This window comes from Eggerthella sp. BIOML-A1 (assembly GCF_009875595.1).
In the GTDB taxonomy this organism is placed as follows: domain Bacteria; phylum Actinomycetota; class Coriobacteriia; order Coriobacteriales; family Eggerthellaceae; genus Eggerthella; species Eggerthella lenta.
On sequence record NZ_WWRZ01000003.1, the window covers coordinates 356,117 to 397,166 of the forward strand.

Here is a 41,050-nt window from a genome sequence, read left to right on the forward strand (position 1 = left end):
CCGCCGGGTCGGTTGGTCGGCGGGGCGCGGCGGGGCTATGAAGTGCCGACGAAGATGTTTCACGTGAAACATCTGTACGGATAGACTGTCGCCCATGGCAAGCCGTCATCCTGAGCGGAGCGCCGGTCGCTTGGATGTGGGCGCGCCCCGCTGGGGCGGGGCGCGGCGGGAACTATGAGATGTGGCCCAGGAAGTCTTTCGTCCGATCGGACTTGGGGTGGTCGAACACCTCTTCGGGCGTGCCCTGCTCCACGATGAAGCCGCCGTCCATGAAGATGACGCGGTCGGCCACGTCGCGGGCGAAGCCCATCTCGTGGGTGACCACGATCATGGTCATGCCGCCCTTCGCCAGGCCTTTCATGACGCCCAGCACGTCGCGCACGAGTTCGGGGTCCAGCGCGCTGGTGGCCTCGTCGAACAGCATGACGTGCGGGTCCATGGCAAGCGCGCGGGCGATGGCCACGCGCTGCTGCTGGCCGCCCGACAGCTCGGAGGGCTTGTAGTCCACACGGTCGGCCAGGCCTACGCGGGTCAGCTGCTCGACGGCGATCTTCTCGGCCTCTTCCTTGCCGCGATGCAGCACCTTCTGCTGCGCCAGCATCACGTTCTTCTTCGCCGTGAGGTGTGGGAACAGGTTGAAGTTCTGGAACACCATGCCCACTTTGGCGCGCACCTTGTTGATGTCGGTCTTCTTCGCGGTGATCTCGGTGTCCTCGAAGAAGATGCGCCCGTCCGTGGGCGTTTCCAGCAAGTTCACGCAGCGCAGCAGCGTCGACTTGCCCGAACCCGACGGACCCAGGATGACCACCACTTCGCCGCGCTGCACCTCCAGATCGATCCCGCGCAGCACCACGTTGTCGCCGAACGATTTGCGCAGCCCCTCGATGCGGACCACCGGCTCGCCGACGCGCACGTCAGCTGCATTTGTGCTTTCTTCGCTCATATCCGCACCTCCTTAATGGCTGATATGGTTGGAGCCGGCCAGCGTCTCGGACATGCGCAGGCTCTTGGACACGGCCGCATCGGAGTCGGGCAGCACGGCCTCTTCCGACGTGATGGTCACGCCCTTCTTACGCTTCTTGCGGCCGCCCGCCATGCGCTGCTCCATCGAGTTGATGAGCTTCGTCATGGGAATGGTCACGATAAGGTAGAAGCCGGCGGCCACGATATACGGCGTCACGTTGCCCGTAGCGGCCGTGATGGTTTTCGCGTACATCATGATCTCCATGACGCCTACGGCGGCCAACAGCGACGTGTCCTTGTACATGAGGATGAACTCACTCGTCATCGTGGGGATCACGCGCCGCACGGTCTGCGGGATGATAACGTAGAACATCGTCTGCGCGCCATTCATGCCCAAGGAGCGCGCAGCTTCGAACTGGCCGCCGTTGATGGACTGGATGCCCGCGCGGAATATCTCCGCCAGGTACGCGCTGGAGTTCAGCACGAGGACGATTGCGCCCAACACGAACAGATCCATTTTAATGCCGAGCAGCGGCAAACCGAAAAACGCGATGTATATCTGCAGGAACAGCGGCGTACCGCGCACGATGTTGATGTACGTAGCGCCGAGAGCGCGCGGGACACGGCTTTTCGCCATGCGCATGAACGACCACAGAAGGCCGATGGGAATGGCCAGCGGAAAGCTGACGATGACGAGCGCGATGGCGATAAGCCATCCGCTGAACACCACCGGCACCGAGGTGACGATGATGCTGGGGTCGAAGAACAGGTGGAGGAACTTGTTGGAGTTCCACGCCTTCACCCAATCCTGCATGCCGAGCCAAGTGGACAATTGCTCGGCCGGAGACGTGCTGACCACGTCGAACGTCTTGTCGGAGGCAGGCATGTCGAGCGTCTGCCCGTCCGCCGTGGTATAGCTTCCCGTCAGGCCGAAGGTTCCCCCATCGCCCGGCAAAAGCGTGCGGTTGCACTCCACCATGACAAGAGAGCCGGCGGGCGTGGCCTCGGGGAACGTCACCGTGACCAGCGATCCGCCGTCAACCTGCACCTTCGAGGCGACGTCGAGGCGATCGAGGCCGTTCATGACGGTAACCTTGACGTTCTCGGCGTCGACTGACGAGCCTTCGGGCAGATCGATAGCCAACGCCGACAGCGATTCGTCTTCGGCGGTCTGCCCTTGCCACGTGACGCGCGTGGGCGTGGCGCCCATGACCTTTTCGAGCGCGTCGTCGTTGGGCTGGGCGGTCCATCGCTCAACCTCCATCGCCTGAGCGCTCAGCGGAAACGCGAACAGCACGGCAAGTGCCGCAGCGGCCAAAAGCGCTGCGGCACTTGCCAGGTGCATCCGCGTGCATCGAATGATACTCATGATGTCACGCTGGTTGATTTACTGAAGCCACTTGGCGGCAAGTTCGTCGTACTTGCCGTTGTCATGCACGGCCTGCAGCGCTTTGTTCAGCGCCTTCGTGAGCTCGGGGTTCTCCTTGCTCACTGCGACGGCATACTGCTCGCCCGTGGGAATCTCCTTGATCACCTGGCAGTCCGAGTACGACCTCACGTAGTAGTTCGCCACCGGCAAGTCCACGGACACGGCATCGATCTGGCCGGAGTCGAGCGCGGCGAACACAGCCGTCATCTCGTCGTAACCGGTAACCTCGGCATCTTTGATGTTCTCGGCAGCCCACTCGTAGCCGGTCGTGCCGCTTTGGGCTCCGATCTTCTTGCCCTCAAGCTGGGCGACGTCGGTGATGCCCGAATCGCTGCGCACGGTGATGCTCTGGTTCACGTTGCAGTACGGATCGGTGAAATCCACCTGCTGCAGGCGCTTGTCGGTGATGGTGAACGAAGACACGCCGACGTCAGCCTTGCCGCCGGTCTGGATGAGCGGCACGATGGTGTCGAACTTGGTGGACGGCAGATACTCGCACTCGAGACCCATCTCTTCCGCCAGCAAGGTCATGAGGTCCACCGCGAAGCCTTCGGGCTTGTCGCCGTTGAGATTCTCGAACGGCGGGAAGTCGAGCGACGCCGCCACCGTCAGCTTGCCGTCGTTGACCAACGTGTAGCCCGCATCGTTCCCGCTGGTGCTGCTGGTGGTGGCTCCCTGATCTCCGGACGAGCAGCCGAACAGCGCGAGCGACGCGGCCAACGCGCCTGCGGCGACGAGCGCGCCCCATTTCTTGATATTCATGTTCCTCCCCTTTCCACTGCATCCGCTTTTCTCGAACACTATAAGTATGATGCAGTCGCACTACTATACGGCCCCGGACGCTCTTTATCAAAGGTCTAAGCGCCAAGAGAAGGGTTAGTTGAGCGTGATGGCCCCCGAGCGGTCGTTTCGGAGGGCCGTGCGGTTTAGCGCGCTAGAGCGATGGAGCGGCTATCCGCATACGGCGCACACAGCATACAGCACCGCGAGAAACGCGAAATTGAAAGCCGTGAAGCGCGCGACGAAGCCGCTCGCCGTTTGGCGCGCCAATTCGGGACGGCGCCCGAGCGCAGCACGCACGGCACGATACTGGTTGAACGTGATGAGGCTGGCCAGCGATGCCACCAGCGTGCCCGCGCCGCCGATGTTCACGCCCACGAGCAGCGCCTGATAGCTGTCGGTGAAATGCGACAGCAACACCGCGGCCGGCACGTTGCTGACGATCTGGCTGGCGGCCGCGCTGGCCAGCAGCGCGTTATCGGCCATCGCCTGGGACAACACCGCTTCGACCGAGGGGATGCGCGCCATATTGCCCGCGAACACGAAGAAGCAGACGAAGGTGAGCAGCAGCCCGAAGTCCACCGAGCGCAGGGCGCGACGGTCGAGCACGAGCAAGCCGGCTACCACGGCGACGAGCGAAACCGGATACGGAACCAGGCGAAACACCGAGGCGATGACCACCAGAAGCAGCGCGCCGAACGCGATGGCGCGACGACGGTCGACAGGGGCGACGTCGGATCGCGCGAGGTGCCGCCCCTCCGCAGGCCGCCCTTCGGAAGCGCGCGGCGTCGGCTTCGCGAACAGGGCGCAGCTCAGGCCGATGAGCAGCACCGACACGGCAAAGGGCAACGCCATGGTAGCAAGGAAGTCCGTCAGCGGGATGTCGAACCGCTCGAACAGGTAGAGGTTCTGCGGGTTTCCGAACGGCACGATCATGCCGCCGAGATTCGCCGCCAGGCTCTGCATGATGAACGCGAAGGGAAGCGCACGTTCCCACCCCGCTTTGAGCAAAGTCGCCGCACAGAGGGGCAGCATCATGATGAGAGCCATGTCGTTCGTGGCGATCATCGACAGCACGAGCGTGATGCCCACGATGGCCGCGACGGCCGCGCGGCAGGTGGAGAAGCGCGCCACCATCGCGCGAGCCGTTGCTTCGAACACGCCTGCGTTGCGCAGCGCACCGACGAGCGCGAGGATGCCGAACAGGCAAGCGAGCGTTTTAAGATCGAAGTAGCCCAGATAGGAGGCGTCGGGCGGCACGACCAGCATGGTGGCCGCCGCGGCGAGCGCCGACACAAGCAGCACCGCGTGGGTCCGCGCGAAGCGCAGGCAGGCCGAAGCGATGCGGGCGCGCGAAAAAACGCCCCTCGGATCAGGGGCGTTCGGCGAAGTCGATGAGGGGTCGCGCGTCATGGCGACCAGTGTAGCGCGTCGACGGACGGCGTACAACCGCCAAAGCGCGCGAACCCCCGCCCGTACGAGGTCGCGATCGCGGGGCGCAGGACGCGGCCGCGTCGATGCGGAGCGGGCGATCGCGGGGACGGAGCGGTCGGTGCGCAGGGCGGCCTCCCAGGCCGATTCGGCGGGCCTGCGCACGCAGCGGCATGCGCCCTAGCGCTCCGGAAGGCTCGCGTAATCTACGCCGGAACGCGAAACCCCACATGGGGAACCCTGCCGAACCTTCCGTGGTAGTCGGAGCCGCTCGTGCAGACGAGGCGGTGACGGACAGCCAGCTCTGCACAGCGAGCGTGATCCGCCAAGGTGTGGTCGGGATGGAAGCGCTCGATGCCGCCGAGACCGCATTCCACCAGGTCGGGAAGCAGATCGTAGCTGTCAAGCTGGCCGGGATGCGCGAGCACCGCCAGCCCGCCGTCCTCCACGACGACCCGCACGGCGTCGCGCGCGTCCACGTAGTCGATATCGCGGTCGCAGATGCCGCCGTCCTTGAACAGGCTGCGATACAGCGTGCGGTAGCCGGCGCTGGGGTACGGCTCGCTGGTGAGCGCGGCCATGAGGTGCTGCTTGTACAGGCACGTGGACGCGCGGCCCAGCTCAAGCGCGCGCTCTACGTCCACTTCGTAGCCCGCTTCCACCAACCGGTCCAGCTGCCACAGCGAGTTCGCGTGACGGCGCTCAAGCGTAGGCCCGCACAGGGCGGCCAGCGCGGGGGCGCCCTCCTCGATGCCCAGCCCCAGGATGTGCACCTTGCGGCCGCGCTCGAAGTCGTAGGCGCTCACCTCGATGCCGCCCACCACCTGCACGCCCAGGCGCTCGCCCAGCTCGCGAGCGGCGGTCAGCCCGGCAGTGGTGTCGTGGTTCGTGAACGCCAGGCGCTCGACGCCTCGCTGCGCCGCCTGTTCGAGCACCTGCTCGAACGTGTCCGATCCATCGGACATCGTCGAATGCACGTGAAGATCTTCGATCACGATTCCCCTTTCGCGGTACGGAATACGGCTGGGATGGCAAAAAAGCATCGAATTCGGAAGGCGTGCCCGCCTCATAGGGTTGGACTATGCGAGAAGTCGGGGCATGGTTTTCCACGACCAGGCGTTTTGCCAGCGTTCCGCTTTCCTGCGCCGCGAAAAGACAGCTCGAGATTCCGAATTCGAATGCTTTTTGCCATTGGGACGACGTTGCGCGACCGCGCAAGGCGCCGTCGCCACGAAGGTCGCCGCCGCAAGGGGCTCCGTCGCCGCCTCCGGATGTTTCACGTGAAACATCCGTTCTCTTGCGCGCCACCCTTTCCTGCTCGCGACCGCACGGCGTCGGGCGCGGGCGATACATCCTCGTCACGCCATCATCCCCTCCTGCATGTTGAACTCATGATCGCACAAGCCTTCCATGAATTCGAGGTCGTGGAAGATGCCGAGCATCGTGGTGCCTTCGGCTTTCAGCTGCTCGATGAGGGAGCGCACCTTGAGCTTCGACGCGTTGTCGAGCGAGGCCGTGGGCTCGTCGAGCAGCAGCAGGCGCGGGCGCTTGATCATGGCGGCGGCGATGTTGAGGCGCAGCTTCTCGCCGCCCGAGAACGTGCGGGGGTACAGCTCCCACAGGCCTTCGTCCAGATCGAAGTGGCGCAGCATGCGCTCGGTCTCCTCTTCGGCGCGGGAGCGCTCGTCGGCGCCGTACGCTTCCAACGCGCTTTTCAGCACGATGTCGTAGGCGGTTTGGCGCGGCAGGGCGTTGAGGAACTGGGAGACGTAGCCCAGCTCGTAGGCGCGCAGGTACAGCATCTGGCGCTGCGTGGCCTGGGCCAGGTCCAGCATGCCGAAGCGCTGCGAGTCGTACAGAATGCGGCCGCGCTCGGGCAGGTTTGTGCGCCAGATGCAGCGCAGGATGGTGGACTTGCCGCTGCCGCTGCGCCCCGTGATGCCCACGAACTGGCCCGGTTCGATGGCGAAGTCGATGTCCTGGCACCCTTGCACGCGCCGGTTCACGCGATGGAGCAGGAAGGTTTTGGACAGGCCGTCGATTCGGAGGAGCGCCATGCTACACCGCCTTGGCCAGAGGGCGGGACAGCTGGTCGAGCGAGACGAGCTGCTCGGTGTCGCGTCCATAGCCGCGCGGCTGGTCGGGATAGTGCGAGCGAAACACCGAGCGGCCGCCCACGAACGCGCGCGTGACCACGGGCATCGTGCGCGCGACGCGACTGTCCGGCCCCGCGACCGGGTGCTCGCCCGAGCCTTCGCCGCAGGAGATCTCGCGCACCAGCAGCACGTCGGCGCGCTTGCCCACCGCGATGGAGCCCACCTCGTCGGCGATGCCCGCTGCCTTCGCCGGGTTGATGGTGACCAGCGCGAACGCCTTCGCGATGTCGAGCCCGCACTGGTCGCGAAGCGTGAACACCGCATCCAGCAGCGCCGCCGGGTAGTAGTCGCTGCACAACACGTCGATGGCGCCGGCCTGCACGGCCTCGCGCGCGCTGAGGTTGCCCGAGTGGCTGTGACCCAGCATCACGTTCGGCGCGCCCGCGATGGTGTGCATGCCGCGCGCCCGTGCCGCGCGCGCAATGTCCAGCGAGATGGGGAACTCGGAGATGGTGGCCTCGAGGCCGTCCATGAACGCCAGCTTGTCCTCGCTGTCGTCGTCGTGCGAGGCGATGGACACGCCGCGCTCGCGCGCCACGCTGGCCAGCGCGGTGATCTGGGCGTACGTGAGCTTCTGGCTCTCCTGCTGCTGACGCACGATGTCGCGCACGTCCTCGTCGCTGACATCGCGGTAGCCCTTCAGCGTGTCGCCGAACACCAGCAGGTCGCGGTACTGACCCTGCCCCGGCGTGTGGTCCATGAACGACACGAGGTCCACCTTGCCCGAGCGCAGGAAGCTCTCGATGTCGTCGTACAGGTCCACCGAGTCCAGCTCCACGCGCATGTGCAGGCGGTGGCGGATGAGGTGGTCGCGCTCCTCGCCCGCGCGCAGGGCGGCCACGCGGTCGATGAGGGCGCTCACGTTGCCGAAATCGCGGATGGGCTTGTGGTCGAACACGTGCGCGCCGTACACCGACAGCGAGTGGAAGATGGTGGTCACGCCGTGCGACACCAGCTCGCGGTCGGCCTTGTACAGCGACGTGGACAGGTCCATGACCACGCTGGGGCGCGGCGAGGCCACGTTCTCCACGTAGTCCGAGTGGATGTCGATGAGGCCGGGCACCACGTACGCACCGCGCGCGTCCACCACGGGCAGCACGCCCATCGTGGCATCGGGCTGCGCGTCGAAGTCGGACGCGCCCACCGGCTCGATGGCGGCGATGCGCCCGTCGATGACCACGACGTCGCAGTCGGGAAGCACGCGGTCGGCGCACACCACCGTGCCGCCGCGGATGATGCAAGAATTGGTGTCCATGGTGCAGGTTCCTTTCAAAGGGTCACATGTTGGCGTAGTAAGTCAGCGAGGGTTCTTCCGGTGCCCGAGATTGGCGTGAAAGACCGAGGAAGCGTACTTTGGTACGCGACGAGGGCTTGGAGCGCCAAGATCGGACACCGGAAGAGCCCGCAGCGTCGGCGTACTCCTTGCTCGTCAGAGCAAGGAGTAGACGAGCTGTTGGGTGTATGCGTGTTGGGGGTCTTCCAGGATCTGGTCGGTCAGGCCGCTTTCGATGACGCGGCCGTCCAGCATGACCAGCGTGCGGTCGGCCAGCATGCGGATGACGCCCAGGTCGTGGCTGACCACCAGCATGCTGACGTTGAAATCGCGCCTGATCTGCTGGATGAGGTCGAGCACGGCCGCCTGCACGGAGAGGTCGAGGCCCGTGGTCACCTCGTCGAGCAGCAGGATGGGCGGATTGTTCGACAGCGCCTTGGCTATCTGGACGCGCTGCTGCATGCCGCCGGAGAAGTTGCGCGGCGGCTCGGCCTCGCGCGACAGCGGGATGTTCACGCGCGCGAGCAGCTCCTCCCCGCGAGCGCGCATGGCGCCCACGTTGCGGTTGCCGGCGGCGATCATCTGCTCGGCGATGTTCGACAGGCTGGAGAAATCCATGCGCAGCCCCAGGTAGGGGTTCTGGTACACCATGCCGAACACCGTGTTGCGGATGGCGCGCTGATGCTGGGGCGACAGCTGCAGCAGGTTCGCCGCGCCGCCGTCGAAGGGACGGGCGCGCACGTCGCCCTCGGTGGCCTCTTCGTCGAAGAACAGGCACTTCATCAGCGACGACTTACCGCTTCCCGACTCGCCCACGATGCCGACGATCTCGGCCGGGAACACGTCCAGGCTGACGTCGCGCACGGCGAGCACCGTGCCGCAACGCGGGCATACGTTGCGTTCCAGCTGCGCCGCGGGAGCAAGGCAGTGCGGGCAGCCCGCGCCGAAACGCTTCGACAGGTGGCGCACCGACAAGCACGGCTCCTCGTCGACGCCGAACCGTTGCGCATCAAGCATGGGAAGTTCCTTTCTGAGAATCGCCGGTCGTTTCGCGCCGCTGCGTACACCAGGCCGTATCGTTGCATTGGTAGTAGGTTTCGCCGGTGGCTTCGTCCACCAGCTCGTCCAGGTAGACGCCCTCGGCGCCGCACAGGCGGCAGCACTTTCCCTCGAAGGTTTCCACCGCGAACGGGTAGTCCTCGAAATCGAGCGGCTTGACATCGGTGAAGGGCGGCACGGCGTAGATCTTCTTCTCGCGGCCCGCCCCCAACAGCGTGAGGTGGCGCGCCTGGTTCAGCTTCAGATTGTCGAAGCGCGGGATGGGCGACGGCGCCATCACGTAGCGGCCGAACACCTGCACGGGGTGGTCGGCGCCGGTGGTGGCGGCGTCGTAGCGCACGATCTGGTCGAACAGTTCCAACCACGCGCCGGTGTAGTCGGCCTCGGCGTGGAGGCGCTTCGTGGCGGCCTCGCTGGGCTCGAAGCTGCGCAGCGGCTCGGGCGTGGGCACCTGCAGCACGAGGATCTGGCCGTCGTCCAGCGGATGCTCGGGAATGCGGTGGCGCGACTGGATGAGCGTGGCATCCTCGGTGGCATCGGTCACCTCCACGTCGGTGGTGTCGACGACCAGCTTCTTGATGTTGACGGCGTTCACGCTGTCGTCGGAGCCCTGGTCGATCACCTTGAGCGTGTCGTCGGGGCCGATGATAGCCAGCGTGATCTGCAGGCCGCCCGTGCCCCAACCGCGCCCGATGGGCATCTCGCGCGAGGCGAAGGGCACCTGGTAGCCGGGGATGGACACGCCCTTGATCAGGGCGCGGCGGATCTCGCGCTTCGACGCCTCGTCGAAGAACGCGTAGTTATAGCGCTGCTGCATCGCGGGCCTCCTTCGACTCGGCGGGTTGATCGTGCGGGTCGCGCGTACTTTGCGGGTCGCGCACGGCGAGCGTGACGCGCGGGTCGCGCTCGCCGCATTCGCTGTGCTCGTCACGCGTGCCGCGCACGCTGGACAGCTTCGACTGGAACGTGACGTAGTGGGGCAGCTTGAGGTGCGAGATGAAGCCGGTAGCCTCCACGCCGTCCACGTGGTACAGCACGAACTCCTCGTCCTCGGTGGGGAACCGCTTGTCGCCGTGCTCAAGACAGTGGTCGAGCACGCTCATGGCGATGGCCTTCGTCTCGGCGCGGCCGAACACCAGGCCGTAGCCGATGGCCAGCGACAGGCCGCCGCCATCAGAACGCATGGCCGTCGCCGTGCCGCCGTCGGCATCGCTTTCGCCCTCGCTCTCGAACACGCTTTCCACCTCGGTCACCGGGACGGAGCCCAGGTAGTAGGCGTCTTGCTCGCCGCCCGCCTCGAGCGGATGGTCGACGGCCACGGCCACGCGACCGGAGCGAAGCTCGCCCACCGTGGGATGCGCGGGGCCGAAGCCGCGGATGGCGGCGTACCCCAGCGCCTCGACGGCCTGCGTCATGCCGCGCGCGAGCGTCTGCAAGCGCACCGAGCGCGGCGCCGGGAACGACAGCGGCGCCATGGTGGCGTCCACCGGCGGCGCGTCGTCGGCTTCGACGTACGCGAGCAGGCCTTGGGCGCGCAGGTAGTCCAGCACGCGCGGAAGGGTCGCAGGGGTTTGGGACGCGCCGGGCGCGGCGGTGTCGGGAGGCTTCGTAGGGGCGCCCTGCTGGGCGCCCGCGGGCGGGCAGCAGCCCGCCCCTACGGGGATCTCCGCGCACGGGGAAGCGGCGAGCGCAACGTCGGGCGCGGCCTCGAGGGCCTCGGCGGCACTCTCGAAGTGAGCGGCCAGTTCGGCGCGCTTCTCGGCCAGCTCTTCGGCGCCCTCGGTTTCCAGGTCGAACGCCAGCAGGCGGTGGCTGTAGTCGCGCGTGGCGCCCAGCACCTGGCCGCCGGGCACGTCCTTGAACGCGGCCGACACGCGGCGGTTCACGCGCATGGCGCCCGTGTCCACCGGACGCGACACGTAGGGGCGCTCCAGCGTGGAGCGGAACGCGCGCAGCAGGAACACGGCCTCGTCGGGCGAGCCCTGCGCCTGCTTGAGCGCCAGCGCGGCCAGACGCGGCGCGTAGAGCGAGGCCTCGCCCATTACCTGGTCGACCAGTTCGGGAAACGTGCCCTCGATCTCGTCGGTGCCCCAGGCGGACGACGCGCTAACGCGCTGGTATTCCAGCAGCTTGAGGCTTTCCTCGATGGCTTTTCCGCCACCGCGCACGGCAACGTATCCCATCTAGCGCACCCCCTTCGCAGCGGATACGGCGGTTGCGGCGGGCGCGAACCCCTCAGCAGGCACGGACTCGGAATGTTTCACGTGAAACATTTGTTCTTTTGTCGCACTACATTGAGTCGATTGTTTCACGTGAAACATCGACGCGGGATCGGTTGAGGGATCGAGGCCGGGCGCTGGGTTGGTTGCAGCGTCGCGCGCGAGGTCAGACGCGGGGTCGGCGCCGAACCCGGTTGCGGGGTCGGCGAGGCGTCGCGCGCTCGAGCTGCGCGGAACGGCCGCTATGCGACCCTCCGGGTCTACCAGCACGATCTCGATGCCGCAAGGGAACTCGTCGCCGCGCGCGTCGCGGGCGCGCAGCCAGTCCACGCGATCGACGGCGAAGCGGTTCTCGCGCTCCACCCCCGGGCCCTGCAGCGCCACCACGTGCACGGCCGGCTCGGTCACCTCGCCGCTCTCGGGCACGCCGGCCAAGCGCGCGCAGCCCATGAGCAGAGTCGCTCCCTTCTCCGGCGACACCAGCGTGCCGCGGCACGCCTCGGCCACGGCCTCGCTGGCCGTTTGCGCGTCGGCGCGCGCGGGCACCACTACGAAGTCGGCATCGCGCAGGGGCGCCCGACGCGCGTGCGTCTCGCTCGTAAGGTACGCGGCCACGGCGTCGGACTCGGAATCGGCCACGCAGAACGTCACCGCCTGGTCCACGAACAGGCGCACCACCAGCTCCAACGACGCGTCGAGCGCAACAGGGCTCGCCGGGTTCTCGGGCGCCGGCACCAACCGGTGCACGGTTCCCGGATGCGCGAACGCATCGAGCACGCAGCGGAACGCCCGCTGGGCGCGATGCAGGTCAGCGTCTTCTCGTATCGTCATGCTTCCACCTTCATAGTCGAGAAATCAACCTTCGTCGCCGCGGTGCGGCGCGCCTCGCGCTGGTCGCGCGCTTCGACGCGCGCTAGCTCGGCGCGCAGGGAAGCGTCCCAACGGGAAGCCCACGCGTCGCCCGCCGCGCCGGAGAACACCGCGTCCACCACGGCAAGCTCGTAAGCGCGGCACCGATCGCTGCCCAGCACGAGGCCCAGGCCCACGGCGTCGCCCACGCGCACGCGGCACGACGTCATCAGCGCCTCGCCCAGAAAGAACAGGCTTCCCTGCGCCGTCTCGCGCGCCTGCACCATCACCAGCTCCTCGCGCGGCTCGTCGAGCACCGCGACGGCGCCCTGCGCCCCATCGCGCTCTACCTCGCACACGATGGCCCGAGCCAACGCCGGATCGCCCTCCACCAAAGCACGAGTACGCTCATACCGTTTCAACAAAACACCACTCCCATCTGAGTTTTTCTCTCTTCATACACCGGCCGCGAATCCGCGCAAGCGCCCCGCGCAGAACGATCGTTTCAACATGCAAGAGGCCTGGGGGCTGCGGGGCCCGGGGTGGTGCCCACCAAGCGAGTTTCGCAGCGAAGCGAGGACTGTTTGAGCGACTGGGCATCGCCCCGGGCCCCGCAGCCCCCAGGCCCTCCCGCTCGCAAGACAAATCAGTGCTGCACGATGTAGCGCTTGCGCAGCTGCGTGGCCGCCACTTCCAGCACCACGGCCACCGCCAGGCACAAGTACACGATCAGCCCCACCTCGTGGATGTTGTAGTAGAAGCTACCGGCCAGGAACAGCTGGTAGCCAATGCCGCCCGCGCCCGCCACGGCGCCCACGGCCACGGCGTTGACGAAGTTGATCTCGAAGCGGATGAACGTCCACGACAGCATCTCGTTCACCTTTTCGGGCACCACGCCCTGGAACACTACCTGCCACCACGACGCACCGCTGGCGCGCAGCGCTTCCAGCACGCCGGCGTCCACTTCCTCGAAGCTTTCCGAGTACGCCTTCACCAGGTACGCCACGCTGTGGAACAAAAGGCCTGTGACAGCCGCCTCCGGCCCCAGGCCGATGGCCACCGAGAACACGAGCACCCACAAAATGGTGGGCACGGCGCGCGCCACGCTCATGAACACCTTGATGGCGTTGCTCATGCCCTTGCTGGACAGGTTGCAGGCCGCCAGCAAACCCAGCACGAACGCGATCACCGCGCCGATGAACGTGGTCAGAAGCGCCAGCGCCAGCGACACGAACAGACCTTCGATCACGTCGGGCAGCGTGAAGTGCCCGCCCAGCCCCGGCTGCGTCATCATGGTGACGAAGTCTTCCACGGCCGCGGCCATCGCTGCGGGAAACGACACTTTGCCGTAGTCCATCACCACAAGCGCGAACACGGTGATGGCTGCCAGCACGCTCAGCACAACGTACAGCGCCACGGTCGACTTGCTGGCCACATGCACCTTGATCTTCCCCGAGCGCGACGTGCGCGCGCCCATGCCACACAGGTCGTTCGTATCGCCATCGAGGGTTTCCGCAGCACCGGCGCCTATTCCGAGCGCGTCGGCCGAGGCGCCCTGCACGATGCCGACGTCCTCGGCGATGGCCGCCGCGTTCGCTTCGGCAGCCACTTTGTCGGCATTCGCCATCATATGACCTTCCTCCTCACGAAGTTCGAGGTTAGCTCGCAGGCGATGACCACGAGGACGATGGATAGGATGACCAGCCCGGCGATGTCGTAGCGGAAGCTTTTGTAATACACGTCGAACACAAATCCGATGCCCGTGCCTGTGAGCAGGCCGATGAGCGTGGCGTCGCGGATGTTCGTCTCGATCATGTACATGACCCAGCTGATCACCGACGTGATGCTCATGGGGACGACCGCCTGAGCCACGATCTGGCCGTAGGTCGCCCCGGAGGCGCGCAGAGCCTCCACGGGACCCGCGCTCATCTCGTCGATGCTCTCCAGAAAACAGCGCGTCAGGTAACCGAAGCTGGTGAGGAACAGCGCGAAGAACCCGGTGAACTCGCTCTGCTTGAACGAGAACAGCAGGATGAACGCCCAGGCCACCACCGGGATGTTGCGGAACAGCGACGCGACGGCCCGCACGATGAGGGGAAACGGCCCACCCACCCCCACCGATCGCGAGCCCAGCACCGCGCAGATATACGCCAGAACCGCCGCCGTGCAACTGGAGGCGATCGAGGCGAGAATCGTCGAACCCAAGGCGGGAAGGATGGTGTCCAGCTTCTGGAGGGAGGTAAGGGAAGGGACGAATTGCGTCGCCATCCAAACGAGCCCGCCCGGGACGTCGAGGATTGCCTGCATGAAATCGAAGCCGACATAGGTGCCCGACAGCGCGCCCAGCGCCACGAACACGAGCGCCATGCCGACGACGGCCGCCGTGCGCCGCAGAAAGAACGACGGGTCGTAGGCGCCGCGCGGCACCGCGCGCCTGCCGCGCAGACGCGAAAGGAAGCCGGCCGACTGCAGAACACGCTCGGTCATGCCGCCACCTCCGGCGAGGAGGAATCCTTCGCCTCCGCTTTTCCGAGCCTTTCTGGATCCGCCTCGCGCGTTCGAGAGCTCGATAGCTCGCCGACCTGCCGAACGCTTCGTTCGCCGAAGTCGCTTCCGGCTTCGGCTTCCTCGTTCGTGCCGTATATGTCGGCGATGGCGGCCTCGTCCAACAGGTGCGGCGCGCCGTCGAACACGACGCGGCCCTTCTTCAGCGCCACGATACGATCGGAGAATTCCATGGCGAAGTCAACTTGGTGCAAGTTAGCCAGGCACGCCACGCCCAGCTCGTCGGCCGCCCAACGCAGGTGCTCCATCACCGTGCGCGATGACTTCGGGTCGAGGCTGGCGATGGGCTCGTCGGCCAGCATGAGCAGCGGGTCCTGCACGAGCGCCCGGGCGATGCCTACGCGCTGCTTCTGTCCGCCGGACAGCTGGTCGGTGCGCGCGTACGCGAAGTCGGCCAGACCCACCTGGTCGAGAATCTCGAACGCACGGCGCTTCTCGTCCTCGCTGAACAGACCCAGCATGCCGGCGACGGCGGACTTGTAGCCCAAGCGCCCCTGCAGCACGTTCTCGATGGCGGTGGCACGGTACACCAGGTTGTAGTGCTGGAACACCATGGCGATGCGGCGACGCGTCTGGCGCAGCGCCCGTCCGCGCACATGCGTCACGTCGTCGCCGTCGAAGACGACGCTGCCCTGCGTGGGATCGATCAGGCGGTTCACACAGCGCAACAGCGTGGATTTGCCCGCGCCCGAGCAGCCGATGATGCTGACGAATTCGCCGCGCGCCACGGAAAGCGACACGTCGTCAAGAGCCTTCGACCACCCGTCGTAGCTTTTCGTTACGCCCTCAAGGAGGAGCAGCGGCTCGAGGCCCTGCCGCTCGACCGGAGATGTTCCCAGCACCTCGCTCATTACGCAGTCCCGCCCAGTTTGCGGATGGGCTCGTACCAGGCGTCGTCGGTCTTCACGAAGCAGGTCTTCTCGGAATCCTTCTCGAACAGGCCCTTGGCGTTCTCGTCCTCGGGATCGATGAAGATGGCCTTGTCGTTGGCTACCTTATCGGAGCAGAAGTAGTCGATGATCTTCGTGCGGTCGTCGTCGGAGATGGCTTCCTCGTTGAAGCAGATGGGCGAGTTCAGCACCGGCGTGATGGCGATGATGGTGAATTCCTTGCCGCGCACCGAGTCCACGGGAGCCTCGGCGTCGTCCTTGGCCTTGTACACCGCGCCGATGCTGTTGGCCTCGCCGGACACGAGGTCGAGGTACATATCCACGTCCACATCGTCGAACGCGGCCGCATCGGCATCGCCGGACAGCAGATTCACCAACGATCCCACATGCGAGTTGCCGAACAGCACTTCGCTGAAGAACTTGCCGCCTTCCAGCAGCTCGTCGGAGCCGTCGAGGCCGAACTCGGTGACGATGCCGCTCGACGGCACCTTGAAGCCCGAGGTGGACGTGGCAGACACGAACGAGAACGACTTGCCCTTGATGTTCTCGATGGAGAAGCTGCCGCCGTTTTTGTACTGGTCGGCGTCTTCTTTGCGCACGCAGATGCGGCTGTAGTAGCAGGCGCCGTCGAGGCCGCCGTCCTCGTCGCTGTTCGTGAAGGCGGCCAGCACCTTCGGGTTCTTCTTGTTGGCCTGCACGTAGCCCTCGGGGCCCAACAGCGCCATCTGCGCCTTGCCCGACGCGATGGACTCGATGGCCACGTTGTAGTCGGTGGTGGTCAGCAGATTCGCCTCGCGGCCGCATGCCGCCGTGATGGCCGCGCCGATGGCCTCGCGCGAGGAGGTGAGGTCGGCCGAGGAGTTGTCGGGCAGCCACACCATGGTGATGGGATCGGTGGAAGAGGCTGCGTCGCCGCCGGCGGAGGCCGAAGCCGTGTCCGCGCCCGCAGCCGCGCCGGAGCCGCCGGCCGTGCAGCCCGTCAAAGCGCCGAACATGCCCGCCATCGCCAGCGCCGCGCTGCCGGCCACGAACTGGCGCCTGCTCAAAAACCCTTCTGCCATAGTTGCGTTCCTCTCGTATCCCCGGCGCAATCGCCGGGATCGCATTCGTCTTCGGCACGAGTTGACCCTGCGGCCAACGTGCGAGAACCATCGTAAGAAAGGAAGGTAAGGACGAAGGAAGGCGCGCGTAAAGATGCCCCCAAGTTTGAGCAAAGGGGGCATCAGGAACGAGAAAGGTTCAGGTAAAGCGGACGCGAACGAGCTGATGAGCGAACCGAAACGCAGGAGGGCGGCGGCATCGACCGACCACGTTCGCCCCGCCTCGCTCGGGATGTTTCACGTGAAACATCCGTTCGCGCTTGCGAAAGAGCGGGCCTTTGGGTTAGGGCTGCGAGCTCGAGGTTCGCGGAGCCCAGGCACGCAGGGTCCGGGCTGCAGGCTCACGGGCTAGGGCTTGCGGCTTCGGGTTGGGGCTCGCGGGCTAGGGCTTGCGGCTCGCGGCGCACGGCTTCGGGCTGGGCTCACGGGCTGCGAACCAGGGCTCGCGGGCCTCGCGCTTGCGGACCTCGAGCTGCGGGCTTTGCCCGAGCGGGGCGGCGGCTATCCCTCGAAGTGCTCGGCCGCCACTTCCAGCTGATGGACGATGTCGATGCCTTGAGGGCACATCGCTTCGCAGGCGCCGCAGGCGATGCAGGACGAGGCAGGCCCAGGGGCGGCCTGCCACGAGTAAAGACCCTTCGCGAAATCGCGGTTCTCGGTCATAAGCTCCAGGTTCAACAGGCCCAGGATGGCGGGGATCACCACGCCCTGCGGGCAGTCCTTCACGCAGTAGCGGCAGTTCGTGCACGGCACGCTGGCCATGCCGCGCAGCGTTTCGACGGCTGCGTCCAGCGCCTGCTGCTCCTCGGGCGAGAACGGGCGGTTCGCCTGGTAGTCGGCCACGTTCTGGCGCACCTGGTCCAGGTTCGACATGCCCGAGAGCACGGTGAGCACGTTCGGCTGGTTGCAGCAGAAGCGATACGCCCATGAGGCCAGGCTGGCGTCGGGGTTCGCCGCGCGCAGCACGTCGGCCACGCGCTGGGGCAGCTCCACCAGGCGGCCGCCGCGCGCGGGCTCCATGACGACCACGGGCACGCCGTGCTTCGCGGCCACCTCCATGCAGCGGCGCGCCTCCACCACCGGGTCGTCCCAGTCGAGGTAGTTCACCTGCAGCTGCACGAAGTCCATCTGCGGATGCGCCGTCAGCAGCGCGTCCAGCGCGTCGGCCCCGTCGTGCATGGAGAAGCCGACGTTCCTGATGAGGCCGCGCTCCTTCGCGTCCAGCGCGAAATCCCACATGCCGTACTCGTCGAACTTGGCCGTGCGCTCGCCGCCCACGTTGTGCAGCAGGTAGAAGTCCACGTAGTCCAGCCCCATGCGCTCCAGCGACGTGGTCAGGTTGCTTTTCGCCTCTTCGGCGCTGGGCGCGGCCCAGGCCAGGCACTTCGTGGCCACCGTGTACGCGTCGCGCGGGTAGCGCTTCACCAGCGCCTCTTTCAGCGCCTTCTCGGACGCGCCCTCGTGGTAGACGAACGCGGTGTCGAAGTACGTGCCGCCGACTTCGATGAACGCGTCCACCATCTGCTTGAACTGCTCCAAGTCGATGCTCTGCTGGTCGGCGGGATCGGTCAGCGGCAGGCGCATGCAGCCGAAGCCCAGCTTCGGCGTGGTTTCGAATTCCGGTCTCAACGATGCTCCTCTCGATGGGTTCGCCTATCATCATAGGGCTTCGAGCGGACTCCAAGTCAAGAGGGTTTTTTGGAGAAAGGATGCGAACGGATGTTTCACGTGAAACATCCCGGCTGACCGGGATGCGCACCGCCCCCACGAGCCGGGCAGGGACACTACGGCGGCCAAGGATCAGGATTGGGAACCCGCGCGCCAGTCCGGGAGGAGGTCGGAGAGGCCGCGCCAGTCGGGGGGCGCCAGTCGGGGAGGGCGCCAGCCGAGGGGGGGGGCCGGCCGCCGCGTTCGGCCCGAACGGGCTCGCGCCGGCATCGCCCGCAGAAGGCCGGGAAGCGGGGCGGCAGAGAATGCGCGCTATGCACGATTATCGGGGCCTGCCGACGGAGGCGAGGAGGGAAACACCAGGTCGGAAGAAATGGCGAGGGAGAAGAATCGTGCATAGGGGGGGCATTCTCTTCCATGTGCAGGGAAACGATCCGTCGCAGGGCGCTCGCCGGCACGGGTTCCATCCTGCGCCCCCTCTCCAACGCGTACGGATGTTTCACGTGAAACATCCCGGCTGACCGGGATGCGCACCGCCCCCACGAGCCGGGCGACGCAGGAGAACTGAACGGCGAGGCAGACCCGGGCAGCGGGCTCGAACGCAGATCCCGCGGAATCGAGCGCAAAACGCGAACCCAGAGGAATTGGACGCGGACGCGGATCCAGAGTAATTGGACGCGGGCGTGGGGAGCTCGGGTGCGGGTGGCCGGGTCGAACGCAGGGTGCGCGAGCGCGAGGAAGCGGGTGCGGGAGCGCGGGAGCGGGATCGAACGCGGGGGAGGCACGGGCGCGAGCACGGGCGCGAGAAGCGGAGCGCAGGAACAGCAGGCGAAGGAGGGACCGGCAAGCTTCGTCGAAGCCTTCGATCAGAGATCGGCGAACAGGTTCTGGAACTCTCGCTCGAAAACGCTGTTCTTCAGGCGGATGAATGCGATGTCATGCAGGATGGCGAGCCCCTCCAGATCGATGACTCGCAGCGTGCCGGCGGCCAGCTCGCGCGCCACAGCCGCCTCGTACAGAAACGAAATTCCCAGATCGTGCTCCACGAGGATCTTGATGACGTCAAGGCTCTCCACCACGCTGGCCTGCGCGAAGCCGTCCACCGTAAGGTTCTGAGCCGCCAGCGCGTGTTCGAGCACCGCGCGCGTGCCCGACCCCGGTTCGCGCACGATGAGCCGCTCGTCGAACAGATCTTCCACGCGCACGGGCCGAGCGGCGAACTCATGATCGGCCGCGCACACGCACACCAGCCGTTCGGTGCGGAACACGTCCCACGCATACGCATTCTTGTCGAAAAAGCCCTCCACGAACGCGCAGTCTATTTCGCCTGCGTTCAACAACGCCAGCAACTCGCTCGTGCCGCCCGAGCGCACGGCGACATGCAGTTCAGGATGTCGCCTGAGGTAGTCGGCCAGCGGCGCAGCCACCAGGTACTCCCCTGCCGTCAGCGTCATGCCCAGCGACAGCTCCACGCGCGCGCCCGTGGCCGAGCTGCGCATCCGGTCGCGCAGCAGGCGCTCGTCGTGCGCCATCGTGGACAGCGCGTCGCGCAGCAGCGCGCCCGCGTCGGTGAGCTGCAGCTTCTTGTTGCGGTAGGCGAACAACGGCACGCCGTAATCGCGCTCAAGGTGCGCGATGTGCTGCGACACCGCCGGCTGCGTGATGTTCAGCTCCTCAGCGGCGCGCGTGTAGTTCATCGTTCGGCAAACGGTCAGAAACGTTTCGACACGGAAATCCAGCATTGCGACCTCTATCAGGACAAACAATAACCATAAGATATAGTAATCATAACATAAGTATTTAGAAGTTTTCTTTTTCGTAGGGGAATGGAAGAATGGGCAGCGACTCGCAAGTCCCGAGCCTTCCCAGGTCGCAGGCTTGCAAGCCGCAGACAGACCCCCGTGCGTGTTTCAGATGGAACATCGAGCGGGGCCCCTCCATCGTGCGCATCAAGGAGTAAGATGCGCGACAGTAGAAAGGTAGCGCCGTGCGCGAGATCATCAGAAAAGTCCCCATACCCACCGCAGGCGTTGCGCTCGGTTTAGCCGCGCTGGGCAACTTGCTTCAGCCCTACACCGAGATCGTTCACATCGTCTGCGGCATCCTGTCGCTGGTGCTCATCGCCATGCTCGGCGCCAAGATCGCGCTGTTCCCCGATATGATTCGCGACGACCTGCATAACTCCATCATGGCCAGCGTCAGCGCCACCCTCTTCATGACGCTCATGCAGCTGGCCGGCTACCTGGCCCCCTTCGCGTACATTCCGGCATTTGCGCTATGGTCGGCGGCCGTTGTGGCGCACCTCGCGCTGATGGGCTGGTTCACCGCTCGCTTCATCTCGCACTTCAAACTGCATGAGGTGTTTCCAACCTACTTCATCTGCTACGTGGGCATCGTCGTAGCGTCCGTCACCTCTCCGACGTTCGGCATGGAGGCAGTGGGCCATCTGCTGTTCTGGTTCGGATTCGCCTGCTACGTCGTGCTTTTGGGCTTGGTGACGTACCGCTACATGAAGCACGAGATCCCCGAAAGCGCACGCCCGCTGTTCTGCATCTACACCGCTCCCATGAGCCTGTCCCTTGTAGGCTACTTGGCCACGGCTCCCCAGCCGAACCTCGTGTTCGTCCTGGCGATGCTGGTGTTGGCGCAAGCGCTGTTCGCCGTGGTGCTGTCGCGCCTCCCCGTTCTGCTGCGCCTTCGGTTCTACCCCAGCTACGCGGCCATGACGTTCCCCTTCGTCATCACGGCCACGGCTCTCGGCAAGGCGCTCGCGTTCTTCCAGGCTAACGGCCTTGCGGTACCCGAAGTGCTGAACGTCCTGTTCGCGGCCGAGGCGGCGGTGTCGGTGGTCATGGTGGGATACGTGTTCATCCATTACCTGCACTTCTTCTTCATGCGCATCGAAGAGCCGAAGAGCGCCGCCGTCATTCGCGAGAACAAGCAGACCGCCCGCTTCTCGGAGTATTTCGAGAACTAGAGCAAGAAAGAGGCAGGCCGGAAAGTCGGCTTGCCTCTTTCGGAAGATGCTGACGGAACCGCGCAGAAGGCGCGCGGGTGCGGGCCATCAGCCCATGCAGCTGGCTCCGGCCGCTAATCTTCCATCTCCAACGCACGAGCGAGGATTTGCATGCGCGACTCCACGTCTTCGATGATGCGACTGCAATCCTTGAGCTCGTCGTAGGAGTCGATCCCCTGCACCTCGCTCACCGACTTGTACTTCAGATCGTGTTCCAAGCTGGCCCAGAAGTCCATGGCGATGGTGCGCAGCTGCACCTCGACGGGAATGAGTTCCTTCTTGTCAAGAAAGTACACGGGAATGCGTACGATAACGTGCAGGCTACGATAGCCGTTCGGCTTCGGATTGTTGATGTAGTCTTTGATCTCGACGATCTCCAGGTCATCCTGTTTTTGCAGCAGCTCCAGCAGGTTGTACACGTCGTGGATGTACGAGCAGATCACGCGCACGCCGGCCACGTCCATGATGTAGCGCTCGAGGTTCTCCAGCGTGGGCTCTTTGCCGTAGCGCTCCAGCTTCTCGAAGATGCTGGCAGGTTTCTTTATGCGCGACTCCAGATGATGGATGGGGTTGCGGTGCTTCTTGAGATTGAGATCCTGGTCGAGGATCTCGAAGCGCACCATCATCTCGCGCATGGCAGCTTGGTACTTCTGGATGATCTCGCGGGTTTTCACCTCGGCGTCACGAAGACGCTGCAGATCGTCCAGGGGGCTGCGCAGGTCGTCGGTCAACAAAAAGGGAAAGCGGCTGGCCCCCTCGCCTCTCTGCGCCTCGACTGCAAGTCGACGATCGGACGGCTGCTGCGATGCGTCTGCCATAACGAATACTCCTTCAAGCACGGCTCTACCGATCCCATGATAGCCGAGCCGTCACGTCAACGGCGTTCCGGCTGCCGAATCCCGCGCAATCATCAGATGCGCCAGGCGGAGAGGGCTGGCGGTGCGCCGGATCCTTCGACTCCGGCGGCTCCGCCTCCTGCGCTCAGGATGGCAAGGAGATCAGCGATTGGCGCTTGCAATCGGAATGACGGAAGTCGCAAAAGACCCTAGCGGCCGTGGACGCAGATGCGGTTCTTCCCCGAACGCTTCGCCCGATACAGCGCCTCGTCGGCCTTCACGAACACGTCGCGGTACGCCAGGTCATCGTCTTCCGGCACATACACGCCCATGCTGACCGACAGGGCTTTTCCCTGCGAGCCGACCTTCACGGCTGCAAGCTGGCGCTTGACCTGTTCCAGCTTGTCCAGTGCCACTTCGAGATCGATGTTTTTCAGCAGCAGCAGGAACTCGTCGCCGCCCACGCGACCCAGCACGTCGCTTTCGCGGAAGCTCGATCTCAGCACCTTGCCCACCTCATGCAGCAACGTATCGCCCTCAATGTGACCGTACGTGTCGTTCACCTACTTGAAGTCGTCGATATCGAGCGCGACGCACACGCTGTGCCGCCGCACCGATGCGTCGGCGAGCGCCGAGGCAACCAGATCCTGCGTGGCGGTATGGTTGCTCAACCCCGTCGTCGCGTCGTTTTCCGCACGGAACCGCAGATCGTGCTCGTCATCGATATTCTCTATCAACCCTACGAGATGCCACACGCCCGCGACGTCGTGGGCAACGAACAGATTGGCGCGGTACCAGGCATAGCCCTTGCCGAAGTAGTCTGCCTGATACTCGGCGCTCACCTCGTTGGCGCCCGACCGTGCATGCTGGAACATCCTGCGCACGTCGTCCATGCTGCCAGGATGGATGATTTTGCCGCGAGTTTCCGAAAGCGTTTCCAAATAATGAGGGATAACCTGGGCTTCCATGCCCTTGCCCGTGCGATCCATGTACAAAAGCACCGTGTCGGAATCCGAATCGTAGTCGAAGCTCATCTTGTGCGTCATCTCGCTGAGCAGGCGATAGCGCTCATTCTGCCAAGAGCGTTCACGCTGATCGCGCAGCTCCGCCGTCACGTCGCTGACCACTGCGTACAGAACCAGCTCGCCGTCAGGCTCGCGCGCTACGCGACCCTGGATCCGCACGTCAATCGCCTCTCCGTTATCGCGCACCGCACGAAGACCTACGTCCAATTCGTTCCCATCCGCGATGAATTCCTGGTCGACGCAACGCTGATCGAGCCGCTTCACCTCTTCGCTCAGCTCAAGCGGCGCATCCCAATCGGGATTATCGGGCGCACCCGGAAGCCCGTCGCCGAACATGGTGCTCAGTCGGTCGTTGGCATAGCGCAGCCGCACCTCGCCATCGCGCTTCGCGAACACGCCCACGCCCACCGGCAGCTTGCCCATGGTGTCCAGCACGCGCATCATGATCCTGCGATCCTCGTTCGACACGTGTTCCGTCACGTCCTTGCTGCAGCACAGCACGGCCGACTCCGACACTCGCAGCAGAATGCTCTGGTACCAGCAGCTCCTATCTTCGAACGCCATTCGGTAGGTGCAGGCGATAGGGCTGGCGCCGTCGTCTGCAAGGCATTCGTCTATCGCGGCACGTAGGCGCAAGCGATCGTCCGGCTCGGGCAGATGGTCGGTCCAGAACTTGAGCGCCTCTTCCATGGGCATGGTTCTGTCGGCGAGCGTCCTGCCCGACGAGTACAGCGAGCGGTACGTCTTGTTCTCGCCATCGAACTCGACGATCTCGTCGTACACCGAGCACAACACCATCGAATAACGGTGTATATCCTGTTCGTAGCGCTTCTGCTGGCGGTCGGACACATCCAGGAACGCGCTTTGGACGACGGTCCTGCCGTCGATATCGCGCTCCAGCGCCGACGTGCCCTCGATCCATCCCATCGAGCCGTCGCTTCGCACGAAACGATACGTGAAGCCGATGGGCGCCGCCCCGGCCTTGAGCGCCGCAACCGTCTTGGCATGCAGCTCATCGTCGTCATCGTGGATGGGTACGATCTTACCGCCCGCCGTCCCAGCACGATATGCAGCGAAATCGGCGTACCCGAATATCTCGCATCCCGTACGGTTGACGAATAGCACGCGGGGCTCGTCGTCCACCGTATAGCGCACGATGCCGCACGGAACGGAATCGCTCAACCGGCACTGCAGCTCGCTTTGCGCCTTGAGGCGTTGCTCATTCTCCTTCTCGTTCGTCACGTCGATGAGCACGGCCACCACGTACAGCGCCGTCTCGTCTCGATACATCGTCGACGCTGAAAGATGCAGCCACGCCACCTTGCCGTCGCCGCGCAGAACGCGCATAGTGCACGACGACCGCGACGCACCCGCATCCAGTTCGGCAGCCACCGCTTCGACGCGTGCGCGATCTTCCGGATGCACCACCGCAAGCGCGTCGTCCAACGTGCGGGCCTGGTATTCCTCGCGAGTGTAGCCGATCATATCGGCAGCGGCATCGCTGAAATCCAACAGACGAATGCGATCCGCCACCTCGTAGAACGCCAGACCGCCCGGAATGGTGTCGCGCGTGGCAGCCAGCCGATCGCGCAAAGCCTGCTCCTGAGTGGTTTCCTCGGCAAGCAAATAGAGGTTGCTGAGATTGCCCGCGCGCGAGAGCAGACGGATGCGGACACGGATCCAACGCCCTCGTCCGCCGCTGCGGAAACGCAGCTCGCTCTCGGAGTCGCCGCGATCGCGCACCGCGCGCAAAATAGCCTCATGCAGCGCGGCACGATCCTCGTCCAACAGCTGCGTCAGCAGGTCCTTGCGTATCCTCTCCGCCGCGTCCAAATCATCGAGCATGCCGAACAGCTCAGCGAACTGATGGTTCGCACGCGCGATCTCCAACGTTCGGTTGTCGTATTCGGCGATGGCGGCGGCGCCCACGTAGCTGTTGAAAAAATGGGTTACCGGGGAATCCGCGTTCCAAAACTCGGATGCATCATCCTGCAGATTCTCAATGATCGGCCGCTTGACGGACTCTCGACCGCCGTCCATCAACATGCGCTCGAACGTCTCGCGATCTACCGGACGCGAGAACAGATAGCCCTGCATGTACTCGCACCCTATGCTGGCCAGGTATGCTGCCTGCTTCTGGGTTTCCACTCCCTCGGCGATGACGGGCAGGTTCAGCCAGCGCGCCATGCGCACGATGGAGGCGAGGATGAGGCCGCCGCGCGAGCTCTCGTGCGCATCGAGGAAGCCCATGTCCAGCTTCAACACGTCCACAGGCACGTCTTTCAGCGTGTTCAGCGACGAGTATCCGCTGCCGAAGTCGTCCATCTCCACGGTGAAGCCGGCGCGGCGCAGTTCCATGACGGCTCCAACCAGCTGGTCAGGCGATTCCATGTACGCGCTTTCGGTGATCTCGAGGTTCAGCAGGCTGGGCGGCACATCGTAGCGCTCCACGAGCCCCTTGAGATACGAGCACAGGTCGGATCGATAGATGTCGGCGCGCGACAGGTTCACCGACAGATGCGGCACGGCGTCGCGACCGTGCGCGTCGATCCACGCGCGCAGGCAGCGGCACGCCTGATCCCACATATAGTAATCGAAGCGGGAGATGAGGCCGTTGCGCTCGAACACGGGAATGAACTCGGCGGGACCCAGCAGACCACGCTTGGGATGCTTCCAGCGCGCGAGCACTTCGGCGCCGATCATACGGCCGGTCGCATAGCAGTACTGAGGCTGGAAGAACGGCACGAACTGCCCCCGGTCGAGCGCGGTAGTCATCTCGCCCGCCAGCTGCTGCTCCTTCAGCAGCGACGCACGCAGCGTCTCGTCGTACAGCACATAGCGGCTGCCCGCAGAACCGCTCTTCGCGGCGCGCAGCGCCAAGAGCGCACGGTCGCACATGAGGTTGACGTCCAGCTCGGGATCGTCGATGGAATACACCCCCATGCGAACGAAGAAGGTGAAGTCCTGACGATAGGCAGCGAACCAGTCGTTGAACACGGCGAGCATGCGATCGGCGTCGAACAGAGAACGCGGGAAGCAGCCGATGAAATGATCGGCGCGCAACCGAGCCGCCGCCGCATTGCTCGGCAGATTGCGGCGGATCATCTCGCCGATATCAGCGAGCAGGCTATCGCCCGCCGAAGTGCCGAACAGATCGTTATACGCCTTGAAGCGATCGATGTCGCCGTACACAAGAACATACGCCTCATCGGGATGGGCGTCGATCAATGCGCGCACGCGCACGTTGAATCCGCTGCGGTTTAGAAGACCCGAGAGGGCGTCGTGCTCAGAAGGCCCGAATGAGCCCCCCCCCCCCGTCGGTTTTTTCTTCCTCCAGCGAGTCTTTTTCGATTCCAAATTCCCATGCAGGACGCATCGCCCTCCTCGCCTTCTTGGTAGGATGTATGACGATGGGGATACAGTTTAGCGCTTTACGCCCACCTGCGCCATCAAATGTGCCAAAGGGTTGAAGCGGAGACCCGAACGAAGCGGTGCGGGCGCCCAGGACGACAGGAGGCGACCCTACGATCGCTCGCGCTTCTTCGCCTCGTTCCACAGGGTTTCGCGCTCTTCGCTGGAGAGGTCTTCGATGGTTCGACCCTGCTGCCAGGCGGCTTGCTCCATCCAGGCCCATCGGTCGCGGAACTTGCGGCAGGTGGAGCGCAGCGCACCTTCTGCGTCCACGCCCATGCGGCGGCCCACGTTCACCAGCGAGAACAGCACGTCGCCGAGCTCGTCCTCGACGGCGGCGACGGCCGCCTCGGCCGCGGCGGGGTCGACGGCCGCGCCTGCGGAAGCGGCCGCGGCGTCCACCTTGCCGTTCGCCGCCTTGGGCGCGACGGCGTAGGCTTCTTGCAGCTCGGCGATTTCCTCGCGCACTTTCTCCCACACGCCGTCAAGCGAGTCCCACTCGAACCCGGCGGCCGCGGCCTTGCGAGATATCTTCTGCGCCTGCATGAGCGCGGGGAAGCTGGTGGGCACGCCGTCCAGCAGGCCTTCGCGCCGCTCGCCCGCACCGTCGGCCGCCTCGTCGGCGGCGCCCTTCTCCGCCATCTTCACCCGTTCCCACAGATCCAGCACGTCCCCGGCGTTGGCGGCTTGCGCCTCGCCGAACACGTGAGGATGGCGGCGGACCATCTTCTCGTTCACGTCGGCGCACACGTCGTTGATGTCGAACTCGCCGGCATCGGAAGCTATCTGGCTTTGCAACACCACCTGCAGCAGCACGTCGCCCAGCTCCTCGCGCAGGTGCGCGACATCGGCGGCTTCGATGGCGTCCACCGCCTCGTATGCCTCTTCGATCATGTTGTGCGCGATGCTCTGGTGCGTCTGCGTGCGATCCCACGGGCATCCGTCCGGCGCGCGCAGCGCGGCGATGGTGGCGACGAACTGGTCGAACGACGGATGGCTGCAGGGGTTGGCCGCAAGCTGGCTTGCGAGGGGCGCGGCAGGAGACGGGGATGCGATGGGCGGCGTGGGTTCGGAGGCAGTCATGGAGATCCTTTCTTCGGTTGCTCAACAGCAGTATACCGCCGCGCGAGGGGCGTGGTATGCTGCACGACAATGCGAAAGGATATCGGTATGAACCAACCCGCCGACACGAACGACCTGCCCGTGCGCGTACGCCGCGCCGCGTGGCTGGCGCGCGCAGCGTTTCTGCTGGTGTTTGCCATCAACGTGCAGTGCGCGGCGTCGTTCGTGCTTTGGCCCGATGCCTACGCACCGTCGTTCGAGGTGGCGGGCGTGCCGGGCGCCGCGGCCGTGCAGGGCCTCGGCATCGCGTTCCTCATGTGGAACGCCACCTACCCCGCCGTCATCGCCAGCCCGCTGCGCTTCCGCGCCGTGGCCGTCATCGTGCTGGTGCAGCAGGCCATCGGCCTTGCCGGCGAATCGTGGCTGCGCTTCGGGCTGCCCGCCGGCCACGCCGCGCTTTCCGCCAGCATCGAGCGCTTCATCCTGTTCGACGCCGCAGGCCTCGTGCTGATGGCGGCCGCCTTCGGGTGGCTGCTCTGGGTGAAGCGTGCAACGCCCCAGACCTGAGAGCGTGCAACGCCCCGGGCTCGAAATGGCAAAAAGATGCCGAATTCGGAAACCATCGCGCCCCTCAGGAGGGCACGGCATGCCTGTATCCATGAAGGGCACTTCGATGACCAGGTATTACGAGAAAGAGCGTTTTTCGCAGCGCCTGCGGCACGCTCCGAAACTTCCGAATTCGAGCCTTTTTCGCCACCGGCGGCACCATCGGATGCACGGGATCGGACACGGAGCGAGAAAGATGCGGCGCAACCGGAAAACAGCAGCCACGACATAGCAAAATCGGATATGCTGGCAGCCGAACCGAAAAAGAAACAGCGAGGAGCATCATGATCGATACCGCACCCGCCCCGACCGCGCAGCTCTCCCCCGAAGCGCTCGCACAGGTTCGCATCTTCCAGCAGAACGAGGTGACCGAATCCGAAGTGTACCGGCGCATCGCGGCCGGCACCAAGGACGAGAGCAACCGCGCCGCGTTGCTGCGCATCGCCGACGAGGAGGCGAAGCACGCCGCCATCTGGCAGCGCTACACTGGCGAGGCGATGAAGCCCCAGCGCGGCAAGGTGCTGCGATTCTCCCTTATCGCGCGCGTGTTCGGCTTCACGTTCGCCGTCAAGCTGATGGAGCGGGGCGAGGAGAAGGCCCAGATCTCGTACGAGGAGCTGGCGAAAGAAGCGCCCGAGGCGCTGGGCATCCGCGCCGACGAGGAATCGCACGAGCAGGCGCTGCTGGCGATGCTGGACGAGGAGCGCCTGTCGTACGTGGGCAGCATGGTGCTGGGCATGAACGACGCCATGGTGGAGATGACCGGTACGCTGGCGGGTCTGACGCTGGCTATGCAGAACACGCGTCTCATCGCGCTTTCGGGTCTGATCACCGGCATCGCAGCCACCCTGTCGATGGCGTCGAGCGAGTACCTGTCGTCGAAGAGCGAGGGGCGTCCCGACGCGCTGAAGTCGGCTTCGTACACGGGCGTCGCCTACCTCGTGACGGTAGCGCTGCTGATTCTGCCGTACCTGCTGTTCGACGAGTCGCACTACCTGTGGGCCATGGGTACCATGGTAGTCATCGTGCTGCTGATACTCGTGGTGTTCAACTACTATCTCTCGGTGGCGCAGGATCTTCCGTTCAAGAAACGATTCGGCCAGATGGCCGGCATCAGCCTGGGCGTGGCGGCGCTGTCGTTCGTCATCGGCATCCTGGTGAAGCAGTTCCTGGGCGTGGATATCTAAGTGGCGCGAAAAGGGACAGTCCCCTTTCGCGCCATTCGTGAGCGTATCGAAGGCGTGTCAAATCACCCGTCCCTTTGACACGCTTTGACGCGCTTGGTACAGCTCCGCTTTGAAACGTTCCGAAGTTTTCTCAAACCAATTGAGAAAACTTCGGAATACCCGCCGGATTCTCAACTCAATTTCGTTTTTAGCACCCCGCTTCGCTCCTTCGCACGCATGGTCGGGAGCTACGCCAAAATCGCCTTCAAGTCCTCCTCCGGCGTGGTGATGGGGCGGACGTCGAACTCGCGCACCAGCACATCCAACACGCCGGGCGACACGAATGCGGGCAGAGTCGGACCCAGGTAGATTCCGCGAATCCCCAGATGCAACAGCGTCAGCAGGATGGACACGGCCTTCTGCTCGTACCACGACAGCACCAGCGTCAGCGGCAGGTCGTTCACGCCGCAGTCGAACGCCTCGGCCAGCGCCACGGCCACGCGGATGGCGCCGTACGCGTCGTTGCACTGACCCATGTCCATGATGCGCGGCAGACCGCCGATAGTGCCCAAGTCCAGGTCGTTGAAGCGGAACTTGCCGCACGCCAGCGTCAGGATGATGCTGTCGTCGGGAGCCTGCTGCACGAAGTCGCGGAAGTAGCTGCGGCCCGGACGCGCACCGTCGCAGCCGCCCACAAGGAAGAAACGGCTGATGGCGCCTTGCTTCACCGCGTCGACCACGGTGTCGGCCACGCCGAGGACGGCGCTGTGGCCGAAGCCCGTGGTGAACGTGCCGGTCGTATCGGTTGCAGCCGCATAACCGCCCAGCTCCAGCGCACGCTGGATGAGCGGCTCGAAGTCTTTCCCGCCGTCGGGCGCAGCCTCAACGTGCATCATGCCGGGGTACGCCACAGGACCGGTGGTGAACACGCGGTCGGCGTAGGAGGCCGCCGGCGGCATGAGGCAGTTCGTGGTGAACAGGACGGGCGCGGGCAGGTCGGCGAACTCGACGCGCTGGCTCTGCCATGCGGTTCCCACATTGCCCTTGAGGTGGGCATAGCGCTTCAACTCGGGATACGCGTGCGCGGGAAGCAGCTCGCCGTGCGTGTAGACGTTCACGCCGCGGCCTTCCGTCTGATCGAGCAGCAGCTTGAGGTCGTGCAGGTCGTGACCAGAGACCACGATGAAGGGGCCGGCTTCCACCGCGCGCGTCACCGTGGTGGGCTCCGGCGTGCCGAACGTCTCGGTGTTCGCCCGATCGAGCAACTCCATACAGCGCAGGTTCACCTCGCCCACCTTGAGCGACAGCGGCAGCAACACGTCGGCGTCGGCCTCGTCGTCGGCCAGCGCGGCCAAGCCTTCATGCAGGAAGGACGACACCGCGTCGTCGCGATAGCCCAGCGCCGCTGCATGATAGGCGTAGGCCGCCAGCCCGCGCAGACCGAACAGCACCAGCGACTTGAGCGAACGCGCGTCCTCGGGTGCGTTCCACAGCATGGCCAGATCGTAGTCGGGCGCAGCCCCCACCTGCGCCGACGCTGCAACGGAATCGCGCTCGGCATGGACGCGCGCGAGGAGGTCGGCCAAGGCCGCATCGTCGAAATCAACGTTCGTCAGCGTAGCGAACAAACCTTCCATCGCAAGATCGTCCGCCGTTCGCCGCGCGTCCCCGTTCATCCCCGCAGCACGTACGGTTCGCGCCAGAGCAACGAGCGCGCCCGTCACCTCGTCCTGCAAAACAGCCGTGCTCGCCTGCTTGCCGCACACGCCGGTCGCCCCGGTGCAGCCAGTACATCCAGCCGTCTGCTCGCATTGGAAGCAGAACATCGTCGCCGTATCGCCCATGTCTCGTCCTCTCTTGCGCCTGCGCTCAAACCCCGCCAGAGCGGCGCGAAAGGGGACTGCCCCCCTTCGCGCCGCATGCCGTTCACGGTGCAGTGCGCAGCGCTCGGTCATCGCTTGCTTGCCTGATGACGCTTACCCTACGATACTGGTTCAAGCATTTCCGTTGTATTTACAACAAAGGAGCCCTATGGAACACCACCTGCCCCTCATCGGCCGATCGCCCCTGTTCGCGAACATCGACGCCGCCGACCTCGCGCCCATGCTGCAGTGCCTGGGCGCGCGGAAGCGCACATTCCCCAAAGGCTCCTACCTCTTCCGCGTGGGCGACCGCACCACGGCGATGGGTATCATGCTGGAAGGCTCGGTACGGCTGGAGAAGGAGGACTACTGGGGCAACCGCAGCATCCTCGCATCGTTCGGACCGGGCCAATCGTTCGCCGAAGTGTATGCCTGCGAGCCCGACCTGGCCTTCGACATCAACGTGGTGGCAGCCGAAGACGCGACCGTGCTGTTCCTGGACATCGGGCGCGTGACCACCATGTGCCCGTCGTCGTGCGCGTTCCACGCCCGGCTCATCCGCAACCTGCTGGGCATCGTGGCGAAGCGCACCCACGCGCTGACGCGCAAAATCGAGCACACCACGAAGCGCACGACGCGCGCCAAGCTGCTGTCGTACCTCTCCGACCAGGCGGAAGCCGCGCACGCCAGCCGCTTCGTCATCCCGTTCGACCGCCAGGAGCTGGCCGACTACCTGTCGGTGGACCGCAGTGCCATGTGCGCCGAGCTGTCGCGGATGAAAAGGGACGGCCTCATCGACTACAATAGGAACCAGTTCGAGATCGTGCGAAGGAGCGCCCTATGATCGACCCGCGCAAAGCAGCCCTCATCATCATCGACATGCAACACGGGTTCCTCGACTCCTCGTCGGCGCTATGCGTGGCGGGAGCCGCAGCCACCGTGCCCGCCTGCACGCGAGCGCTCAACCGAGCGCGCGAGCTGGGAATGCCCGTGTTCCACGCCATCCGCGAGTACGCTGCCGACGGCTCGGATGTGGAAGCCGCGCGGCATCGCGGCTGGGTGGAAGGCGGCAAGCCCGTGTCGCGCGCCTGCGCCAGCCCGCGCACGCTGGACGAGTACGAACCGCTGGCGCCGCAGCCGGGCGACCGCGTGATCGCGAAGCCGCGTTTCTCCGCGTTCTTCGCCACGCAGCTGGACCTGGTGCTTCGCCGCCTGGGCGTGGGCACCGTCGTGCTCATCGGCACCACCACGCCGAACTGCATCCGCACCACCTGCTACGACGCGCTGTCGCTCGACTACAATGTGGTGCTGCTGGAAGACTGCACGTCGTCGCGCACGCCGGAGGTGCAGGCGGCGAACATCGAGGACATGGCCTTCATCGGCGCCCACATCATGACCTGCGACGAATTCTGCGAACGCGGTCTGGCGAACGTCGCAGACGTGGCGGGCGGAGTGCGCGAGGCATGCTTCGAGGAGGCAGCCCGATGATCGAGAACGTGGAAACGCTGGACGATCCGCGGCTGGATGCGTTCGCGCGGCTGACCGAGGCGCAGCTGCGCAGCAAGCTGGAGCCGGAGAAAGCGCTGTTCATCGCCGAGTCGGGCAAGGTGATTGAGCGCGCGCTGGCGGCTGGCATGGAGCCTCTGTCGCTGCTCATGGAAGCGAAATGGCTGCCCGCGATGCAGCCGATCATCGACGAGATCTCCGCGCGCTGGGGCGACGGCGTCCCCGTGTTCGTCGCACCGCACGACGAGTTGACGAAGCTCACCGGGTTCGAGCTGACGCGCGGCGCGCTGGGAGCGTTCCGCCGCCCGCAGCTGCCCAGCGTGGCCGATATCGTACGCGGAGCGCGGCGCATCACGGTGCTGGAAGACATCACGAACCACACGAACGTCGGCGCCATCTTCCGCTCGGCCGCAGCCCTCGGCATCGACGCCGTGCTGGTGACGCCCGCCTGCTACGATCCGCTGTACCGGCGCGCCGTGCGCGTGTCGATGGGCACGGTGTTCCAAGTGCCGTGGACGCGCATCGGCGAAGAGGCCGGCGCGGGCGCGACGGGCACGGGCGGCTGGGCGCCCGACGGCGTGCCGCTGCTGCATGAGCTGGGCTTCAAGACCGCAGCCTTCGCGTTGACGGACGACTCGGTGCCGCTGGACGATCCCGCCCTCAACGCCGAGGAGCGCCTGGCGCTGGTGTTCGGCACCGAGGGCGACGGCCTCGCGCACGACACCATCGCCCGCTGCGACTACACCGTGCGCATCCCCATGGCCTGCGGGGTGGACTCGCTCAACGTGGCCGCCGCCAGCGCCGTAGCCTTCTGGCAGCTGCGCGCGTAAACCCCACGGCACGGCAGCTGCGGCGCGAATTCGCCCCGGCGGCAGCACGGATTCGCCCCGGCGCAGCACGGACTCACGGTTATGAACGATTTTTTCCAGCTGAAGAAAATCCCACCTGGGGTTATGCGCGCGAATTCGGCTTCGTCGGCGAAATAATCGTTCATAACCGTGAGTCCGTGCTGCGCGACCATCGAGCGGCAGCCCCCGGCCGGCTATCGACCAAACAGTTCTTTGTGGAGCCTCATGTGCGCGCGCGTGAACCCGGGATCTTTGTACCGAAGCTGTTTCCCCAGCCGCTCGGCGATCAGGTGCGCGATCCCGTTCAGCTCTCCGCTGCGATCGAGCTGCCATTTCGTCACCGAAACCACCGTGACCCCCATGGAAACCAACGCGTCCCGGCGCATCGAGTCTTTCGCCATGCGCTCGGCTTCCGCATGAACGCCGCCGTCGTATTCGACATCAAGCTTGACGGACGGCCAATACAAATCGCAAACGAGATACTTCCTGCCCGCGATGCGCCGCTCTCTCCGCCCCAGGTCGATTCGGCAGTTCAAGCGAGGAGCCTCGATGCCGTACCCTCCCAAACGATACGGAAGGCACAAGAGCATGGCGAGGGCGGTTTCCCGAGGCGATGCCGAATCGCCCATCACGTATTGCAGCGCTCGAGCCGCCTTCTTCCTTCCGTGCACAGGACCCACGTTTTCCGTGAACGCGCGCAACCGCTCGACGGTGGTCAACGGCGCGCATTCCCGAATCTCGTCGCACCACGTGTCGTAGGTGCCGCACAGCTCGAAACCCAGCGCGATAAGCTTCTCCAGCCCCAGCACATTGGCCATCTGGACGAAGCAGAGCTCGGGCGAGCAAACGCAGAAACCGTTCCGCGTGTCCAAAATCGATCCGACAGGAAGATCGGCGCTCTCCACATGGCAGACCACCTCGCTCGACATACGGCGCGCCGCGTCGCTGCCCACCAGCACGTGCAGCGGACGCGTGAGCCACCACGGACCGGGGTCGGCAAGCTCGCCCTTCCGCGGAGGAGCCGCAAGGAACCGCCGGGGGTCTTGGACGGTGCGAAAGCTTCGCGAACCGACGCGAACCGACCTCCAATATTCCAACGCGGATAGATGGCTGAGAACTGGCTCCATGCCATCATAGTAGGATATTCGCTCAAAAGTTCACAGTGCGACTAAGCGAAAAAATGCACGGATTCACGGTTATGAACGATTTTTCCAGCTGAGAAAAATCCCACCTGGTGTTATGCGCGTGGAGACGGCTGATTCGGCGAGATAATCGTTCATAACCGTGAATCCGTGCTGCCGAAAGGGAGGGAGGGAGGGAGGGAGGGAGCCGAACGAGACGTCAACCCCGCCCCGCTATCTCGTCCGGGGGTGAGACGGGGACGCGAAGGGGACGGGGTCGATGTCTCATTGCGTCCTACACCGTGTCGCCAGGGTGGCCGGTGTGGTTCACCTTCGTGGCCAGCGGGTGCTCCTTGAGCGTGAGCATCAGCACGAAGCCCACCACCAGCAACGGCACCACGTACAGGAAGATGGGCACCAACGCGTCGCTGTACGCCGAGGTGATGATGGCGCGCGTGCCGCTGTCGAGGTGCTGCACGAAATCGGGCGTGATGCGGTTCATGTTGATGTTGTCCACGTGCGGCAGCTTGGCGGCCAAGTCGGCGGTCAGGCGCGACGTGAACAGCGCGCCCACCAGCGACGCGCCCAGCGTGGAGCCGATCTGCCGGAAGAAGTTGTTCGCCGCCGTCGCCGTGCCCACGATGGCGTGCGGGAACTCGTTCTGCACGATGAGCACGAGGATCTGCTGGCCCAGACCGATGCCGAAGCCCAGCACGAACAGGAACACGCCCGTCACCACCAGCGGCGTGCCCACGGTCAGCTGCGACAGCAGCACGAACCCCACGGCCGTCACGGCGCACGACGCGATGGGCATCCACTTGTAGCGCCCCGTTTTCGTGGCGAGGAAGCCCGTGCCCACCGCCGTGATCAGCACGCCCGCCATCATCGGCACCGTCATGAGACCCGCCTGCTCGGGCGCCAGCCCCTCGACGATCTGGAAGTACGTGGGCAGGTACGATATGGTTCCCATCATGCCGAGCATGATGAACATGCCGGTGACCGTGCACACCACGAAGTTGCGGTTCTTAAACAGCAGCATGGGGATGATGGGCTCCTTCGCCTTGCGTTCCACCAGCACGAACGCAACCGCCGCCACGAAGAACAGCGCGAATATCTGCGGCGAGATCCACGGGAACAGCGTGCCGCCCCACGCCGTGGCCAGCACCAGCGACGACACCGACACGGCCATGGCCATCATGCCGCCGATGTCGATGGGCGGGCGGTCGTCGCGCCGCACGGGCTTCGTCAGGAAGAACGCCACGGCCGCGATGGCCAGCAGCGCCAGCGGTATGTTGAACGCGAACAGCCAGCGCCACCCCGTCACCTGCACGAACCAGCCGCCCAACAGCGGCCCCACCACCGTGGACACCGCGAACACCGAACCCATGAGGCCCATGTACTTCCCTCGCTGACGCGGCGGGATGATGTCGGCGATGGTAGCTTGCGCCAGGATGATAAGGCCGCCTCCGCCGAGCCCCTCCACGGCGCGGCCCGCGATGAGGCCGTCCATGCTGGGCGCGAGCCCGCACGTGGCTGACCCCACGATGAAGATGGACAGCGCGATGATGAACAGGTACTTGCGGCCGAACAGGTCGCCCAGCTTGCCGTAGATGGGCATCATGACGGTGGACGCCAGGATGTACGCCGTGGTCACCCACTGCATATGGTCGACGCCGCCCAGATCGCCCACGATGGTGGGAAGCGCGGTGGCCGTCACCGTCTCGGACAGCGTGCTGACGAACATGGCCAGCAGCAACCCGGCGAACACGGCGGCCACGCCGCGCGAATGCTCGGGCTTGGGCTCGCTCGCGGGCACGCCGCCCTGCCGCGCCGACGCTGCGGCAAGCTCGCGCGCGCGGGTGCGCGCCGCCGCGTCGCGGGCCGCGTCGGACGTGGTCGAGGCCGAGACATGGCCGGAGCGTGCTGCGGTCGAAGGCGCATCAAAGGCCGCCGCGCGCTCGGCATCGTCGACGGTCGAGGTCAGCGGGGTGGTTTCGGGTTCGTCGCTTTCGTGCACGCGCGCCGCGTCCGCGGGCGCGAGCGCCGTCCGGTCTATGCCTTCCATGCCTGCTCCTTATCGCTGCGTGATCCTTTCCAGTATGGCCGCGGTCGCGCGGACGAGCATGCGGCCGCAGCACACGGAAACCGAACGGTCAGCAGAGCGTCGCGCACTCGTGGGGAAGCCCGCCAACGCCCGAACGAAGCCCCCGAGCAGAGGAGGAATGCTGGCGCAGAATGATGGCCTAGCAGGTCGCGATGCCGTCCTCGCCGAGGCCCTCCCGCATCGGAACGCGAATGTTTCACGTGAAACATTCGTACGCCACCGTCCGCTCTCCCTTCCGATGCGCTATGCGTTTTGCATGCGCGCGAAACCTGTCCGCTACTCGGCGCGCGCGTCGAGTAGAATACGGGGAACGAGGAGGGAGGGGATATGCAGCACGAAACCAAGCCGGAATCCGCGGGCGCGAAACGCACGCTCGCGGGCAGCGCCGTGGGATACGGCATCGTGTGCGGGCTGACGTTCCCCCTCATGATCTCCAGCACGTTCCTTCAGGAGATGAGCCTGTCGCACGGGGCGGGCGATGCGTTCGGCGCACTGTTCTTCCTCGCGTACGCGCTGACGATGGCCGGCACCGCGCTGGCCCACGCTCTGCGCCGCAAGCCCACGCGCCGCGCGCGCATCGTCAGCGCCTTCGCCGCAGCCTTCCTGGGCAACGCCCTCATGTTCGCGCGGCTGGTGGGGCTCATCGAGGGCGGCTGGCCGTACGCCATCGCCGCCTCGAGCCTGATCGGCTACGGATTGGCCACCGCCGAACTGGCGTGGATGGCGCGCATCACCAGCCTGCACGAGCGCGGCCAGGTGTCGCTTGCGCGCACCGTGCCGCTGTCGTTTCTGTGCGGCGGAGCGGTAGCGGCCGTCATCTTCGTCGCATCGGGCACCTTCGAGCTGCTGTTCGCGCTGGCCATCATCGTGGTTTCGGCGTTGCCGCTCGTGCGCACGGCGCCGATAGATGCAACGGCACGGCGCGTCAGCCTCGCGCAGGGCGGCGCGGGCGACTTCGTAAAAGCGGTGTCGTACCTGGCGGTGTTCTCGTTCGTGTTCGGCGCGGTGAGCCAGGTGGCAACCGTGGTTGAGGAGCCCGTGCCCATCGCCGCGCAGGCCGTGCTGGGCATCTTGCTGGCAGCCGGCATCATGCTGGCGTACGTGGTGCGCAAGAAGCACGCGCTGTCGGTGGGCGATTTGTACGACATCCTGTTCCCCATCGTGGCCGTGGCGCTGATCGCGCTGCCGTTCATCACCTCGCCCATCGTGCACGTGATTGCGGCGGTGCTCGTGTTCGTGGCGTTCTACCTGTCGGGCATGAACGTTCGCATCGCCGTGTGCCTGCTGGGCGAACGCGACCACGTGTCGATGTGGGTGTACCTGAGCGTAGCGCTGGGGGCGTCGGCGCTGCTGATCCTCGGAGGCGTCGCGTTCGGCGCGGCGGTGATCGCGCAGGATATGCTGGTGACGGGACTCGCGCTCATCTCACTTGTGTCGCTGTTCGTGCTGGCGCTCAACCCCATCGTGGCGAAGCGGCTGGAAACCCGACGCGCGCAGAAGGAAGCGCCGTCGTCGTCGCCTGTACCCGAGACGAGCGACGTGCGCACGATGCAAGTCGATCTGCTGCGCTCGTTCGCCGCCGCCCATGCCCTCACCGCCCGTGAAACCGACGTGCTGATCCTGTTGTGCCAAGGCCGCACGCGCACGTACATCGCCGACGAGCTGGGGCTGTCGCCGAACACCATCAAGGGCTACATCCACAACGTGTACCAGAAGAGCAGCGCCGTCGACAAGCAAGACCTCCTCGACCGCGTCGAGCTCCACGCGGAGGGACGCCCGCTGTCGTCCTGAGCGAGCGCAGCATTCGACAGGCCAGCAGACTGTCGAACTCCCGAGCGCGCGAAGCGAGCGCAGGGGGACCCGCTAAGCGCGGGGTCGAAGGATCCCGTGCGGCGGCAGCTGCGGCGCTTCCAGTTGGCACCGCACGGGATCCTTCGACCCCGCGCCTTACGGCGCTGCGCTCAGGATGACAAGGTGCAGCGGCGCTCCGCCTCCCGACCCGCCTTCGCGCCTCCACCCTCCACCCCTCCACTATGGAGGGTTTTCCCAATCCACCCACTTTGGCGCTGGCGGGGCGGCCCCGTTCCCTGGCAGGATGGCGACAGCGGATCGACCGGAGGAGGGTCGACCGCCGACAAGAAGCATCGTCGAACAGGGAGGATCATCATGAGCACAGAGGGAAAGAACATCGCATCCGCAGGCGTTTCGCGCCGCTCGTTCCTTATGGGACTGGGCGCGACGGCAGCCGTCGTAGCCGGAAGCGGCCTCGCCGGCTGCGCGCCGCAAAACACCGCGGCGCCCGCAAGCACCGAAAGCGGTTCCAATGCCGCAAGCGCCGGCAACGCGTCGAGCGCAACCAACGCCCAGAAGCCCGACACCATCCAAGCCGCCGCCGAGACCCCGGCCGAGAAGCAGGAAACCAAGGACGTCGACTTCGTCATCGTGGGCAGCGGCGTGGCCGGTATGAGCGCGGCCGTGGAGGCCTCGCGCGCCGGCGCCAAGGTAATCGTGCTTGAAAAGCACAACGTGACCGGCGGCGATTCGTCCATCTGCTCCGGCAACTTCTATTGCTGCGGCGCGAAGAAGCAAGACGAGCTGGGCTACACGAACTACGGCACGCCCGAAGAGGTGGCGCAGTTCTTCTTCGACCAGTCCGACGGAGACGCGAACATGGACATCTGCCGCCTCGTGGCCGAGAACGGCGGCGCGGCCATGGATTGGCTGGTGGAGCTGGGCTGCGACTTCGACAAGAAGCCGGGCGACAACGTGTCCGACCGCTCCATGCTGTCGACCACCAGCGGCAAGGGCATCGTGGACAACCTCATCGCCGAAGCCGAGAAGAACGGCGTGGAAATCATGATGGAAACGCGCGCCATCGAAGTGCTCATGGACGGCGGCAAGGCCGCGGGCGTGAAGGCGCGCCAGGGCAAGACCGAGTACACCATCAACGCGAAGGCCGTCATGCTGGCTTCGGGCGGCTTCGACGGCCAGGATTGGGCGAAGGAGCTGTACGCGCCCGGCACCGTGGGCTGGCACACGTTCAGCAGCCCCAGCAACACGGGCGACGGCATCGAGCTGGCGAAGCAGACCGGAGCGATGACGCTGCTGAAGGGCGGCCTGTCGCAGATCCACCTCGTGGGCCGCGAACCGCTGCCGCTCAACGACGAGCTGAGCGCGCTGCGCATGGTGAACACGGGCGTATTCGTCACCGACCTGGGTTATCGTTGCGCGAACGAGTCGATGACCAGCCAGTTCGACTACTTCACGCCTTTCGTGGAAAGCGGCCGCAAGGAATTCACCATCATCTGCGACTCGCAGCAGCCCGAGAAGCGCATGGAGCTCATCAAGAAGGGCGTGGAGAAGGGCGTCGTCGACACGGCCGACACCATCGAGGAGCTGGCCGAGGCTGCCGGGCTGCCCTCCTACCCGCTGATGAAGACCATCGAACGCTACAACGAGCTGTGCGAGGCCGGCGAGGACACCGACTTCCACAAGAAGCCCGAAGACCTGCATGCCATCGAGAAGGCGCCGTTCTACGCCATCCAGATCACGCCGAACACGAACGACTCGTTCGGCCAGCTGGCCATCAGCACGAAGGCCGAAGTGCTGGACGCCGACCGCAAGCCCGTCCCCGGCCTGTACGCCGGCGGCACGCTGGGCAACGCCGAGCTGTTCTACATGCGCTACGCCGTGAGCGGCTCGTCCATGTGCATGGGCACCGTCACCGGCCGCATCGCCGCCCAGTCGGCTCTGGAATACTACGGCGCGTAACGCGCCGAACGCCCGGGAGCCGGCACGCCCGGGGCCCGGGCGTCATCACACCGCCTTCCCTCCCCTCACGCCCTCTGGCTCTCGCCAGAGGGCGCTTTGCATACAAACGGGTCGCAGCCGCATCGTGGCCGCCGGCTCTCAAAACCGTCGTTCGGGCTCCTTCTCCTGTTCGACCCCGAATGTTGGTCCTTCGCTGTTTCTAGTGGGTACCATACCTCTCGGGGATCCCGAGCGACAGCTTCCCCAGGTGCAGGAAGATCATCGCCTTGAAGTTCTCGAAGTTGCGGTACCCCCTCGCCGCGCGCTTGACCGACTGGATGACGGAGTTCAGCCC

At 65.4% G+C, this 41,050-nt stretch carries 34 protein-coding genes; 8 read left to right on the plus strand and 26 right to left on the minus strand.

The features are described 5' to 3' along the window. Positions 1 to 172 precede the first annotated feature (172 nt). The 18 genes from GT590_RS05085 to GT590_RS05170 all read right to left on the minus strand — a co-directional run bounded on the left by GT590_RS05085 (position 173) and on the right by GT590_RS05170 (position 20,124). The gene (locus GT590_RS05085; protein ID WP_009305814.1) at positions 173 to 943 is read right to left on the minus strand and encodes an amino acid ABC transporter ATP-binding protein; all 771 of its coding nucleotides are present in this window, start codon (positions 941 to 943) and stop codon (positions 173 to 175) included. A 12-nt stretch (positions 944 to 955) separates the two neighbouring features. Then, positions 956 to 2,332, minus strand: a complete 1,377-nt coding sequence (locus tag GT590_RS05090; protein WP_227791411.1) for an amino acid ABC transporter permease — start codon at positions 2,330 to 2,332, stop codon at positions 956 to 958. 18 nt (positions 2,333 to 2,350) lie between these two features. Then, positions 2,351 to 3,154, minus strand: a complete 804-nt coding sequence (locus GT590_RS05095; RefSeq protein WP_114519777.1) for an ABC transporter substrate-binding protein — start codon at positions 3,152 to 3,154, stop codon at positions 2,351 to 2,353. A gap of 189 nt (positions 3,155 to 3,343) precedes the next feature. Beyond that, positions 3,344 to 4,477: an SLC13 family permease gene (locus GT590_RS05100; protein ID WP_015759892.1), complete on the minus strand. Its 1,134-nt coding sequence runs from the start codon at positions 4,475 to 4,477 to the stop codon at positions 3,344 to 3,346. A gap of 332 nt (positions 4,478 to 4,809) precedes the next feature. Next, positions 4,810 to 5,598 carry a phosphoribosyl 1,2-cyclic phosphate 1,2-diphosphodiesterase gene (gene phnPP, locus GT590_RS05105; RefSeq protein WP_161170937.1) on the minus strand — a complete coding sequence of 263 codons (789 nt, stop codon included), beginning with the start codon at positions 5,596 to 5,598 and terminating at the stop codon, positions 4,810 to 4,812. Positions 5,599 to 5,961: 363 nt separating this feature from the next. After that, entirely contained in the window at positions 5,962 to 6,660 is a 699-nt protein-coding gene (locus GT590_RS05110) for a phosphonate C-P lyase system protein PhnL (protein WP_009305809.1), read from the minus strand. A 1-nt stretch (position 6,661) separates the two neighbouring features. Next, a complete protein-coding gene (locus tag GT590_RS05115; RefSeq protein WP_114551885.1) occupies positions 6,662 to 8,014 on the minus strand; it encodes an alpha-D-ribose 1-methylphosphonate 5-triphosphate diphosphatase in 1,353 nt (450 codons plus the stop codon). A 174-nt stretch (positions 8,015 to 8,188) separates the two neighbouring features. Then, entirely contained in the window at positions 8,189 to 9,049 is an 861-nt protein-coding gene (locus GT590_RS05120) for an ATP-binding cassette domain-containing protein (RefSeq protein ID WP_114551884.1), read from the minus strand. After that, a complete protein-coding gene (locus GT590_RS05125) occupies positions 9,042 to 9,908 on the minus strand; it encodes an alpha-D-ribose 1-methylphosphonate 5-phosphate C-P-lyase PhnJ (RefSeq protein WP_114551883.1) in 867 nt (288 codons plus the stop codon). Before GT590_RS05125 ends, GT590_RS05120 begins: the two co-directional genes overlap by 8 nt. Then, the gene (locus GT590_RS05130; RefSeq protein WP_114551882.1) at positions 9,892 to 11,274 is read right to left on the minus strand and encodes a carbon-phosphorus lyase complex subunit PhnI; all 1,383 of its coding nucleotides are present in this window, start codon (positions 11,272 to 11,274) and stop codon (positions 9,892 to 9,894) included. The genes GT590_RS05125 and GT590_RS05130 overlap by 17 nt, the downstream gene beginning before the upstream one ends. Beyond that, positions 11,275 to 12,141: a phosphonate C-P lyase system protein PhnH gene (gene phnH, locus GT590_RS05135; protein ID WP_114551881.1), complete on the minus strand. Its 867-nt coding sequence runs from the start codon at positions 12,139 to 12,141 to the stop codon at positions 11,275 to 11,277. Next, entirely contained in the window at positions 12,138 to 12,584 is a 447-nt protein-coding gene (phnG, locus tag GT590_RS05140) for a phosphonate C-P lyase system protein PhnG (protein ID WP_306770015.1), read from the minus strand. Before phnG ends, phnH begins: the two co-directional genes overlap by 4 nt. A gap of 221 nt (positions 12,585 to 12,805) precedes the next feature. Continuing rightward, positions 12,806 to 13,789 carry an ABC transporter permease gene (locus GT590_RS05145; RefSeq protein WP_035584314.1) on the minus strand — a complete coding sequence of 328 codons (984 nt, stop codon included), beginning with the start codon at positions 13,787 to 13,789 and terminating at the stop codon, positions 12,806 to 12,808. Then, positions 13,786 to 14,646, minus strand: coding sequence for an ABC transporter permease (locus tag GT590_RS05150; RefSeq protein ID WP_009305801.1), 861 nt, complete (start codon positions 14,644 to 14,646; stop codon positions 13,786 to 13,788). Before GT590_RS05150 ends, GT590_RS05145 begins: the two co-directional genes overlap by 4 nt. Beyond that, positions 14,643 to 15,575: a phosphonate ABC transporter ATP-binding protein gene (gene phnC, locus GT590_RS05155; protein WP_114551880.1), complete on the minus strand. Its 933-nt coding sequence runs from the start codon at positions 15,573 to 15,575 to the stop codon at positions 14,643 to 14,645. Before phnC ends, GT590_RS05150 begins: the two co-directional genes overlap by 4 nt. Beyond that, positions 15,575 to 16,675 carry a phosphate/phosphite/phosphonate ABC transporter substrate-binding protein gene (locus tag GT590_RS05160; RefSeq protein WP_114558111.1) on the minus strand — a complete coding sequence of 367 codons (1,101 nt, stop codon included), beginning with the start codon at positions 16,673 to 16,675 and terminating at the stop codon, positions 15,575 to 15,577. The genes phnC and GT590_RS05160 overlap by 1 nt, the downstream gene beginning before the upstream one ends. A 540-nt stretch (positions 16,676 to 17,215) precedes the next feature. Beyond that, positions 17,216 to 18,343, minus strand: coding sequence for an aldo/keto reductase (locus tag GT590_RS05165; protein WP_114551878.1), 1,128 nt, complete (start codon positions 18,341 to 18,343; stop codon positions 17,216 to 17,218). A 905-nt stretch (positions 18,344 to 19,248) separates the two neighbouring features. Further along, positions 19,249 to 20,124 carry a LysR family transcriptional regulator gene (locus GT590_RS05170; RefSeq protein ID WP_009608083.1) on the minus strand — a complete coding sequence of 292 codons (876 nt, stop codon included), beginning with the start codon at positions 20,122 to 20,124 and terminating at the stop codon, positions 19,249 to 19,251. Between the two features lie 245 nt (positions 20,125 to 20,369). On the opposite strand from GT590_RS05170, the gene GT590_RS05175 reads away from it, so the two are divergent. After that, positions 20,370 to 21,359: a TDT family transporter gene (locus GT590_RS05175; RefSeq protein WP_114534393.1), complete on the plus strand. Its 990-nt coding sequence runs from the start codon at positions 20,370 to 20,372 to the stop codon at positions 21,357 to 21,359. 113 nt (positions 21,360 to 21,472) lie between these two features. Here the strand turns inward: GT590_RS05175 and GT590_RS05180 are convergent, their stop codons facing one another. The 4 genes from GT590_RS05180 to mazG all read right to left on the minus strand — a co-directional run bounded on the left by GT590_RS05180 (position 21,473) and on the right by mazG (position 27,753). Beyond that, on the minus strand, positions 21,473 to 22,216 hold the full coding sequence (locus GT590_RS05180) for a GTP pyrophosphokinase family protein (protein ID WP_009305795.1): 744 nt from the start codon (positions 22,214 to 22,216) through the stop codon (positions 21,473 to 21,475). Between the two features lie 227 nt (positions 22,217 to 22,443). Then, the gene (locus tag GT590_RS05185) at positions 22,444 to 22,797 is read right to left on the minus strand and encodes a GGDEF domain-containing protein (RefSeq protein ID WP_009608102.1); all 354 of its coding nucleotides are present in this window, start codon (positions 22,795 to 22,797) and stop codon (positions 22,444 to 22,446) included. Beyond that, entirely contained in the window at positions 22,798 to 26,496 is a 3,699-nt protein-coding gene (locus GT590_RS05190; protein ID WP_233654431.1) for an EAL domain-containing protein, read from the minus strand. 285 nt (positions 26,497 to 26,781) lie between these two features. Beyond that, positions 26,782 to 27,753 carry a nucleoside triphosphate pyrophosphohydrolase gene (mazG, locus tag GT590_RS05195; protein ID WP_009305793.1) on the minus strand — a complete coding sequence of 324 codons (972 nt, stop codon included), beginning with the start codon at positions 27,751 to 27,753 and terminating at the stop codon, positions 26,782 to 26,784. Positions 27,754 to 27,840: 87 nt separating this feature from the next. Between mazG and GT590_RS05200 the strand changes: the two genes are divergently transcribed. Further along, positions 27,841 to 28,299: a hypothetical protein gene (locus GT590_RS05200; RefSeq protein WP_009305792.1), complete on the plus strand. Its 459-nt coding sequence runs from the start codon at positions 27,841 to 27,843 to the stop codon at positions 28,297 to 28,299. Between the two features lie 323 nt (positions 28,300 to 28,622). Continuing rightward, a complete protein-coding gene (locus GT590_RS05205; RefSeq protein ID WP_009305791.1) occupies positions 28,623 to 29,525 on the plus strand; it encodes a VIT1/CCC1 transporter family protein in 903 nt (300 codons plus the stop codon). Between the two features lie 227 nt (positions 29,526 to 29,752). Here the strand turns inward: GT590_RS05205 and hcp are convergent, their stop codons facing one another. Beyond that, a complete protein-coding gene (hcp, locus tag GT590_RS05210; protein WP_009305790.1) occupies positions 29,753 to 31,348 on the minus strand; it encodes a hydroxylamine reductase in 1,596 nt (531 codons plus the stop codon). A gap of 187 nt (positions 31,349 to 31,535) precedes the next feature. Between hcp and GT590_RS05215 the strand changes: the two genes are divergently transcribed. The 3 genes from GT590_RS05215 to GT590_RS05225 are packed head-to-tail and all read left to right on the plus strand — an operon-like array spanning position 31,536 to position 33,702. After that, the gene (locus tag GT590_RS05215; protein ID WP_009305789.1) at positions 31,536 to 32,210 is read left to right on the plus strand and encodes a Crp/Fnr family transcriptional regulator; all 675 of its coding nucleotides are present in this window, start codon (positions 31,536 to 31,538) and stop codon (positions 32,208 to 32,210) included. Further along, positions 32,207 to 32,854 (plus strand): cysteine hydrolase family protein, encoded by a 648-nt coding sequence (locus GT590_RS05220; protein ID WP_009305788.1) that lies wholly within the window; start codon positions 32,207 to 32,209, stop codon positions 32,852 to 32,854. Before GT590_RS05215 ends, GT590_RS05220 begins: the two co-directional genes overlap by 4 nt. Next, positions 32,851 to 33,702 (plus strand): RNA methyltransferase, encoded by an 852-nt coding sequence (locus GT590_RS05225; protein WP_021410405.1) that lies wholly within the window; start codon positions 32,851 to 32,853, stop codon positions 33,700 to 33,702. The genes GT590_RS05220 and GT590_RS05225 overlap by 4 nt, the downstream gene beginning before the upstream one ends. 212 nt (positions 33,703 to 33,914) lie before the next feature. On the opposite strand, the gene GT590_RS05230 is transcribed toward GT590_RS05225, so the two are convergent. Both GT590_RS05230 and GT590_RS05235 read right to left on the minus strand, forming a co-directional pair. After that, positions 33,915 to 34,847, minus strand: coding sequence for an endonuclease domain-containing protein (locus GT590_RS05230; protein ID WP_240133128.1), 933 nt, complete (start codon positions 34,845 to 34,847; stop codon positions 33,915 to 33,917). A 289-nt stretch (positions 34,848 to 35,136) separates the two neighbouring features. Next, entirely contained in the window at positions 35,137 to 36,906 is a 1,770-nt protein-coding gene (locus GT590_RS05235; protein WP_114551926.1) for an MDR family MFS transporter, read from the minus strand. 366 nt (positions 36,907 to 37,272) lie between these two features. Here GT590_RS05235 and GT590_RS05240 point away from each other — a divergent pair, with 366 nt between their 5' ends. Together GT590_RS05240 and GT590_RS05245 are read left to right on the plus strand one after the other, a co-directional pair. Then, positions 37,273 to 38,736, plus strand: coding sequence for a helix-turn-helix transcriptional regulator (locus GT590_RS05240; protein ID WP_114551925.1), 1,464 nt, complete (start codon positions 37,273 to 37,275; stop codon positions 38,734 to 38,736). Between the two features lie 375 nt (positions 38,737 to 39,111). Continuing rightward, a complete protein-coding gene (locus tag GT590_RS05245; protein ID WP_114551924.1) occupies positions 39,112 to 40,716 on the plus strand; it encodes an FAD-dependent oxidoreductase in 1,605 nt (534 codons plus the stop codon). A gap of 199 nt (positions 40,717 to 40,915) precedes the next feature. Here the strand turns inward: GT590_RS05245 and GT590_RS14800 are convergent, their stop codons facing one another. Then, on the minus strand, positions 40,916 to 41,047 hold the full coding sequence (locus tag GT590_RS14800; RefSeq protein WP_368854010.1) for a transposase: 132 nt from the start codon (positions 41,045 to 41,047) through the stop codon (positions 40,916 to 40,918). Between the last annotated feature and the right edge of the window lie 3 nt (positions 41,048 to 41,050).

Excerpts from the sequence above, each read along its gene's own strand:
- GT590_RS05145 (WP_035584314.1), bottom strand. The coding sequence starts at position 13,789 with ATGATGGCGAATGCCGACAAAGTGGCTGCCGAAGCGAACGCGGCGGCC.
- GT590_RS05095 (WP_114519777.1), bottom strand. The coding sequence starts at position 3,154 with ATGAATATCAAGAAATGGGGCGCGCTCGTCGCCGCAGGCGCGTTGGCC.
- mazG (WP_009305793.1), bottom strand. The coding sequence starts at position 27,753 with ATGACTGCCTCCGAACCCACGCCGCCCATCGCATCCCCGTCTCCTGCC.
- GT590_RS05215 (WP_009305789.1), top strand. The coding sequence starts at position 31,536 with ATGGAACACCACCTGCCCCTCATCGGCCGATCGCCCCTGTTCGCGAAC.
- GT590_RS05180 (WP_009305795.1), bottom strand. The coding sequence starts at position 22,216 with ATGGCAGACGCATCGCAGCAGCCGTCCGATCGTCGACTTGCAGTCGAG.
- GT590_RS05085 (WP_009305814.1), bottom strand. The coding sequence starts at position 943 with ATGAGCGAAGAAAGCACAAATGCAGCTGACGTGCGCGTCGGCGAGCCG.
- GT590_RS05125 (WP_114551883.1), bottom strand. The coding sequence starts at position 9,908 with ATGCAGCAGCGCTATAACTACGCGTTCTTCGACGAGGCGTCGAAGCGC.
- GT590_RS05205 (WP_009305791.1), top strand. The coding sequence starts at position 28,623 with ATGATCGATACCGCACCCGCCCCGACCGCGCAGCTCTCCCCCGAAGCG.
- GT590_RS05230 (WP_240133128.1), bottom strand. The coding sequence starts at position 34,847 with ATGGAGCCAGTTCTCAGCCATCTATCCGCGTTGGAATATTGGAGGTCG.
- GT590_RS05240 (WP_114551925.1), top strand. The coding sequence starts at position 37,273 with ATGCAGCACGAAACCAAGCCGGAATCCGCGGGCGCGAAACGCACGCTC.
- GT590_RS05225 (WP_021410405.1), top strand. The coding sequence starts at position 32,851 with ATGATCGAGAACGTGGAAACGCTGGACGATCCGCGGCTGGATGCGTTC.
- GT590_RS05170 (WP_009608083.1), bottom strand. The coding sequence starts at position 20,124 with ATGCTGGATTTCCGTGTCGAAACGTTTCTGACCGTTTGCCGAACGATG.
- GT590_RS05115 (WP_114551885.1), bottom strand. The coding sequence starts at position 8,014 with ATGGACACCAATTCTTGCATCATCCGCGGCGGCACGGTGGTGTGCGCC.
- GT590_RS05120 (WP_114551884.1), bottom strand. The coding sequence starts at position 9,049 with ATGCTTGATGCGCAACGGTTCGGCGTCGACGAGGAGCCGTGCTTGTCG.
- GT590_RS05200 (WP_009305792.1), top strand. The coding sequence starts at position 27,841 with ATGAACCAACCCGCCGACACGAACGACCTGCCCGTGCGCGTACGCCGC.
- GT590_RS05130 (WP_114551882.1), bottom strand. The coding sequence starts at position 11,274 with ATGGGATACGTTGCCGTGCGCGGTGGCGGAAAAGCCATCGAGGAAAGC.
- hcp (WP_009305790.1), bottom strand. The coding sequence starts at position 31,348 with ATGGGCGATACGGCGACGATGTTCTGCTTCCAATGCGAGCAGACGGCT.
- GT590_RS05090 (WP_227791411.1), bottom strand. The coding sequence starts at position 2,332 with ATGAGTATCATTCGATGCACGCGGATGCACCTGGCAAGTGCCGCAGCG.
- GT590_RS05110 (WP_009305809.1), bottom strand. The coding sequence starts at position 6,660 with ATGGCGCTCCTCCGAATCGACGGCCTGTCCAAAACCTTCCTGCTCCAT.
- phnC (WP_114551880.1), bottom strand. The coding sequence starts at position 15,575 with ATGAGCGAGGTGCTGGGAACATCTCCGGTCGAGCGGCAGGGCCTCGAG.
- GT590_RS05245 (WP_114551924.1), top strand. The coding sequence starts at position 39,112 with ATGAGCACAGAGGGAAAGAACATCGCATCCGCAGGCGTTTCGCGCCGC.
- GT590_RS05150 (WP_009305801.1), bottom strand. The coding sequence starts at position 14,646 with ATGACCGAGCGTGTTCTGCAGTCGGCCGGCTTCCTTTCGCGTCTGCGC.
- GT590_RS05235 (WP_114551926.1), bottom strand. The coding sequence starts at position 36,906 with ATGGAAGGCATAGACCGGACGGCGCTCGCGCCCGCGGACGCGGCGCGC.
- GT590_RS05160 (WP_114558111.1), bottom strand. The coding sequence starts at position 16,675 with ATGGCAGAAGGGTTTTTGAGCAGGCGCCAGTTCGTGGCCGGCAGCGCG.
- phnH (WP_114551881.1), bottom strand. The coding sequence starts at position 12,141 with ATGACGATACGAGAAGACGCTGACCTGCATCGCGCCCAGCGGGCGTTC.
- GT590_RS05220 (WP_009305788.1), top strand. The coding sequence starts at position 32,207 with ATGATCGACCCGCGCAAAGCAGCCCTCATCATCATCGACATGCAACAC.